Annotated in this window: 55 protein-coding genes and 3 tRNA genes (2 of these 58 cut by a window edge); 15 read left to right on the top strand and 43 right to left on the bottom strand. The window is 67.9% G+C overall.

Translation table 11 applies throughout. From position 1 onward, the window contains the following. The 14 genes from nuoI to K9D25_RS14830 all read right to left on the bottom strand — a co-directional run. Positions 1–397, bottom strand: the 5' portion of a protein-coding gene (nuoI, locus tag K9D25_RS14895) for an NADH-quinone oxidoreductase subunit NuoI (RefSeq protein WP_018963955.1). It extends 92 nt beyond the left edge of the window; 397 of the gene's 489 nt are visible here — the first part of the coding sequence; it begins with the start codon at positions 395–397; its stop codon lies beyond the left edge, outside the window. A gap of 10 nt (positions 398–407) precedes the next feature. Then, complete coding sequence (locus K9D25_RS14890) at positions 408–671, bottom strand: hypothetical protein (RefSeq protein WP_244376394.1); 264 nt, start codon at positions 669–671, stop codon at positions 408–410. A 1-nt stretch (position 672) separates the two neighbouring features. Beyond that, complete coding sequence (gene nuoH / locus K9D25_RS14885) at positions 673–1707, bottom strand: NADH-quinone oxidoreductase subunit NuoH (protein WP_244376393.1); 1035 nt, start codon at positions 1705–1707, stop codon at positions 673–675. 13 nt (positions 1708–1720) lie between these two features. Then, complete coding sequence (gene nuoG, locus K9D25_RS14880; RefSeq protein WP_244376392.1) at positions 1721–3799, bottom strand: NADH-quinone oxidoreductase subunit NuoG; 2079 nt, start codon at positions 3797–3799, stop codon at positions 1721–1723. A gap of 9 nt (positions 3800–3808) precedes the next feature. Next, positions 3809–5110, bottom strand: a complete 1302-nt coding sequence (gene nuoF, locus K9D25_RS14875) for an NADH-quinone oxidoreductase subunit NuoF (RefSeq protein WP_244376391.1) — start codon at positions 5108–5110, stop codon at positions 3809–3811. Between the two features lie 10 nt (positions 5111–5120). Next, positions 5121–5999 carry an NADH-quinone oxidoreductase subunit NuoE gene (gene nuoE / locus K9D25_RS14870; protein WP_244376390.1) on the bottom strand — a complete coding sequence of 293 codons (879 nt, stop codon included), beginning with the start codon at positions 5997–5999 and terminating at the stop codon, positions 5121–5123. A gap of 37 nt (positions 6000–6036) precedes the next feature. Then, a complete protein-coding gene (locus tag K9D25_RS14865) occupies positions 6037–7236 on the bottom strand; it encodes an NADH-quinone oxidoreductase subunit D (RefSeq protein WP_244376389.1) in 1200 nt (399 codons plus the stop codon). A 15-nt stretch (positions 7237–7251) separates the two neighbouring features. Then, entirely contained in the window at positions 7252–7866 is a 615-nt protein-coding gene (locus tag K9D25_RS14860) for an NADH-quinone oxidoreductase subunit C (protein WP_244376388.1), read from the bottom strand. A gap of 14 nt (positions 7867–7880) precedes the next feature. Next, complete coding sequence (locus K9D25_RS14855; RefSeq protein WP_213372402.1) at positions 7881–8459, bottom strand: NuoB/complex I 20 kDa subunit family protein; 579 nt, start codon at positions 8457–8459, stop codon at positions 7881–7883. Continuing rightward, entirely contained in the window at positions 8450–8815 is a 366-nt protein-coding gene (locus K9D25_RS14850) for an NADH-quinone oxidoreductase subunit A (RefSeq protein WP_244376387.1), read from the bottom strand. The genes K9D25_RS14855 and K9D25_RS14850 overlap by 10 nt, the downstream gene beginning before the upstream one ends. 434 nt (positions 8816–9249) lie before the next feature. After that, positions 9250–10665 carry an alanine/glycine:cation symporter family protein gene (locus K9D25_RS14845; RefSeq protein ID WP_244376386.1) on the bottom strand — a complete coding sequence of 472 codons (1416 nt, stop codon included), beginning with the start codon at positions 10663–10665 and terminating at the stop codon, positions 9250–9252. A 163-nt stretch (positions 10666–10828) separates the two neighbouring features. After that, entirely contained in the window at positions 10829–11110 is a 282-nt protein-coding gene (locus K9D25_RS14840; RefSeq protein WP_244376385.1) for a hypothetical protein, read from the bottom strand. 193 nt (positions 11111–11303) lie between these two features. After that, a tRNA-Asp gene (locus tag K9D25_RS14835) sits at positions 11304–11380 on the bottom strand. A gap of 102 nt (positions 11381–11482) precedes the next feature. Then, complete coding sequence (locus tag K9D25_RS14830; protein ID WP_244376384.1) at positions 11483–12595, bottom strand: AI-2E family transporter; 1113 nt, start codon at positions 12593–12595, stop codon at positions 11483–11485. Between the two features lie 172 nt (positions 12596–12767). On the opposite strand from K9D25_RS14830, the gene K9D25_RS14825 reads away from it, so the two are divergent. Next, positions 12768–13787, top strand: a complete 1020-nt coding sequence (locus K9D25_RS14825; RefSeq protein ID WP_244376383.1) for a KpsF/GutQ family sugar-phosphate isomerase — start codon at positions 12768–12770, stop codon at positions 13785–13787. 29 nt (positions 13788–13816) lie between these two features. Next, on the top strand, positions 13817–14665 hold the full coding sequence (gene kdsA, locus K9D25_RS14820) for a 3-deoxy-8-phosphooctulonate synthase (RefSeq protein WP_244376382.1): 849 nt from the start codon (positions 13817–13819) through the stop codon (positions 14663–14665). Between the two features lie 9 nt (positions 14666–14674). Here kdsA and K9D25_RS14815 read toward each other — a convergent pair whose 3' ends face one another. The 5 genes from K9D25_RS14815 to yajC are packed head-to-tail and all read right to left on the bottom strand — an operon-like array spanning position 14675 to position 18966. Then, on the bottom strand, positions 14675–15547 hold the full coding sequence (locus K9D25_RS14815; RefSeq protein WP_244376381.1) for a phytoene/squalene synthase family protein: 873 nt from the start codon (positions 15545–15547) through the stop codon (positions 14675–14677). Between the two features lie 39 nt (positions 15548–15586). Next, positions 15587–15964, bottom strand: a complete 378-nt coding sequence (locus K9D25_RS14810; protein WP_244376380.1) for an Mth938-like domain-containing protein — start codon at positions 15962–15964, stop codon at positions 15587–15589. A 31-nt stretch (positions 15965–15995) separates the two neighbouring features. Beyond that, positions 15996–16961 carry a protein translocase subunit SecF gene (gene secF, locus K9D25_RS14805; protein WP_244376379.1) on the bottom strand — a complete coding sequence of 322 codons (966 nt, stop codon included), beginning with the start codon at positions 16959–16961 and terminating at the stop codon, positions 15996–15998. 15 nt (positions 16962–16976) lie between these two features. After that, positions 16977–18575: a protein translocase subunit SecD gene (secD, locus tag K9D25_RS14800; RefSeq protein ID WP_244376378.1), complete on the bottom strand. Its 1599-nt coding sequence runs from the start codon at positions 18573–18575 to the stop codon at positions 16977–16979. A 49-nt stretch (positions 18576–18624) separates the two neighbouring features. Next, positions 18625–18966 (bottom strand): preprotein translocase subunit YajC, encoded by a 342-nt coding sequence (gene yajC / locus K9D25_RS14795; RefSeq protein ID WP_244376377.1) that lies wholly within the window; start codon positions 18964–18966, stop codon positions 18625–18627. 197 nt (positions 18967–19163) lie between these two features. Here yajC and K9D25_RS14790 point away from each other — a divergent pair, with 197 nt between their 5' ends. Then, the gene (locus K9D25_RS14790) at positions 19164–20060 is read left to right on the top strand and encodes an ATP-binding protein (protein WP_244376376.1); all 897 of its coding nucleotides are present in this window, start codon (positions 19164–19166) and stop codon (positions 20058–20060) included. 93 nt (positions 20061–20153) lie between these two features. Here the strand turns inward: K9D25_RS14790 and K9D25_RS24950 are convergent, their stop codons facing one another. The 14 genes from K9D25_RS24950 to K9D25_RS14715 form a co-directional block, all read right to left on the bottom strand. Continuing rightward, positions 20154–21413 (bottom strand): M23 family metallopeptidase, encoded by a 1260-nt coding sequence (locus tag K9D25_RS24950; RefSeq protein WP_279613743.1) that lies wholly within the window; start codon positions 21411–21413, stop codon positions 20154–20156. A 108-nt stretch (positions 21414–21521) separates the two neighbouring features. Further along, positions 21522–22178: a protein-L-isoaspartate(D-aspartate) O-methyltransferase gene (locus tag K9D25_RS14775; RefSeq protein ID WP_244376375.1), complete on the bottom strand. Its 657-nt coding sequence runs from the start codon at positions 22176–22178 to the stop codon at positions 21522–21524. Between the two features lie 42 nt (positions 22179–22220). Then, complete coding sequence (gene surE / locus K9D25_RS14770) at positions 22221–23009, bottom strand: 5'/3'-nucleotidase SurE (RefSeq protein WP_244376374.1); 789 nt, start codon at positions 23007–23009, stop codon at positions 22221–22223. A gap of 139 nt (positions 23010–23148) precedes the next feature. Next, positions 23149–24444 carry a serine--tRNA ligase gene (gene serS / locus K9D25_RS14765; protein ID WP_244376373.1) on the bottom strand — a complete coding sequence of 432 codons (1296 nt, stop codon included), beginning with the start codon at positions 24442–24444 and terminating at the stop codon, positions 23149–23151. Between the two features lie 226 nt (positions 24445–24670). Beyond that, complete coding sequence (gene tatC / locus K9D25_RS14760) at positions 24671–25462, bottom strand: twin-arginine translocase subunit TatC (protein WP_244376372.1); 792 nt, start codon at positions 25460–25462, stop codon at positions 24671–24673. Next, on the bottom strand, positions 25459–26454 hold the full coding sequence (gene tatB, locus K9D25_RS14755; RefSeq protein ID WP_244376371.1) for a Sec-independent protein translocase protein TatB: 996 nt from the start codon (positions 26452–26454) through the stop codon (positions 25459–25461). The genes tatC and tatB overlap by 4 nt, the downstream gene beginning before the upstream one ends. A gap of 57 nt (positions 26455–26511) precedes the next feature. After that, complete coding sequence (locus K9D25_RS14750; RefSeq protein ID WP_244376370.1) at positions 26512–26736, bottom strand: twin-arginine translocase TatA/TatE family subunit; 225 nt, start codon at positions 26734–26736, stop codon at positions 26512–26514. 67 nt (positions 26737–26803) lie between these two features. Next, entirely contained in the window at positions 26804–27883 is a 1080-nt protein-coding gene (locus K9D25_RS14745; protein ID WP_244450884.1) for an ABC transporter ATP-binding protein, read from the bottom strand. A 34-nt stretch (positions 27884–27917) separates the two neighbouring features. Next, entirely contained in the window at positions 27918–28634 is a 717-nt protein-coding gene (scpB, locus tag K9D25_RS14740; RefSeq protein ID WP_244376369.1) for an SMC-Scp complex subunit ScpB, read from the bottom strand. Beyond that, complete coding sequence (locus K9D25_RS14735; protein ID WP_244376368.1) at positions 28631–29437, bottom strand: segregation and condensation protein A; 807 nt, start codon at positions 29435–29437, stop codon at positions 28631–28633. The genes scpB and K9D25_RS14735 overlap by 4 nt, the downstream gene beginning before the upstream one ends. A 19-nt stretch (positions 29438–29456) precedes the next feature. Then, complete coding sequence (gene nagZ / locus K9D25_RS14730; RefSeq protein WP_244376367.1) at positions 29457–30485, bottom strand: beta-N-acetylhexosaminidase; 1029 nt, start codon at positions 30483–30485, stop codon at positions 29457–29459. Positions 30486–30499: 14 nt separating this feature from the next. Next, positions 30500–32518: an SPOR domain-containing protein gene (locus K9D25_RS14725; RefSeq protein ID WP_244376366.1), complete on the bottom strand. Its 2019-nt coding sequence runs from the start codon at positions 32516–32518 to the stop codon at positions 30500–30502. 91 nt (positions 32519–32609) lie between these two features. After that, positions 32610–34376 carry an arginine--tRNA ligase gene (gene argS, locus K9D25_RS14720; RefSeq protein WP_244376365.1) on the bottom strand — a complete coding sequence of 589 codons (1767 nt, stop codon included), beginning with the start codon at positions 34374–34376 and terminating at the stop codon, positions 32610–32612. Between the two features lie 45 nt (positions 34377–34421). Beyond that, the gene (locus K9D25_RS14715) at positions 34422–35594 is read right to left on the bottom strand and encodes a deoxyguanosinetriphosphate triphosphohydrolase (RefSeq protein WP_244376364.1); all 1173 of its coding nucleotides are present in this window, start codon (positions 35592–35594) and stop codon (positions 34422–34424) included. Positions 35595–35693: 99 nt separating this feature from the next. On the opposite strand from K9D25_RS14715, the gene K9D25_RS14710 reads away from it, so the two are divergent. From K9D25_RS14710 to xth, 3 genes are read left to right on the top strand one after another with little or no spacing between them, the layout of a single operon-like run. Next, on the top strand, positions 35694–36050 hold the full coding sequence (locus tag K9D25_RS14710; protein ID WP_244376363.1) for a HesB/IscA family protein: 357 nt from the start codon (positions 35694–35696) through the stop codon (positions 36048–36050). Continuing rightward, positions 36050–36802: a 5'-methylthioadenosine/adenosylhomocysteine nucleosidase gene (locus K9D25_RS14705; protein WP_244376362.1), complete on the top strand. Its 753-nt coding sequence runs from the start codon at positions 36050–36052 to the stop codon at positions 36800–36802. The genes K9D25_RS14710 and K9D25_RS14705 overlap by 1 nt, the downstream gene beginning before the upstream one ends. 44 nt (positions 36803–36846) lie before the next feature. Next, the gene (gene xth / locus K9D25_RS14700; protein WP_244376361.1) at positions 36847–37629 is read left to right on the top strand and encodes an exodeoxyribonuclease III; all 783 of its coding nucleotides are present in this window, start codon (positions 36847–36849) and stop codon (positions 37627–37629) included. A 138-nt stretch (positions 37630–37767) separates the two neighbouring features. Here xth and K9D25_RS14695 read toward each other — a convergent pair whose 3' ends face one another. Then, the gene (locus tag K9D25_RS14695; protein WP_432207884.1) at positions 37768–38631 is read right to left on the bottom strand and encodes a tetratricopeptide repeat protein; all 864 of its coding nucleotides are present in this window, start codon (positions 38629–38631) and stop codon (positions 37768–37770) included. Continuing rightward, positions 38618–40345 carry a dihydroxy-acid dehydratase gene (gene ilvD / locus K9D25_RS14690; RefSeq protein ID WP_244376360.1) on the bottom strand — a complete coding sequence of 576 codons (1728 nt, stop codon included), beginning with the start codon at positions 40343–40345 and terminating at the stop codon, positions 38618–38620. The genes K9D25_RS14695 and ilvD overlap by 14 nt, the downstream gene beginning before the upstream one ends. 245 nt (positions 40346–40590) lie before the next feature. Between ilvD and K9D25_RS14685 the strand changes: the two genes are divergently transcribed. Further along, positions 40591–40779 carry a hypothetical protein gene (locus K9D25_RS14685; protein ID WP_244376359.1) on the top strand — a complete coding sequence of 63 codons (189 nt, stop codon included), beginning with the start codon at positions 40591–40593 and terminating at the stop codon, positions 40777–40779. A gap of 19 nt (positions 40780–40798) precedes the next feature. Here K9D25_RS14685 and K9D25_RS14680 read toward each other — a convergent pair whose 3' ends face one another. The 5 genes from K9D25_RS14680 to K9D25_RS14660 form a co-directional block, all read right to left on the bottom strand. Further along, entirely contained in the window at positions 40799–41515 is a 717-nt protein-coding gene (locus K9D25_RS14680) for an MgtC/SapB family protein (protein ID WP_244376358.1), read from the bottom strand. Between the two features lie 44 nt (positions 41516–41559). Further along, positions 41560–44391, bottom strand: a complete 2832-nt coding sequence (locus K9D25_RS14675) for a valine--tRNA ligase (protein ID WP_244376357.1) — start codon at positions 44389–44391, stop codon at positions 41560–41562. A gap of 116 nt (positions 44392–44507) precedes the next feature. Beyond that, positions 44508–46286, bottom strand: coding sequence for a DUF2497 domain-containing protein (locus tag K9D25_RS14670; RefSeq protein ID WP_244376356.1), 1779 nt, complete (start codon positions 46284–46286; stop codon positions 44508–44510). A 229-nt stretch (positions 46287–46515) separates the two neighbouring features. Continuing rightward, positions 46516–47922: a TolC family outer membrane protein gene (locus K9D25_RS14665; protein ID WP_244376355.1), complete on the bottom strand. Its 1407-nt coding sequence runs from the start codon at positions 47920–47922 to the stop codon at positions 46516–46518. 180 nt (positions 47923–48102) lie between these two features. Continuing rightward, positions 48103–48765, bottom strand: a complete 663-nt coding sequence (locus K9D25_RS14660) for a protein-L-isoaspartate O-methyltransferase family protein (protein WP_244376354.1) — start codon at positions 48763–48765, stop codon at positions 48103–48105. Between the two features lie 401 nt (positions 48766–49166). Between K9D25_RS14660 and K9D25_RS14655 the strand changes: the two genes are divergently transcribed. The 4 genes from K9D25_RS14655 (at position 49167) to K9D25_RS24995 (ending at position 51913) form a co-directional block, all read left to right on the top strand. Next, positions 49167–49240: transfer RNA gene (locus K9D25_RS14655), tRNA-Cys, on the top strand. Positions 49241–49437: 197 nt separating this feature from the next. Next, positions 49438–51237, top strand: coding sequence for an ABC transporter ATP-binding protein (locus tag K9D25_RS14650; protein WP_244376353.1), 1800 nt, complete (start codon positions 49438–49440; stop codon positions 51235–51237). 90 nt (positions 51238–51327) lie between these two features. Further along, a tRNA-Asn gene (locus K9D25_RS14645) sits at positions 51328–51403 on the top strand. Positions 51404–51583: 180 nt separating this feature from the next. Beyond that, positions 51584–51913: an Arm DNA-binding domain-containing protein gene (locus tag K9D25_RS24995; RefSeq protein WP_347881450.1), complete on the top strand. Its 330-nt coding sequence runs from the start codon at positions 51584–51586 to the stop codon at positions 51911–51913. A gap of 155 nt (positions 51914–52068) precedes the next feature. Here the strand turns inward: K9D25_RS24995 and K9D25_RS14640 are convergent, their stop codons facing one another. Further along, positions 52069–52548 carry a hypothetical protein gene (locus K9D25_RS14640; protein WP_244376351.1) on the bottom strand — a complete coding sequence of 160 codons (480 nt, stop codon included), beginning with the start codon at positions 52546–52548 and terminating at the stop codon, positions 52069–52071. 364 nt (positions 52549–52912) lie between these two features. Between K9D25_RS14640 and K9D25_RS14635 the strand changes: the two genes are divergently transcribed. The 4 genes from K9D25_RS14635 (at position 52913) to K9D25_RS14620 (ending at position 55390) form a co-directional block, all read left to right on the top strand. Further along, positions 52913–53680, top strand: coding sequence for a hypothetical protein (locus K9D25_RS14635; protein WP_244376349.1), 768 nt, complete (start codon positions 52913–52915; stop codon positions 53678–53680). Positions 53681–54152: 472 nt separating this feature from the next. Beyond that, positions 54153–54371 (top strand): hypothetical protein, encoded by a 219-nt coding sequence (locus K9D25_RS14630; protein ID WP_244376347.1) that lies wholly within the window; start codon positions 54153–54155, stop codon positions 54369–54371. Positions 54372–54425: 54 nt separating this feature from the next. Further along, positions 54426–54755, top strand: a complete 330-nt coding sequence (locus K9D25_RS14625) for a hypothetical protein (protein WP_244376345.1) — start codon at positions 54426–54428, stop codon at positions 54753–54755. Between the two features lie 221 nt (positions 54756–54976). Beyond that, positions 54977–55390 carry a hypothetical protein gene (locus K9D25_RS14620; protein WP_244376343.1) on the top strand — a complete coding sequence of 138 codons (414 nt, stop codon included), beginning with the start codon at positions 54977–54979 and terminating at the stop codon, positions 55388–55390. Between the two features lie 6 nt (positions 55391–55396). Here the strand turns inward: K9D25_RS14620 and K9D25_RS14615 are convergent, their stop codons facing one another. Both K9D25_RS14615 and hypE read right to left on the bottom strand, forming a co-directional pair. Then, entirely contained in the window at positions 55397–55573 is a 177-nt protein-coding gene (locus K9D25_RS14615) for a hypothetical protein (RefSeq protein WP_244376341.1), read from the bottom strand. A gap of 86 nt (positions 55574–55659) precedes the next feature. Next, positions 55660–55690: the end of a hydrogenase expression/formation protein HypE gene (gene hypE, locus K9D25_RS14610; RefSeq protein WP_244376339.1), read on the bottom strand. 1031 nt of this gene lie beyond the right edge of the window; the window shows 31 of its 1062 coding nt (coding positions 1032–1062); its start codon lies off the right edge, out of view; its stop codon occupies positions 55660–55662.

The raw sequence follows: 55690 nt of genomic DNA, 5'->3' as shown, positions 1-55690 counted from the left end.
GTTCTTCGCGCGTCTCGGTGGCGAACTCGAAGTTCGGTCCCTCGACGATGGCATCGACCGGGCAGGCTTCCTGGCAGAAGCCGCAATAGATGCACTTCACCATGTCGATGTCGTAACGGGTGGTGCGGCGCGTGCCGTCATTGCGGCGCGGCCCGGCCTCGATGGTGATGGCCTGCGCCGGGCAGATCGCCTCGCACAGCTTGCAGGCGATGCAGCGCTCTTCCCCGTTGGGATAGCGGCGCAGCGCGTGCTCGCCACGGAAACGCGGCGATACCGGGTTCTTCTCGAAGGGATAGTTGATCGTCGCCTTCGGCTTGAAGAAATAGCGCATCGCCAGGAAGAACGCCGAGACGAACTCGGTGAGCAGCAGCTGGCGTGCGGCCAGATCCAATCTCATGTCGCTCTCCTCAATCGGCCAGAGCCGCGGCAAGGCCGAAGCCCACCAGCGGCATCGAAACGGCGAAGAGGCGGATCGCCGTCTTCCACCATGAAATCACTCCCGCCAGCTGGTCAGCGCTCAGCTTGCGGGCTTCCCTTGAACCGCGGATCGAGGTTTCGACGACCCGCGGCAGTATGAACCATTCGAGTGCGCCAAACACCGCACCCGCAGCCGCGCCGGCCCAACCGACGGCGGAGGCTTCCATCAGGGCGTGGAGCGTGCCCTCATCCATCTCATCCCCCCGCCGCCGCAAGGCCGGTGAAGTGCAGGACGGAGGCCACGATCACCACCATCGCCAGCGAGATCGGCAGGAACACCTTCCAGCCGAGCCGCATGAGCTGGTCGTAGCGGTAGCGCGGAACCATCGCCTTCACCATGGCGAACATGAAGAACACCAGCAGCACCTTGAGCAGGAACCACACGATGCCCGGCACCCAGGTGAAGGGCGCGATTGGCACCGGCGGCAGCCAGCCGCCCATGAACAGGATGGCGGTCAGCGCGCACATGGTCATGATCGCCACATACTCGCCGAGCATGAACATCATGTACGGGGTGGAGCCGTACTCCACCATGAAGCCGGCCACGAGTTCGGATTCCGCTTCGCCGAGGTCGAAGGGCGGCCGGTTGGTCTCGGCCAGCGCCGAGATGAAGAAGATCACGAACATCGGGAACAGCGGCAGCCAGTACCAGCCGAGGATGCCCCAGGAGGTGTTCTGCGCCTCGACGATGGCCGAGAGGTTCAGCGAGCCGGCGCACAGCAGCACGGTGACGATGACGAAGCCGATGGAGACCTCATAGGACACCATCTGTGCCGCCGCGCGCAGCGCCGACAGGAACGGGTACTTCGAGTTCGACGCCCAGCCGGCCATGATGGTGCCGTACACGCCGAGCGAGGAAATCGCGAAGATGTAGAGCACGCCGACATTGATGTCGGCCACCACCCAGCCCGCGTCGATCGGCACCACGGCCCAGGCGGCGAGCGCCAGCAGGCAGGTGACGAAGGGCGCGAGCAGGAACACGCCCTTGTTGGCGCCGTCGGGAATGACCGGCTCCTTCAGCACGAACTTGATCAGGTCGGCGAAGGACTGGAACAGGCCGAACGGCCCGACCACGTTGGGGCCGCGACGCAGCTGCACCGCCGCCCAGATCTTGCGGTCGGCCAGCAGCACATAGGCGACGATGATCAGCAGGCCGACCAGAAGCCCGAGGCTCTGGGCGACGATGATGAGCACCTGTATCAGCGTGTCGAACCAGGTCGTTTCGGTCATGTGCTCCCTCCCCTCACTCGGCCGCCGCCGCGTGGCGGCTGGACGCGAGCGCGGAGCATTCGGCCATCACGGCGGAGGCGCGGGCGATCGGATTGGTGAGGTAGAAATCGGTGACGGCGGCGGCGAAAGGCCCGCTCGCCGGCGTGCCGCCGGCCGAGGCCAGCGCGCTGACCGCCGCCGCATCGGCCGGCGTGACATGGTCAAGCCGGGCGAGATGCGGATAGGCCGCGTAGAGCGCGGCGCGCAGCTGCGCCAGGCTGTCGAAGGGCAGGCGGTGGCCGACGACATCGGACAGCGCCCGCAGCACCGCCCAGTCCTCGCGCGCTTCCCCGGGCGGGAAAGCGGCGCGGTTGGCGATTTGCGCCCGCCCTTCCGTGTTCACATAGGTGCCGGACTTCTCGGTATAGGCCGCGCCCGGCAGGATCACGTCGGCGCGATGGGCGCCGCGGTCACCATGGGTGCCGAGATAGACCACGAAGGCGCCGGGGGCGATGTCGATCTCGTCCGCGCCGAGCGCGAACAGAACGTCCACCCCGCCCGGATTGGTCATCGCCACGGCGTCCAGCCCGCCCTCGCCCGGCACCGCGCCGATATCGAGCGCGCCGACGCGCGACGCCGCCGTGTGCAGGACGGAGAAGCCGTTCCAGCCCTCCTTCACCGCGCCGACGGAAACCGCCAGCCGCGCCGCCTGCGCCAGCACCGCCGCCCCGTCGGCACGGGCGAGAGAGCCCTGCCCGATCAGGATCAGCGGACGCTGGGCGCCCTTCAGCACTTCGGCGAAGCCGCCACCATTGCCGAGGTCGGCCAGCGTGTCGGAACCGGCGCCGAGATAGTCATAGGGATAGGTCAGGTCGACATGCGGGCCGACGAGGCCGATGGGGAAATTGCCCTGGAGCCAGCGCTTGCGGATGCGGGCATTGAGCACGCTCGCCTCAAGGCGCGGGTTGGAGCCGATGATCAGCAGCGCGTCGGCCTGCTCGATGCCGGCGATGGTCGCGTTGAACAGATAGCTGGCGCGGCCGAGCGCGGGATCCAGCTTCGCCCCGTCCTGCCGGCAGTCGATGTTCGCCGAGCCGAGCGCGGCGAGCAACGACTTCAGCGCGAACGCCTCTTCCACCGAGGCGAGATCGCCGACCAGGCCGCCGATACGGTTGCCCGGCACCGCCTTCACCTTCGCGGCGATGGCGGCGAAGGCTTCCGGCCAGCTCGCGACCTTCAGCTTGCCGCCGACCCGCACATAGGGGCGGTCGAGGCGCTGGGTCTTGAGGCCGTCCCAGATGTAGCGGGTCTTGTCGGAGATCCACTCCTCGTTCACGTCTTCATTCAGACGCGGGAGGACGCGCATCACCTCGCGGCCGCGGGTGTCGACACGGATGTTGGAGCCGACCGCATCCATCACATCGATGGATTCGGTCTTCGACAGCTCCCACGGGCGGGCGTGATAGGCATAGGGGCGCTGGGTCAGCGCGCCGACCGGGCAGAGATCGGCGACATTGCCCTGCAGCTCCGAGGACAGCGCCGCTTCCAGATAGGTGGTGATTTCCATGTCCTCGCCACGCCCGATGGCGCCGAGCTCAGCCACGCCCGCCACCTCGGTGGTGAAGCGCACGCAGCGGGTGCACTGGATGCACCGGGTCATGGAGGTCTTGATCAGCGGGCCGATATACTTGTCTTCGACCGCGCGCTTGTTCTCGGCATAGCGGGACGTGTCCACGCCATAGGCCATGGCCTGGTCCTGCAGGTCGCACTCGCCGCCCTGGTCGCAGATCGGGCAGTCGAGCGGGTGGTTGATGAGCAGGAACTCCATCACCCCTTCGCGCGCCTTCTTCACCATCGGCGACTTGGTGAGGATGACCGGCGGCTCGCCATTCGGGCCGGGGCGCAGATCGCGGACATTCTGCGCGCAGCTCGCCGTCGGCTTGGGCGGGCCGCCCTTCACCTCAACCAGACACATGCGGCAATTGCCGGCGATGGAAAGGCGCTCATGGAAGCAGAAACGCGGGATTTCCGCGCCCGCCGCCTCACAGGCCTGGAGCAGCGTGAACTCCGGCGGAACATCCAGCTCGATGTCGTCGACGATGATCTTGGCCATGATGCTCTCTTACTCCGCCGCCACCGGCACCGGGTCGGAATGCGGGTTCGCCGAATACTGGTCGATCCGCTTTTCGATCTCGGGACGGAAATGCCGGATCAGGCCCTGCACCGGCCACGCCGCCGCATCGCCGAGCGCACAGATGGTGTGGCCCTCGACCTGGGTGGTGACCTGCAGCAGGAGATCGATCTCACGCTTCTGCGCCCGGCCCTCGACCATGCGGTCGAGCACGCGCCACATCCAGCCCGTGCCTTCACGGCAGGGGGTGCACTGGCCGCAGCTCTCGTGCCGGAAGAAATAGGAGATGCGGGCGATCGCCCTCACCACGTCGGTGGACTTGTCCATGACCAGCACGCCGGCGGTGCCGAAGCTGGACTTCACCGCGCGGCAGCCGTCGAAGTCCATGATCAGGTCTTCGCACTGGTCGGCCGGGATGATCGGGCAGGACGCGCCGCCGGGGATGATGGCGAGCAGATTGTCCCAGCCGCCGCGCACGCCGCCGCCATGCTTCTCGATCAATTCCTTGAACGGGATGCTCATCGCCTCTTCGACGATGCAGGGCGTGTTCACATGGCCGGAGATGCCGAACAGCTTGGTGCCGACATTGTTGGCACGGCCGATGGACGAGAACCACGCCGCGCCGCGCCGCAGGATGGTGGGCGCAACAGCGATGGATTCGACGTTGTTCACCGTCGTCGGGCAGCCATAGAGGCCGACATTCGCCGGGAAGGGCGGCTTCAGCCGCGGCTGGCCCTTCTTGCCCTCAAGGCTTTCCAACAGCGCGGTTTCCTCGCCGCAGATATAGGCGCCGGCGCCATGGTGGACATAGATGTCGAAGTCCCAGCCATGCACGTTGTTCTTGCCGATCAGCCGGGCCTCATAGGCCTGGTCGATCGCCGCCTGCAGGTGCTCGCGCTCCTGGATGAACTCGCCGCGCACATAGATATAGGCCGTGTGCGCGCCCATGGCGAAGCCCGCGATCAGGCAGCCTTCGACCAGATGGTGCGGGTCGTGGCGCAGGATCTCGCGGTCCTTGCAGGTGCCCGGCTCGGATTCGTCGGCATTGACGACGAGGTAATGCGGGCGCCCGTCATTGTTCTTGGGCATGAACGACCATTTGAGGCCGGTCGGGAAGCCGGCGCCACCGCGCCCGCGCAGGCCCGAGGCCTTCATATGCTCGATGATGAAATCACGGCCGGCGTCGAGGAACAGCTTGGTGCCGTCCCACGAGCCACGCTTCAGCGCGCCCTGCAGCCCCCAATCATGGTGGCCGTAAATATTGGTGAAGATGCGATCCTTGTCGGCAAGCATGGTTCGCTCCTCATTCCGCCTTGCTGTCCGCCGTGCCGCCGGGCGGCGGGGCGACGGGCTTCTTCGGCTTCTCCTTGTCGGCCTCGCCGGCGGCCTCGACCGCCTTAGCGGCGGGGGCGGCGGCCGGCGCCGGATCGCTCTTCGGCGGCGGCGGCGGCGCGGCAGCAGCGGCGGCCGGGGGCGGCGCGGCCGGCGCCGTCTCGCCCTTGGCCTTGGCGGCCAGCGCCTCGCGGGCCAGCGCCAGACCGGCGCCCTGCCCGACCATCGAGCCGTCGAACAGCTCCGGCGAGGTCAGCACGCGCAGCCCGGTGACGGGCGCGGAGGTGACGCGGCCGTTCTGCGGGCCGGAGGCGGGATGCTCGCCGCGCTCGAACGCGTCGAGGATCTTTTCCAGATCCGCCGGCGTCAGGTCCTCATAGACATCCTTCCACACCTGCACCATCGGCGCGTTCACGCAGGTGCCGGCGCACTCGACCTCTTCCCAGGAGAAGTCGCCATTGGCCGAGAGATGGAAGGGCTCTTCATGAATGCGGCTCTTGCACACCTTCATGAGGTCGCCCGCGCCGCGCAGCATGCAGGGCGTGGTGCCGCACACCTGGATGTGCGCGCGCTTGCCCACCGGCTGCAGCTGGAACTGGGTGTAGAAGGTCGCGACCTCATAGACACGGATCGGCGCCATGCCGAGCATGTCACCGACATAGCGCATCGCCGGCTCGGACACCCAGCCGCCCGCCTGCTCCTGCGCGCGCATGAGCAGCGGAATCACCGCGCTGGCCTGACGGCCCGGCGGATACTTCGCGATGGTCTTCTCGGCCCAGGCGAGATTCTCGGCCGTGAACGCGAAGCTCTCGGGCTGAACCTCTTTTGGCGCAAGCCTACGGACAGACATGCCGTACCCTTCCGATCGAACCGCCTCCCCTCAGGGATCAGCGGTCCACTTCACCGAACACGATATCCAGCGACCCGAGGATCGCCGAAATATCCGCGAGCATGTAGCCGCGGCAGAGGAAATCCATCGCCTGAAGATGCGCGAAACCGGGTGCGCGGATCTTGCAGCGATAGGGCTTGTTGGTGCCGTCGGCGACGACATAGACGCCGAACTCACCCTTCGGGGCTTCCACGGCGGCATAGGCTTCGCCGGCGGGAACGTGGAAGCCTTCCGTGTAGAGCTTGAAGTGGTGGATGAGCGCTTCCATCGAGCGCTTCATCTCGCCGCGCTTGGGCGGCACGATCTTGTTGTCGACCGCCGAGACCGGACCCGCTTCCTTCAGCAGCCGCTCGCAGCACTGGCGCATGATGTCGGCCGACTGCCGCATCTCTTCCATGCGGATGCAGTAGCGGTCGTAATTGTCGCAGTTCTTGCCGATCGGAATGTCGAATTCCAGCTCGTCATAGCACTCATAGGGCTGCGCCTTGCGCAGGTCCCATGCCGCGCCCGAACCGCGCACCATGACGCCGGAGAAGCCCCAGGCCCAGGCGTCCTCAAGGCTGACAATGCCGATATCGACATTGCGCTGCTTGAAGATGCGGTTGTCGGTCAGCAGGCCTTCGAGGTCGTCCATGAAGGCAGGGAAGGTCTTAGTCCAGGCGAGGATGTCCTCGACGAGCTGCCGCGGCAGGTCCTGATGCACGCCGCCGGGACGGAAATAGGCTGCATGCATACGCGAACCGGAGGCGCGCTCATAGAACATCATCAGCTTTTCGCGTTCCTCGAAGCCCCACAGCGGCGGGGTGAGCGCACCGACGTCGAGCGCCTGCGTGGTCACGTTCAGCATGTGGGAGAGGATGCGGCCGATCTCGGAATAGAGCACGCGGATCAGCTGGCCGCGCTTGGGCACGGTGACGCCGAGCAGGCGCTCGATGGCGAGGCAGAAGGCGTGCTCCTGATTCATCGGCGCGACATAGTCGAGCCGGTCGAAATAGGGCACGGCCTGCAGATAGGTCTTGGCCTCGATCAGCTTCTCGGTGCCGCGATGCAGCAGGCCGATATGCGGGTCCACGCGCTCGACGATTTCGCCGTCGAGTTCGAGGATGAGGCGCAGCACGCCGTGCGCCGCCGGGTGCTGCGGGCCGAAATTGATCTGGAAGTTGCGGACCTTGGGGTCGATCTTGCCGGGTGCGTTCATCGCTCGGACCTCACCTCAGCCCGCCTTCGGGGGCGTTGCCTTCTCGTCGCCGGGGAGCACGTAGTCGGGCCCCTCCCAGGGCGAGAGGAAGTCGAAGCTGCGGAATTCCTGCGCGAGCTTCACCGGCTCGTAGACCACACGCTTGCGCTCGTCGTCATAGCGCACCTCGACAAGGCCGGTGGTCGGGAAGTCCTTGCGCAGCGGATAGCCGTCGAAGCCGTAATCCGTGAGGATGCGGCGCAGCTCCGGGTGGTCGGAGAACAGGATGCCGTACATGTCGAACGCCTCGCGCTCGAACCAGAAGGCGCCCGGGAACACGGCGGTGGCGGAGGCCACCGGCGTCGTCTCGTCGGTCTCGACGCGGATGCGGATGCGCGCGTTCAGCGTCGGCGAGAGCAGGTGATACACCACGTCGAAGCGTTTCTCGCGCTGCGGCCAGTCGACACCGCAAATGTCGATGAAGCTCACGAAGCGGCAGGACGGGTCGTCACGCAGGAAGCGCAGCACCTTGATGACCTCGGCCGCCGACGCCACCAGCGTCAGCTCGCCATAGGCCACGAGCACTTCCTCGACCGCGTCGGGAAGCGCTTCCTTTACATGCGCGCCCAGCTCTTTCAGCGTCTCGTCCATTTCGCCTCGAACCCTCAGCGCTCGATCGTTCCGGTACGGCGGATCTTCTTCTGCAGCAGCAGCACGCCGTAGAGCAGAGCCTCTGCTGTCGGCGGGCAGCCGGGGATGTAGATGTCCACCGGCACGATGCGGTCGCAGCCGCGCACGACCGAATAGGAATAGTGGTAATAGCCGCCGCCATTGGCGCAGGAGCCCATGGAGATGACGTAGCGCGGCTCCGGCATCTGGTCGTAGACCTTGCGCAGCGCCGGCGCCATCTTGTTGGTCAACGTGCCGGCGACGATCATCACGTCGGACTGACGCGGCGAGGCGCGCGGCGCGAAGCCGAACCGCTCGACATCGTAGCGCGGCATGGATGTCTGCATCATTTCGACCGCGCAGCAGGCGAGGCCGAAGGTCATCCACATCAGCGAGCCGGTGCGGGCCCAGTTGATCAGATCGTCGGTCGCGGTGACCAGGAAGCCCTTATCCGCGAGCTCCGCATTGACCTCGACGAAGAACGGATCGGTGGCACCGACCGGACGCCCGGTATTGGGGTCGATGATACCCTTGGCCGCCGGGGCGACGAGAGGGCTATTCGCGCTCAATCCCATTCGAGCGCTCCCTTCTTCCACTCGTAGACGAAGCCGATGGTCAGCACGGCCAGGAACACCATCATCGACCAGAAGCCGAAATTGCCCAGCTCCCCGAACGTGATCGCCCAGGGGAACAGGAAGGCGACTTCGAGATCGAAGATGATGAAGAGAATGGCGACCAGATAGAACCGCACGTCGAACTTCATGCGCGCGTCGTCGAACGCATTGAAGCCACATTCATAGGCCGACATCTTCTCCGGATCGGGCCGGCCGAAGGCGACCAGGAACGGCGCCACCAGAAGGGCGAGGCCGATGAAGGCCGAGACGCCGATGAAGATCACGACGGGCAGATAATCCTGAAGCAGGCTGCTCATGGATGGGATCCTCCCGGAACAGGATGGGTCGTCGGCCTTGGCGTCGCAGTTGCGAAATATTCAAAGCACGGGGCAGGCTTATCGCACGGACCTGACCGAGGCAAGGGCATCGCTCGGCAATCGCGCAGGTCTGGTATACAGAATTCACACCCTAGCGGAAGCTCCCCGGCGCGGCAGGATGATCCCCCGTGCAAACCCGTGAAATCGCGCGAACAACAGCGAATTCCGCTCAATTGCCCGCAGCCTATTGAACCTCCTGATACCGGAGGCCGCAGGGGCGCCAAGGAGGCCCTGCGGGCGAACCGGCGGGAGCGGCCGGCCCCAAATCCGCCATGAGCCGCAGCGGTGCGTCTTTGTCGGGAAGTGGGCGCGGAAGGGTCGGAAGCGACCGGGGTGAGACACTTGGTCCACCCCGCAGCCCTGCCCGCCCGCGATCACCGGCTCCAGATGTCGGTGTCGATCTCGCTGGCGAGTTCCGGCATGGAGGCGGCGGTGAAGCGGGGCTTTTTCCCCGCCCGACGCTGCTGCAGATAATCACGGGTCAACCGCGCCACAAGGCCGGACAGCAGCACGATGGCGATAAGGTTGACCGTCGCCATCAGCCCCATCGAGGCATCGGCGGCATTGAACACCGTCGCCACCGATTCGTAGGCGCCCCAGACCACCATGCCGAGCACCGCGACCCGAAGCACGGCCCGGCCGACATGACCGCCGATGCCGAGATAGACAAGCGCGCCCTCGGCATAGGAATAATTGCCGATGATGGAGGTGAAGGCGAAGAAGAAGATCGCCACCGCGACGAAATAGGTGCCGGCCCAGCCGATATGGTGGTTCATCGCCGCTTGGGTGAGTTGCGTGCCAGTGAGGCCGGAACCGGGCTCCAGCAGGCCGGAGAGCAGGATGAGGAACGCCGTCGCGGTGCAGATGAGGATCGTGTCGATGAACACGCCGAGCGACTGCACGAAGCCCTGGCTCACTGGGTGATGCGGGTCGGGCGTGGCGACGGCGGCGATATTCGGCGCCGAGCCCATGCCGGCCTCATTGGAAAACAGGCCGCGCTTCACACCATTGAGCATCGCCGCCGCCACCGAACCGGCGACGCCGCCCGCCGCCGGCGCGAAGCCGAAGGCGCTGGCGATGATCAGCGAGAACATGGCCGGCACATCGCCAATATTGATCGCCACCGCGAACAGCGCCATGCCGAGATAGCCCGCCGCCATGAACGGCACGACGATTTCCGCCACACGGGCGATAGCGGCGATGCCGCCGAAAATGATGATTCCGGTGAGCGCGGCGATGGCGACGCCCGTGCCGAGCTTGGGAAAGCCGAAGGCGCCTTCCATGGCGTCGGCGATGGAATTGGCCTGCACCGCGTTGAAGACGAGGCCGAAGGAGAGGATGAGGCAGACGGAGAACACGGAGCCCGCCCATGGCGCCTTCAGGCCCTTGGCCATATAGAAGGCCGGGCCGCCCCGATACTGGCCGTCCTCGTCCTTGATCTTGTAGAGCTGGGCGAGCGTGCTCTCGGCGAAGGCGGTAGCCATGCCGAGCGAGGCGACCACCCACATCCAGAAGATCGCCCCCGGGCCGCCGAGATAGAGCGCGACGGCGACGCCCGCGATATTGCCGGTGCCGACCCGCGACGCAAGGCTGGTGCACAGCGCCTGGAACGGCGTGATGCCGGCATGGTCGGTCTCGCTTGACCCCATGACCGAACGGATCATCTCCGGGAAATGCACGATCTGAAGGAACTTCAGCCGGATGGTGAAATAAATGCCGACCGCCAGCAGGCCGTAGATCAGCACGTAGCCCCAGAAGATGGTGTTCAGAAAGTCGATGATCGTGTCCATGGCCGCCCTCCCGCTGAATCACCACGCCGGGGCGCAGTAAGAGACTACCAGGCTACACGGGCGTTCATGCCCCTGTCACATGGGCATTCGCGCCTTGCCGCCCCACGCCTGCGGCGTCCACAGGGTGCTCACCGCACGACGATGCGGGAACCGCGAGGGCGCCCTACTCCATGATCTGTGGCGTACCGCAATTGGGGGGCGCGCAATCGGGTAGCTTGATCTCGGCCTCCTTGCCCTCCGGCGGAGGGCCCGGCAGCGGCACGAGTTCGCCCGTCAGCGGCTGTGGCGCGTCGGGACCGAGATTATTGACGAAGGGGTTGGGCGAGGAACCCTGGCCCGGGTTGTTCGGCGGATTCAGGCCGTCCTGGGCCAGGGCCGGCGCCGCGGTGCCCGCCAGCAGCAGCGTGGAGGCCAGAAGGATGGTCGACGGGAATGCCTTGATCATGCGCCCTACCTCACACTCATCACCGGCGGCAAAACTATCAGCCCCGCCCAGCCGGCAAAAGCCGGCATCGGCGTGAAAGCCCGATCGCACGCGCGGCGTGGCAGCGAGGGCACGCTGTTGGCGGTGCACGTCATTCGAGGCGGAATGTTATGGAGAGAGTTCTGACGCCCTCGGGCGCGCCATTACTTATGAATGGCGGGAGTGACGGGGCTCGAACCCGCGACCTCCGGCGTGACAGGCCGGCGCTCTAACCAACTGAGCTACACCCCCCTGCGCGGGTCGGAAGCACCGGGCCCCGCAGCGAGTGAGCGGGGTGTTAAGGCACGCCTCCGCAGGTGTCAAGCGCACCCCCGACATGTCCTGTGAATAGTCTCAACCCGGCAGGTGCGGGCGGCTTTTCGCCAGCATGCCGTCCACAAGCGCCATCGCGGCGATGAGCAGCGGCACGGAGAGGAACGTGCCGGCAGGCCCCCACAGCCAGGTCCACAGCGCCATGGAAAGAAACACCGCGAACGGGTTGAGCGAGACGCGACGCCCGACGATCATCGGCGTGAGGAACTGGCCCTCGATGCTGGTGATGAACAGGAACGCCGCCGCCGGGAGCAGCCCTTCGACAATGCCGGGAAAGGTCACGATTCCCGCGATGGCCAGAATCAGCGTCGTCACCGCCGGCCCGACATAGGGCACATAGTTCAGCACACAGGCGAGCACGCCCCAGAGCGGCGGGTTTGGCAGGCCGAGCCCCCATGTCATCAGCGTGGTGGCGATGCCGAGGCCGATATTGATGAAGGTTGCGGTGACGAGATAGGCGCCGAGCCGGTCCTCGATCTCGCGAAACACCCGCAGGGCCGTCAGCCGGGTTTGGCGAGGCGTCATCACCTGCACGACGCGGCGCTTGATCTGCACCCGGCCGGCGAGAAAAAACAGCAGTGAGCCGAGAAACAAGATGAGCTGGCCGATGACCGGCGTGACCATGGAAAGAAGGCTTTCCAGCATCTTCGAATCGGCCACCTCGACCACCATCGGCGCCCTTTCGGTGGCGCGGCCGATCGACTGAATCGATTCGACCACGGAGGCGAGCGTCTGCACCACCGGACGCAGCGCGGCGAATCGCTCCTTCATGATGGCGCCGATCTCCGGCGCGCGGGCGCTCCATTCCGCCAGCGGGGCCGCCAGCGCCACGGCGAGACCATAGATCAGCCCGGCGATGCCGATCACCATCAGCAATGCGCCCAGCCAGCTCGGCACGCCGCGCTTGGCCAGCCCCTCGATGGCGGGGCCGATGACGCTGCCGATGATGACGGCGGCGACGATAGGAATCAGCACCGCACTGGCGATGACGAGCGCCGCCGCCAGGATCACGACCGCGCTCGCGATGACGGCGATCTGCGTGCAGCGCCGCCACAGCCGTTCCGTGCGGCCTTCCGTCGGCGGCAGGCGCCGAGGCGCCACTGCCGAGCCGGCCACACCGCGCCCCATATCCATCGCTGTCTCCTCCCGCCCCGTCTCAGCGCCTCCCAACGTGCGGCTGGTATCGGCGGTTCCCCGGCTCCTCCATTGCATCGCGGGCATTTGGCGCTTATTGACGCCCGGCGTGGCGCTGAAGGGCGGCCGGGCGCAGCGCGCCCTGCGGCCCCGAGCAAGGGAGTGTTGAACCTTGGGCACGGCCCAGCCTCAGAAGAATGCCGCCGCCGCGCCCCTGCGGGACGACCGGCTGCGCGAACGGGTGCTGCGCACCCTCGCCATCGAATCCAAGGGCCTTGCCGCGCTCAGCGCTGCCATCGAGGCGGAACTCGGCGACGCCGTGGAAAACGCCATCACGCTGATCGAAGGCGCGCGCGGGCGAGTCATCGTCACCGGCATGGGCAAGAGTGGCCATATCGGGCGCAAGCTCGCCGCCACTTTCGCCTCGACCGGCACGCCGGCGCTGTTCCTGCACGCCGCCGAGGCCAGCCATGGCGATCTCGGCATGGTGACCCCGGACGACGTGCTGCTCGCCATTTCCTGGTCGGGCGAGACCTCCGAACTCGGCGACATCGTCCACTATGCCGGCCGCTTCGCCGTGCCACTCGTCGCCATCACCTCCAATGCGGAGAGCACGCTCGGCCGCGCCGCCGATGTCGCGCTGGTGCTGCCACGTGTGGAGGAAGCCTGCCCTAACGGCCTCGCGCCCACCACCTCGACGCTGATGCAGCTCGCCATCGGCGACGCGCTGGCGGTGGCGCTGCTGGAGCGCCGGGGCTTCTCGGCCTCTGATTTCCGCGTCTTCCATCCCGGCGGCAAGCTCGGCGCCCGGCTGCTGAAAGTGGCCGACATCATGCACCAGGAAGCGGAAATGCCGCTGGTGCGGCTCGGCACGCCGATGAGCGAGGTGCTGATCGAGATCACCGGCAAGCGCTTCGGCTGCTGCGGGGTGGTGGACGAGGCGGGCAAGCTCGCCGGCATCGTCACCGATGGCGACCTGCGCCGACATATGAGCAGCGAACTTCTGGCCACGCCGGTGGAGAAGGTGATGACCTCCTCCCCCTTCGTCGTCGATCCGCTTGAGCTCGCCAGCGCCGCGCTGGGGCTGATGAACCGGCGCCCGGTGCCGATCACCGTCGTCTTCGCGGTGGCCGAGGGCAAGCCGGTCGGCATTCTCCACATTCACGACATCCTGCGCGCCGGCGTCGTCTGACCCCCGTGCCCGACCCCAAGGAACGTTTCATGAGCGGCTCTGGCGCCAATTCCGTAGTCACGCTGGGCGATGTGCGCTTCGGCAATGACCTGCCGCTGGCGCTGATCGCCGGCCCCTGCCAGATGGAAAGCGCCGCGCATGCGCTGGAATGCGCGGCCGCGATCAAGGAAATCGCCACGCGCCGCGGCATCGGCGTGGTGTTCAAGACCTCGTTCGACAAGGCCAACCGCACGTCGATCAAGGGCGCGCGCGGCATGGGGCTGAAAGCCGCCCTCCCCGTCTTCGCCGAGATTCGCGAACGCTACGGCATGCCTGTCCTGACCGATGTGCACGAGAACGACCAGTGTGCCCCGGTCGGCGAGGTGGTGGATATCCTGCAGATTCCGGCCTTCCTCTGCCGGCAGACCGACCTTCTCATCGCCGCCGCCGCCACGGGGCGGGTGGTCAATGTGAAGAAGGGGCAGTTTCTCGCCCCCTGGGACATGAAGAACGTCGTCGCCAAGCTGATCGAGAGCGGCAATCCGAACGTGCTGGTGACCGAGCGCGGCGTCTCTTTCGGCTACAACACGCTGGTCACCGACATGCGGGCGCTGCCGATCATGGCCGAGACGACCGGCGCGCCAGTCATTTTCGACGCCACCCATTCGGTGCAGCAGCCGGGCGGACAGGGCACCTCTTCCGGCGGGCAGCGCGAATTCGTGCCGGTGCTGGCGCGGGCGGCGGTCGCGGTCGGCATTGCCGGCGTGTTCGTCGAGACCCATCCTGACCCGGACAAGGCGCCGTCGGACGGCCCCAACATGGTGCCGCTCAACCAGTTCGAGGATCTCGTCGCCCGGCTGCAGGCCTTCGACCGGGTGGCGAAGGACCGCGCCAACTGAGCCTGTGCTTCAGAGGGCCTTGGCGGCCTTGGCCAGCGTGCCGGCGCCGCGCCACAGCCGCCACAGCCGCAGGAAGGCCGGCGCCGGCGGCACGCCGGCGAAGGGGTCGTGCGAACGCTCCAGCCGGTCGAGATCGCCAGGTACCAGCGTCAGCGGCAGGAAGGCCGGCAGTTCCGCCGCCGAAACGCCGGCGAGCGCCGTCATCGCCGCCTGATGATGCCGGCGCGCCAGCGCCCGCAGCGCGGCAAGCACCTCGCCAAGCGCGGGACTGGCCACCCCCGACACCGCGTCCTCACGCGTCAGCCCGTGGGCGGCGAGAAGATCGAGTGGCAGGTAGCACTGGCCGCGCCGGGCATGCACCGGGAACGCCCGCAATAGCCCGGTGACCGCATAGGCGACGCCGGCATGGCCGGCCGCTTCCGCCGAGGCGGCGCCCGCCTCCGGCGCCAGCACCAGCGTGGCGAGGCGGATCAGCGCCGAAGAAGTCTCCCCGGCATAGCCTTCGAGATCGTTCACCGTCGGCATGGCGTCGTCATAGAGATCGAACTGCCGCGCCTCCAGCAGCGCCTCGAAGCTGGCGCGCGGCAGGCGGTGGGTGTCGATGGCTTCCAGCAGCGCCGCCGCCACCGGATTGGCGCGGACATCGCCCTGCCCGTTCCCCGCCAGCGCCTCGCGCCACCATTGCAGCCGCACCTCGCCGGCGAGCGGGTTGGTGATCGCCTCGCGCACCCGCGCCACTTCGGCGTTGAAGGCATGTAGCGCGAACAGCGCACCGCGCCGCTCGGCCGGGGCGAACAGGTCGGCGACGTAGCGGTCGCGGTCGAGGTCGCGCACCAGCGCCGCGCAATACTCCGTCGGCGTGGTCAGGCTCGGACGGCTCATGTGATGGGTCCGGAAGGGTTGGCGTGAGGCGGCCGCGCCTCAGGGCAGCGCGAGCAGCGCGGCGGCGACCGGGCGGCCTTCCGCCAGAAGCACATTATAGGTCGAGGCGGCCGACCGTGTAGGGAGGGTATCGACCGAGAGCCCGGCATCTCGCAGCCGCCAGCGCAGCGCCTCGGGCAGCGGCCAGGGGTCGACGCCGGTGCCGATCAGCAGCAATTGGAAGCTGCCCGCCTCGGCGAAGACCCGCGCGAGGGCGGCTTCATCAATCTCGCGCGGCTCCAGCGGTGACCAGGCATGGATGCCGGAGGGCAGCGCGAGGATGGAGCCGGCCGAGGCCATGCCCGCGAAGTGGAACGCGCCGCGCGCATAGCCGTCGATCGGCACCTGATACGGGAGATGGGCGTCGGGCGTCGCCATCAGCCGGCCTTCCGCATGGGGACGCCCGCGCTCACGGCGCGAGGCGTTCCGCCTTGGTGTTGGCGCTCTTGGCTTCCTTCTCCGCCTTTTCCGCCATCGCCCGCGTGGAAACCCCGAGATAGATGAGCAGCGGCGAGGCGATGAAGATGGAGGTGTAGGTGCCGACCAGCACCACGCCGAACATCATCGTGACCGAGAAGGAATGGATCGCCCGCCCGCCAAACAGCACCAGCGCCAGCAGCGCCAGCGTCACCGTGACATGGGTGATGACCGAGCGCGACAGGGTGGAGTTGATCGAGGCGTTCAGCAGTTCCTCGGTCGGCATCTTCTTGTAGCGCCGCAGCATTTCGCGGATGCGGTCATAGATGACGATCGTGTCGTTCAGCGAGTAGCCGAGAATGGTCAGCAGCGCAGCCACACTGGTCAGGTCGAAGTCGATCTGGAAGATCGCCATGAACCCGATGGTGAGCACGATGTCGTGGAAGTTGGCGATCGAGGCGCCGAGGGCGAACTGCCACTCGAAGCGGAACCACAGGTAAACCAGGATGCAGAACACCGCCATCATCAGTCCGACGATGCCGTAGCTCAGCAATTCCTGCGAGACGCGCGGGCCGACCACCTCGACGCGGCGATACTCGACGCCGTCGCCGAGCGCCGCGCGCACCTTGCCGACCACGGCCTGCTGCGCCTGCTCGCCGCCCGGCTGCTGGGCGACGCGGATCAGCACCTCGCCGTCATTGCCGATCTCCTGGATCTGCACTTCACCAAGGTCGAGCGACTCGAGGCGGGAGCGGACATCGGAGATGTTCAGCGTGTTGTTGGCGTAGCGCACCTCAAGCAGCGTGCCGCCCTTGAAGTCGATGCCGAAATTGAGGCCGAGCGTGAAGAACGCCACCAGCGCCACGATCGACAGCAGGGCCGAGATCGGGAAGCTGATCCGCCGGAAGCGGATGAAGTCGAAATTCGTGTCGTCCGGAACGATGCGGAGCAGACGCATGGAAGCTCGCCTTTCTCAGATCGGCACGCGCTGGGGGCGCTGCCAGCGCACCCACAGCGCCACCATAAGGCGGGTCAGCGTGAAGGCGGTGAACACGGTGGTGATGATGCCGATGCCGAAGGTGATGGCGAAGCCGCGCACCGGGCCGGAACCGACATAGAACAGCACCGCCGCCGCGATGAAGGTGGTGATGTTCGAGTCGAGGATCGTCGCCAGCGCGCGCGAGAAGCCGGCGTCGATGGCGGAGATCGCCGAGCGTCCCGCCCTCGCCTCCTCGCGGATGCGCTCATAGATCAGCACGTTGGAGTCGACCGCGATGCCGACGGTGAGCACCACGCCGGCAATGCCGGGCAGGGTCAGCGTCGCCCCCAGCATGGCCAGCACGCCGAAGATCATGCCGACATTGATCGCGACCGCGATGTTGGCGATGACGCCGAACAGGCCATAGGTCGCGACCATGAACAGCGCCACCAGGGTCGCGCCGACAATGGAGGCGATGAGGCCAGCCCGGATCGAATCCGCGCCGAGGCCGGGGCCGACGGTGCGCTCTTCCACCACCTGCAGCGGCACCGGCAGCGCGCCGGCCCGCAGCAGGATGGCGAGATCGTTCGCCTGCTGCACGGTGAAATTGCCGCTGATCTGACCCGAGCCCCCCATGATCGGCTCGCGGATGACCGGCGCGGAGATCACGTGGTTGTCGAGAATGATGGCGAAGGGCCGGCCGACATTGGCCTGCGTCGCCTCGGCAAAGCGGCGGGCGCCGTTGGTGTTGAAGCGGAAGGTCACCACCGGCTCGCGCGTCGTCGGGTCGAAGCTCGGCTGCGCGTCGGTGAGGTCCTCGCCGGCGACGAGGACGCGCTGCTCGATCAGATAGGGAACCGGGGGATTGTCCTGGGAATAGAGCACGTCGGTGCCCGCCGGCGGGCGCCCCTGCAGCGCCTGCTGCGCGCTCATCGTGTTGTCGACGAGGCGGAAGCTCAGCTGCGCCGTCTGGCCCAGCAGCGCCTTGAGGCGCGACGGGTCCTGCAGGCCGGGCACCTGCACCTGGATGCGGTCGGCACCCTGGCGCTGGATCGACGGCTCGGTGGTGCCGAGCTGGTCGATACGCTTGCGGATGATCTCGATGGACTGCGACACCGCCTGGATGGTGCGCGACTGGATGCCGGCCGACGTGGGCGAGAGCGAGATGGTGTTGCCATCGCGCGAGACATCGGTGTCGAGCTGGCCACTGGTCGACATCGCGCCGCCCAGCGGCTGGGCAAGGGCCCGCAGCTGGGTCAGCGCCGCGTCGACATCCTGCCCGTCGCGGATGCGGACCTGCACCGCGTCGCCCTGAATGGCGAGGCCGGTATAGCCGATCTTGGCATCGCGAAGCACGCGACGCGCGTCATCGCGCAGATGCTCAAGGCGGATCTTGCGCACGGACTGGGCGTCGACCTGCAGGACAATGTAGGACCCACCCTGAAGGTCGAGGCCCAGCACGATCTTGCGCTGGAGGACGTGCGGCAGGCTGTCATAGGCGGATGGCGACAACAGGCTCGGCACGGCCATCAGGCAGATGATGGCCGAGACCGCCAGGATCGCGAACGCCTTCCATTTCGAGAAGTAAAGCATGGGGTTCCTTCCGGCCGCGCGAACGGCTACGGCCGCAAGAGGTCAGCGCTCAGGACTCGGTGTCTTCCTTGGCCGGCTCGCCCTTGGCGCGAACCTCGGAGATCATGCCACGCAGCTGGCGGATCTTCACGCCTTCGGAAAGCTGCAGCTCGATCTCGCTGTCGTCGATCACCCGGGCCACCTTGCCGATGAGACCGCCCGAAGTGACGACCGTGTCGCCGCGACGGATGCTCTTCACCATTTCCTGATGCGCCTTCACCTTCTTCTGCTGCGGACGCAGAATCAGGAAGTACATGATCACGAAAATCAGCACGAAGGGCAGCAGCGACATCAGCATGTCGGTACCGCCGGCGGCGGGGGCGGCCTGCGCATAGGCGGGCGTAATCAACATGTCGGTTCCTTGTCCGTCGATCGAAGGCGGGCGAAAGGCCCGGCGAAGCGGCGCGGACTATACTGAGGCGCCCGGCGATTGCAAACGCCCTCACCGCACTGTGCGCGGCATCGGGTGGGCAAAGCGTACCCGGCGTTACGGTTCTTCTTGTCGCCCGCCTCCGCACGGACTATTCCCCCACGCGGAGGAGCCTCACCATGACGCACACACCCGCTGATCTCGGCGCCGTTCTCACCCGCATCGCCGAGGCGCTCGAACGCATCGCCCCGGCCCGGCCGGCGACGGCGGATTTCACCGCGGCCGACGCCTTCATCTGGCACGCCGATGAACGCCGGCTTGAGGCCGTGCCGCGTGTCAGCCGGGTCGAGATGGACCTGCTCAAGGGCATCGAGCGCACCCGCGACCTGCTGCTCGACAACACGCTGCGCTTCGCCCGGGACCTGCCGGCCAACAATGCGCTGCTGTGGGGCGCGCGCGGCATGGGCAAGAGTTCGCTGGTGAAGGCCGCCCACGCCTCTGTGAATGCCGAGATGGCCCGCGAGGGCAAGCCGCCGCTCAAGCTGGTGGAAATTCACCGCGAGGATATCGAGACCCTGCCCGCGCTGATGAGCCTGGTGCGGCCGGCGCCGTTCCGATTCGTCATCTTCTGCGATGACCTGTCCTTCGACGCCGACGACACCTCCTACAAGTCCCTGAAGGCGGTGCTGGAAGGCGGCATCGAAGGGCGGCCGGAGAATGTGATCTTCTACGCCACCTCAAACCGCCGCCACATACTGGCGCGCGAGATGGTGGAGAATGAGCGTTCGACCGCGATCAATCCGGGCGAGGCGGTGGAGGAAAAGGTTTCGCTCTCCGACCGTTTCGGCCTTTGGCTCGGCTTCCACAAATGCAGCCAGGACGATTATCTCGCGATGATCGACAGCTATGTCGCGCATTTCGCGATTCCCATCGCGCCCGAGGTTCTGCGGCAGGAGGCGCTGGAATGGTCCACCACGCGCGGGGCGCGTTCGGGGCGGACGGCGTGGCAATATGTGCAGGATGTCGCGGGGCGGCTGGGCGTGGCCCTGACAGAACCGCCGGCCGCCCCGCGCTGACCGGCGCCAAGGTCCAAACGTCGCGCCGGAAACGAATGGCGGAGCGCTGCGGCTCCGCCATTGATGTTTTTATGGACGAGAAAGGGCGGCGGCTCAGAGGCCGGCGAGGTACTGAGACGGGTCGACCGGCTGCGAGCCCTTGCGGATTTCGAAATGCAGCTGCGGCGAGGAGACGTTGCCGGTCTGGCCGGCCTTGGCGATCACCTGGCCGCGCTTGACCGTGTCGCCCTTCTTCACCTCAAGCGCGCTGTTATTGGCATAGGCGGTCACCCAGCCATCGGCGTGCTTGATGAGGACGAGATTGCCATAGCCCTTAAGCTCGCTGCCGGCATAGGCGACGACGCCATCCTCGGCGGCCTTCACCGCCGTGCCTTCCGGCACCGAGATGTTTATGCCCTCATTCTGCTGGCCGCCCGGCTTCGGCCCGAAGCCGGAGATGACGCGCCCGCGCACCGGCCAGCGGAACTGCGGGCCCGCAGCGGCGGTGCGGATTTCGTCCGGAGTCTCGGAAGGCTTGACGGCGGCGATGGTCTGCGGCTTCGGCGCCGCAGCCTGGGCGACCGGCGCGGGAGTGGCGGCCGGGGTCGCCGGCGCGGTGGCGACGACGGGGGTCGGCTTCGGCGCCGCCGGCGTGGCGGCGGGCTTCGGCGCGGCGGCGATCACCGCCCCGCCGGACGCGCCCGGAATGGTCAGCTTCTGGCCTATGCGCACCATGGTGTTGAAGTCGATGCCATTGGCATTGGCGAGTTCGGTGCGCGTCAGCCCATAATTGCGGGCGATGGAGCTCAGCGTCTCGCCCGGAGCCACCACATGCGAACCGCCGGACGCCGCGACCTGCGGCGTGCGAACGGGGGCGGGCGTGGCGGCGGCGAGGGGCTGCGGCTGGCTGCCATAAAGCGGCTGCGTGCCGCCATAGCCCGGCTGCGCGGGAACGGGCGAGGAGAGATGCGTCGGAGCCGCAGCAACCTGGGTGGGAGCCGGCTGGACGGGCGCGCCATAGGGCGAGGTCGCCACCGGGGCGCCATAGGCCGGGGCGCCGTAGGGGGACTGCGCACCATAGGGGGCCGGCGCGGCACCGGGCGCGGGGTAGGCGCTCGCCGTCTGCTGACCGACCGGGGCCAGCGGCACGCCATTGCCGGGCGCCGCCGCCATGGGCGCGCTCTGCACCGCGCCGGTCGGCGCGGCGGCGACGGAGCCGGTATAGGTCGGCTGCGAGGCGAAGGGGTTGCTGTTCGGATTGGCGCTGAACCGGGCGGAATCGGCACTGCACGCGGCCATTCCCGCTGCCATCAGAGCGACGGCGGAAATCCGCATGAGGGGACCGGCACCGGACACCTTCAGAAACGTACGCATCGCACCCCACCCGAACGCTGAACTTGGGATGATTAATGCGGCGTACAGGTAAACAGCCGCTTAAGCGGACCCGTACACGTCAGGAAAAATGGCGGATTCCCGGCATTCTCAGAGCACTACCGCGACACCCGCGAGCATCGGCACGAAGCGCACACGCGCCAGTTCGCGCGTCTCCAGCCCCTGCAATCCACGCCGGTAGCGCATGAGAGTTTGCGTCGCCTCCGGCGGCCCGACCGGGGCGACCAGAATGCCCCCCATGGCCAGCTGCTCGAACAGCGCCGGGGGCACTTCTTCGACGGCGGCGGTGAGGATGATGCGGTCGAACGGCGCGCGCTGAGGAGCCCCCTCGCGCCCGTCGGCGACCAGCACCTCGACATTGGCATAGCCGAGCGCGGCGAGCCGCCGCGCCGCCGAATCCGCCAGCGTGCGAAAGCGCTCCAGCGTCACCACATGGCCGGCGATACTGGCGAGGATGGCAGCCTGGTAGCCGGAGCCGGTGCCGATCTCCAGCACGCTGTGGGAGGGACCAAGTTCCAGCGCCTCGGTCATCAGCGCCACCACGGTGGGCTGGCTGATGGTCTGGCCGCAATCGAGCGGCAGAGCGAGATCGCGCCAGGCGATGGGGCGGAACGCCGGCTCGACGAAGCGCTCGCGCGGCACCTGCTCCATGGCGCGCATCACCTGCCACTCGCGCATGCCGCGCTTGCGCAGCGCCAGCAGCAGCTCGGCGCGCTGCAGATCCTCGCTTATCTCGGCGCCGCTCACGGGCGACCTCCCCTGCCCTGCCCGGAACGCCGGGCCTCTGGCTCAGCGCGGCTTCGCGGCCGCCGAGGGCTTGGCGAAGACCTGCGCCAGCCGCGTCATCATCGGCTCGTCGGTCATGTCGAGGCGCAGCGGCGTGACGGAAATGCAGCCCTCGTCGAGCGCGTGCAGGTCCGAGCCGTTGACCGTGTCGAAGATACGCTTCTCGAAGGCGATCCAGAAATAGGGGTTTCCCCTTCCGTCATTACGCGCGTCGATGCGCAGCAAATCCTGATCGCGCCGGCCTTGCGCGGTGACGGCGATGCCGCGCACCTCGTCCACCGGGCGGTTGGGGAAGTTCACATTGACCACGATGCCGGGCGGAATGCCCTCTTCCAGCAGCGTGCGCACCACCTGCGGGCCCCAATGTTCGGCGACATCATAGGGCGGCGCCTTGCGGGTCTCGAAGCCATAGGCCTGCGACAGGGCGATGGAGGGAATGCCGAGCACCGTGCCTTCCATCGCGCCGGCCACCGTGCCGGAATAACCGACATCCTCGGCGACGTTCTGGCCGCGATTGACGCCGGAGAGCACGAGATCGGGCTTGTGGTCTGCGAGGAGGTGCCGCACCGCCATGATGACGCAGTCGGTAGGCGTGCCCTTCACCGCGAAGCGCTTCTCCTCCACCTGCCGCAGCCGCAGCGGATCGGACAGGGAGAGCGAATGCGACACGCCGGACTGGTCGGTTTCCGGCGCCACCACCCACACATCGTCGGACAGCGCCCGGGCAATGCGGGCGCAGGCGTCCAAACCCGGCGCGTGGATGCCGTCGTCATTCGTCACCAGGATGCGCATCTGTCCTCGCTGTTCATTTCAACCTGATCCCGGCCTTACGCGACCGTCATCCCGGCCGCAGCGCAGCGGAGAGCCGGGATCGTTCTCCGCACCGCACGCGATCCCGGATTGGCCTTCGGCCGTCCGGGATGACAGTTGATCAGGCGCGTTCGATCCGCGTCAGCCCGCCCATATAAGGCACCAGCACGTCCGGCACCGTCACCGAGCCGTCCTCGTTCTGGTAATTTTCCAGGATCGCCACCATCGCCCGGCCGACCGCGACGCCCGAACCATTGAGCGTGTGCAGGTAGCGCGGCGCCTTGGCGCCCGCCGGGCGGTAGCGCGCATTCATCCGCCGCGCCTGGAAATCGGTGCAGGTGGAGCAGGAGGAAATCTCGCGGAAGGCGTTCTGGCCCGGCAGCCAGACCTCGATGTCATAGGTCTTGGCCGAGGCGAAGCCCATGTCGCCGGTGCAGAGCGTGACGACGCGGAAATGCAGGCCGAGCTTCTTCAGCACCGCCTGCGCGCAGGCGAGCATGCGCTCATGCTCGTCCGCCGACTGTTCCGGCGTGGTGATGGAGACCATCTCCACCTTGTTGAACTGGTGCTGGCGGATCATGCCGCGCGTATCCCGCCCCGCCGATCCCGCCTCGGCGCGGAAGCAGGGGGTGAGCGCGGTGAAGCGCAGCGGCAGCTCTTCCTCGGAGAGGATGGACTGCGCGACGAGATTGGTCAGCGGCACTTCGGCGGTGGGGATGAGCCAGAAGTCCTCACCGGCACGGAACTGATCCTCGCGGAACTTCGGCAACTGCGCCGTGCCGAACATGGCCTCGTCCTTGACCAGCACCGGCGGCGCCACTTCCGTGTAGCCGTGTTCTTCGGTGTGGGTGTCGATGAAGAACTGGCCGATGGCGCGCTCCAGACGCGCCATCTTGTTCTTCAGCACCACGAACCGGGCGCCGGAGAGTTTCGCCGCCGCCTCGAAATCCATCTGGCCGAGGCCTTCACCAATCTCGAAATGCTGCTTCGGCACGAAGGGAAAGCCGATCTTCTGGCCGACGAGGGCGATCTCGACATTGTCGTGCTCGTCCTTGCCCTCGGGCACCACATCGAGCGGCACGTTGGGAATGGCGGCGAGCCGGTTGTGCAGTTCGGCTTCGGCCGCCTTCACCTGCTCTTCCAGTGCGGGAATATCAGTCTTCAGCGCGCCGACCTCGGCCATCAGCGCCTCAGCCCGGTCGTTCTCGCCCGCCTTCTTGGCGGCGCCGATCTCCTTGGAGGCGGCGTTGCGGCGGGCCTGCAGCTCTTCCAGCCGGACGATGCCGGAACGGCGGGTCTCGTCGAGGGCGATCAGCCCTTCGACCAGCGCCTGCGCTTCCGAGGCATCGGTGCCGCGCCGCACCAGCGCGTTGACGAGCCCGTTCGGCTCTTCGCGGATCCACTTGATGTCGTGCATGGCAGTCTCGCCTTCAAACGCGCCGCTCCCGGCCTCGCGCCGGAACGTGAGGGACGTAGCCAATCGGGAAGGCGGGGACAAGTGCGGCGTGGCGAAAGCGCAGTGGTGCGCGCTTCGAGGCTCGCTCCGCTCGCACCTCAGCATGACGAGGGACAATTCGGCAAAGGCGCGCAACGTCATCCTGAGGTGCCCGGCAAAGCCGGGCCTCGAAGGATGCCGCCTGGAATCACACGGCCGCGTCGGCCGCCGCTTCCGCCGCGCGCTTCTTCTTCTCGACCATGCGCACGAGGAAGACCGAGACCTCGTAGAGCAGCAAGGTCGGGATGGCGAGGGCGAACTGGCTCACCACATCAGGCGGCGTCAGCACCGCCGCGAGGATGAACACGCCGACAATGGCGTAGCGCCGCGCCTTCTTCAGCTGGTCCGAGGTGACGACGCCGATCTGCGCCAGCAGCGTGAGGATGACGGGGAGCTGGAAGCAGATGCCGAAGGCGAAGATCAGCGTCATGATGAGCGAGAGATATTCGCTCACCTGCGGCAGCATGGAGATTTCCGGCGAGCCCGGCCCCGCCAGCTGCTGCATGGAGAGGAAATAGGTCATCGCCAGCGGCATGGCGACGAAATAGACGAAGGCCGCGCCGATGAGGAAGCACACCGGCGTCGCGATCAGATAGGGCCGGAAGGCGTTCTTCTCGTGGCTGTAGAGCCCCGGCGCGACGAACATGTAGATCTGCGTCGCCACGATGGGGAAGGAGATGAACGCCGCCCCGAACATGCCGAGCTTGATCTGGGTGAACAGGAATTCCTGCGGCGCGGTGTAGATCAGCTTGACGTGCTCGGTGCCGCCGGCCGCGAATTCATAGGGCCAGAGCAGGATGTTGTAGATGAACTTGCCCAGCATGAAGCAGCCGAAGAACGCGATGAAGAACGCGATCAGCGACTTGATCAGGCGGGCGCGCAGCTCGATCAGATGTTCAATCAGCGGCGCCTTGGAGGCGTCGATGTCATCCTGACTCATGTGGCCGGCCCTTCATCGCCGGAGGCCGGCTTGACCTTAACGCGTGGCTTGGCAGGCCGCTTGGCGGCGGGTGCGGCAGGTGCCTGATCGAGCGAGGCAACGGCCTCGAACAGGCCCGGTTCGGCCGCCTCGACGACAGGGGCGGGCTTGCGCGGACGGCGTGTCGCGGGCTTCGGCGCCGCGTCCACCGGTGCCGGCTCCGCGGGGACCGCGTCCACCGGAGGTGCAACGGCCTTCGCTACCGAGGCGCGCCCGCGCTTGGGCTTCGGCGCCGCAGGCACGGCGGCGGGAGCGACCTCGGTGTCCTTTGCAGGCTCGGCAGCCGTCTGCGGACGCGGAGCCGCAGGCGTGGCCGCGACGGGAGCGGGCGCCGCAGGCGACGCGGGTGCAGGAGCGGCCGGGGCCGATGCTGGTGGCACCGCCGGGGCGGGTGCGCCCGGCGTCGCGGCGGGCGGGGTCGCCGCCGGCGCCGCAGCCGTCGCCGGCGCGGCAGACGCAACCGCAGCGGCGGACGGTGAGGGTGCCGGAGCGGCGGGTACGACGGCCTCAAGCCCGGTCGCTGCGTTGCGCACCTCGTCCTCCACCGTCTCGAACGGATGCGGCTCAAGGTCGCCGGGCGCGGGCAGCGCCGTCTCGGCCGTGTCGGCGGGCGGCAGGCTGCTGCCGGCTTCCACGCTACCGGTCGGCGCCTTCAGCTCGGTTTCGATGTCCTGCAGCGGATTGGTCGGCAGTGCCTTGGCCAGCGACTCGCGCGCATTGCTGGCGAGACCGGAGAGATCGTTGCGCAGCCCGCTGACGCTGTCCTTGAGGTCGGAAAGCTCCGCCTCACGCAGCGCCTCGTTGAACTGCCCCTGGAACTCGCCCGCCATATGGCGGAGCTTGCGCACGCCCTGCCCCATGGTGCGGAGCACGCGCGGCAACTCCTTCGGCCCGATCACCACAAGGGCGACCACGCCGATGACGAGAAATTCCGACCAGCCGATATCAAGCATACATCATGCGGGGCCGCGACACGCGACCCTCCCCGATCGAGAAGCCGAGGCCGGAAATCAGCCGACCTTGGTCCGCTCGGCTTCCACCTTCGGCTGGTGATCGAGCGAGCGCGCCGGCTCGGCGGGCTTGGCCGCCGTGTCGTCGTCGTCCGCCATCCCCTTCTTGAACGCCTTGATGCCCTTGGCGGCATCGCCCATCAGCTCGGACAGCTTGCCGCGACCGAAGAGGAGGAGCACGACCACCAGCACGATGATCCAGTGCCAGATGCTGAGAGAACCCATCACAAAACTCCCTTGCCCGAAGCGCCGCCGGCCCCTTGCAGCCGCGCATCGCAATTCAACCCGGACACTAGGGCCGCCCCGTGGCGAAGACAAGAACCTCCGCCGGCTCGATGTTCACTCCGACGTCATGCCCACGTAATAGGCCGGCGGTCGGACGGCGGCGTGCGACCAATGGCCGGTCCAGCCCCTCCACCGCCACCTCGTAAAGGTCGATTTCGCCGAGGAAGCGGTGATGGACGATTCGCCCCCGCACACCGGAGCCGGGCGCCTTCAGCTCGATGCCCTGCGGGCGGATGGCCACTGTGGCCGCCGCCCCCTCGGCAAGCCCGGGAGCGGGGAAACTGCCGAGCGGGGTGGCCACGCGACCATCGCGCACGACGCCCTCTACCTCGTTGATCTCGCAGAAGAAACGCGCCACTTCAAGGTCGGCGGGATGGCGGTAGAGCTCTTCCGGGGCGCCGATTTGAACCAGCTGCCCCTTGCGCATCAGCGCGATGCGGTCACCGAGCCGCATCGCCTCTTCCGGGTCGTGTGTGACGATGATGCAGGTGGCGCGGGCATCGCGCAGAACCTTCAGCGTCTCGCTGCGCACACTGCCCCGCAGCCGACTGTCGAGGCCGGAGAACGGTTCGTCCATAAGGAGAATGCCGGGGCGCGGCACGAGCGCGCGGGCGAGCGCCACGCGCTGCTGCTCACCGCCCGACAAAGCATGTGGATAGTTTTCCGCATAGGCGGCAAGGCGCACCCGTTCCAGCGCCCGCAACGCCTCGTCATGCGCCCCCGCCGGCCCCAGACGGCGCAGGCCGAAGGCGACGTTTTCCACATTGGTGAGGTGGGGGAACAGCGCATAGTCCTGGAACACCAGCCCGATGGCGCGCTTTTCCGGCGGCACGAACGCGCCCGGACCGGCCACCACCTGCCGGTCAAGCAGGATTCGCCCGTGGCTCGGCCGCTCGATGCCGGCGATCAGCCGCAGCAACGTGGTCTTGCCGCAGCCGGACTGGCCAAGCAGGCAAAGGATTTCGCCCGGCTCCACGGTGAGGCTGACACCACGCACCGCTTCCACCTCGCCATAGCCGTGGCGCACCTCTTCCAGCACCAGCCGGCTGGCGAGCGAGACCGGCGTGCGGGAGGGCTGGGACGGCATGGCGCTACCTGATTCTGTCAGCATGGGGGCTCTTTCAGTCGTCCGGATCGTCGTCGCCATCCGGTTCATGCGCGAAGGACAGCTCGAATTCCGGCTCCAGCGGGTCTTCGTCGTCCTTCAGGTCGGGCGCGTCGCTGGGCAGCGGCACGGTAAGGCCAGCGGCCACGCGCGAATCGATCATCCCGGTGCCGCGCAGTTCGTCGAGGCCCGGCAGGTCCTGGATGGTATCGAGGCCATAATGGACGAGAAAGGTCTCGGTGGTGCCATAGGTCACCGGCCGCCCGGGGCTGCGCCGCCGCCCGCGCAGCCGCACCCAGCCGGCGGCGAGCAGCACGTCGAGCGTGCCCTTGTTTGTGGACACGCCGCGAATTTCCTCGATCTCGGCGCGGGTGACAGGCTGGTGATAGGCAATGATCGCCAGCGTCTCCAACGCGGCACGCGAGAGCCGGCGCGGCTCGGGCTTGTCGCGGGCGAGCAGGAAGCCGAGATCGGGCGCGGTGCGCAGCATCCATTTGCCGGCCACCCGCGCGAGATTGAAGCCGCGGTCGGCATAGTCGGCCGAGAGCGTGGCGAGCAACGCCCGCACATCGGCGCCATCGGGCAGGCGTGCGGCCATGGTGGCTTCGTCCAGCGGCTCGCCGGCCGCGAACAACATGGCTTCGAGCAGGCGCAGATCCGGGTCGCGTCCCGGCGCGCGCGGTGCCTCCTCCGCCGGCTCCGGCAGGGGACTGCGGGCGGCGTCGGCGCTCATGCGCCCTCCTCCGGCACGTCGCGCCGGCTGCGAATCCAGATCGGCGCGAAGCTCTCCTCCTGCTGCACGTCGATCAGCCCTTCACGCACCATTTCCAAAGTCGCCGAGAAGCCCGACGCGAGCGCGGTCGCCCGCATCTTCGGGTCGGCGATCCAGTTGAGCAGGAAACCGTCGAGCCGGGACCATTCGCCATGCAGCGCCAGCCGCCCCAGCAGCCGCTCCAGCCGCTCGCGCGCCTCGGCCAGCGAGATCACGCTGCGCGGGGGAAAGCGCACCTGCGACAGCGCCATCTTCTGGCGCTGGGCACCATAGGCGGCGAGCAGATCATAGAGCGTCGCCTCATAGACGATGGGACCGGCCGCCTGCAGCGGCTCCGGCGCCCCACGCGTGAAAACCTCGTGGCCGATGCGGTCGCGTGTGGCGAGATGCGCGGCGGCGGCGCGGATCTGCTCCAGCCGGCGTAGCCGCTCTGCGAGATCGGCGGCGAGATCGGAAGCGCTCGGCCCCTCCTCCTTCGGCGGGTCGGGCAGCAGCAGGCGCGATTTGAGATAGGCGAGCCACGCCGCCATGACGAGGTAGTCGGCCGCCAGTTCCAGCCGGATGCGGCGCGCCTCCTCGACGAAGTGCAGATACTGCTCGGCGAGCTGGAGGATGGAGATGCGGTGCAAATCCACCTTCTGCGTGCGCGCCAGCGCCAGCAGCAGGTCGAGCGGCCCTTCGAAGCCGTCGACATCCACCACCAGCGCGGGCTCGCCCGCCTGGCGCGCGGCGTCGGCATCGAAGGTGAACTGGCTTTGGACCATCAGGAACCGCGAACGACGTTCAGGACGCCGCGATCATAGCCGAAAAACGCGTCCGTGCCTCATCCAGGGCGATTTCCTCCGGCACCGCCAGACGTGCGAGCGCCGCCGCGCAGCGCCGGGCCGCCGCGCCCGCGAGGAGTGGCGTGCGGGAGGCGACTTCCGTCATCTCGTCGAGCCGGCCATTGCAGTGCAGCGCGAGGTCGCAGCCGGCGGCGAAGGACGCCTCGGCGCGGTGCGCGAGCGACCCCGCCAGCGCGCCCATGGACAGATCGTCGCTCATCAGCGCGCCGTCAAAACCGATATGGCCGCGAATGATCTCGTCGATCACCGTGGGCGAGGTCGTGGCAGGGCGGTCGGGGTCGATGGCGGCGTAGACGACATGCGCCGTCATGCCGAGCGGCAGGTCGGCCAACGCACGGAACGGCGCGAAATCCGTCGCTTCCAGTTCGGCGCGGGAGGTCTCGACCACCGGCAGGCTCTCATGGCTGTCGGCACGGGCGCGGCCATGGCCGGGAATGTGCTTGAGCACCGGCAGCACGCCGCCGCTCATCAGCCCTTCGGCCGCCGCGCGGGCGAGATGCGCCACCTGCGGCGGGGTCGCCCCATAGGCGCGGTCGCCGATGATGCCATGGCCTTCGGGCAGGCGCAGATCGGCGCAAGGCACGCAGTCGATAGTGATGCCGAGCGCCGCGAGATCGGCCGCCATCAGACGGGCACCGAGGCGGGCGGCCTCGGCCGCGCCGTTCGGGTCACCCGCCTCGGCGCGGCGCGCGAACACGTCCGCCGGCGGATAGACCGGCCAGTGCGGCGGGGCGAGGCGCTGAACCCGCCCGCCTTCCTGGTCGATCAGCACCGGCGCGTCGGGGCGGCCAACCGTGGCACGAAAGGCGGCGACAAGCGCCGCCACCTGGGCGGGGCTCTCGACATTGCGGCGGAACAGGATCAGCCCCCACGGAGCCGCCTCCTCAAGAAAGGCGATCTCATCAGGGGTGAGCACGGTGCCGGCGCAGCCGGTGATGAAGGCGCGCGGCGCGGGCGAGGTGGTCATGAGACTCCGGCGGCTCAGTTGCGGGCGACCATGCAGGTCGTACCCTGGGCGCGCAGGGCTTCGCACAGGCTCACCGCGCCGTCACGCGAGCTGAAATTGCCCACCTGCGCCCGGTAATAGATGCCCTTGTCGCCGAGATCGGCCCGCTTCACGCTGAAGGGCTGGCCGCGCAGCAGATCGGCATAGCGGGTCTGGGCGCTGCGCCAGGTCGCCTGCGCCTCCGCTTCGGAGCGCACGGAGGCGATCTGCACGACATAGGCGCCCGCCGGAACCGACGCGGCGCCCGACGACGCCGCAGGCGCCGCCGCCGTGCGGGCGGGTGGCGCGGCGGGGGCCGGGGTCGCCGCGCGTGGGGCTGCCGCCGTGGCAGCAGCCGGTGCCGGCGCGGGGGCCGAGTCAGTGGGCATGTTCTCGACGATGGAGGGCGTCGCGGCGAGCGGCGTGGGCGAGGTCGGCACGGTGCCGCCCGCGCCCATGTTCAGCGCGACGGGATTGCCGGCGGGAGCGGCCGAAGCGCCGGGAGGCATTGGCGCGGCCGGGGCCGGCACCTCCACCACCGTGCCATCGGCCCGGACGGTGAGGGTGCGCACGCGCTTGGGCTCGCCGGAACCGGGCTGCGAGGCACTGGACGGCGAGGTCTGGATGACGCGCGGCTGCGGCTGCGCCGCCTGCGACACGTCGACCGGCTGCTCCTCGCTCGACACCACCTGCTCATTGCCGGTGGTGGCGCCGCCGACGCGGTCATAGATCAGCTTCTGGCCATCGGCGCTCTGTTCCGCCGCCGCCGGCTGGTTGGGAACCACCTTGTTGGGTCCCTGATCGGCGCGAATGACCGGCGGAGCGCCGGCGACCGTGGAGGACGAGCGGCCGGACATCAGGCTATAGCCGATGGCGGCGGCACCGATGAACACCACAACGGCCCCGCCGATCATCATCAGGCGCTTGCGGTCGAGCCCCCTGGGCGCCTGCTCCTCCGGCGCGTAATCGTCATAGGCATCTGCCTCCGGCGGGTAGTCGTCAGCGGAACGCCCGTAATCATAGGCGTCCTCGTCAAGATCGACCGGCTGCTGGGTGCTCGCGGGACGGCCTTGCGCCGCCGAGCCGGCCGGCGGCGCGGCGGGGGCCGGCGCGTCGACGGCGCGGGCCGCCGCCGTGGCGCGGGTCATCCAGGCGGGAATGCGGGAATCGGCAGCCTCGTCGCCGGCTGCCAAGGGTGCCGCCGCAGCCTGGGCGGCCGCCTCCCGGCGGGCACTTTCCTGACGCGCCGCCTGCTGGCGCGCGGCCTCCTGACGGGCCGCATCCTGGCGCGCCGCGTCCTGTCGCACGGCTTCCTGCCGCAGCGCCTCACGGCGCAGTGCTTCCTGACGCGCGGCTTCCTGCCGTGCCGCTTCCTGGCGTGCGGCTTCCTGGCGGCCAAGATCCGGGCGGGAAGCCTCCTGACGCAGGGCATCCTGACGCACAGCTTCCTGACGCAGAGCCTCCTGACGCGCCATGTCCGCCGCCGTCATCGGCCGCGGCGAGGGAGCGCGAGGCGCCTCGGGGCGGGGCGCTTCCGGCCGTGGGGGCAGCGGGCGCTGCGGCGCCGACGGCGGGGCAGCCGGGGCCGGCATGCGGCGGCCGGCCTCGGTCACCTGCGGGCGCGGCGGCACATAGGGCGCGCGCGGATCGGGCCGTTCGCCACGGGCGGGCTCGCGATGGGCGTCGGGTGCCGGGTAGTCCGAACCCGGACGCGGCGGCGCTCCGCGCGACACGCCCTCACCATAGACTTCCGCCGCCAGCGCGGCGAAGGAACCGGGGGCGGGACGCGCTTCATCGGTGGGGCGGCGCGCCGTCAGCGGCGGCCGGGTGGGCGGGGGAGACATGGGCCGGCCCGAAGGGGCGGCCGGGGGCTGGGGCGGGGCGGCCGTCCGCGCGGGCGGCGACTGGCGCAGCAGCTCGGCGAAATCGTCTTCCTGGGCCATCAGACGCGCAAGTTCGGCAAGCGGGTCCTCGGCGCCGTTTTCCGGCCGGTCACGCATGTTCTCATTGCCCATCTTCAGAACCTGTTCGCCACGTTCAACACCAGGACCGCCCATCGGGCGGCATCACGGGAGCGGCAGGTCGAACGAACCGTCGCGAACGCGCTCACCGCATTTCTTCGGGAGCATCGACTCCAAGAATGGAAAGTCCTGAAGCGATGATCAGCGCGACGGCGTGCACCAAAGCCAGCCGCGCATAGGTCAACTCTCGATCATCTTCGATAATGAAGCGTAAATGAGGCAGATCCTTTCCGCGATTCCACTGTCCGTGCAGGGCGCTGGCGAGATCGTAGAGATAAAAGGCGAGCCGGTGCGGCTCGCGCGCCGGGGCCGCCTGCTCGATCAGCCGCGGATAATTGGCAATGAGGCGGGCGAGCCCCACTTCCCCTTCGTCGTCGAGACGCGCCAGCGCCGCGCCGGCGAAGTCGGCCGGCGCCGTCGGCAGGTCGGCGAAAGCCTGCGCCGCGTTGCGCAGGATGGAGCAGGCCCGCGCATGCGCGTACTGCACATAGAACACCGGATTGTCGCGCGACTGCTCGATCACCTTGGCGAGATCGAAGTCGAGCACCGCGTCGTTCTTGCGGTTGATCATCATGAACCGCACCGCGTCGCGGCCGACCTCGTCGACCACGTCACGCAAGGTCACGAAATCGCCGGCGCGCTTCGACATCTTCACCGGCTCGCCATTGCGCAGCAGCCGCACCAGCTGGCACAGCTCGACATCGAGGCTGGCTTCGCCGTCGGAGGCGGCCTTCACCGCCGCCTGCATGCGCTTGACGTAGCCGCCATGGTCGGCGCCCCAGATGTCGATCATCCGCTTGAAGCCGCGGTCGAATTTGTCCTTGTGGTAGGCGATGTCGGCGGCGAAGTAGGTATAGGCGCCGTCCGACTTCATCAGAGGGCGGTCGACATCGTCGCCAAACTGCGTGGCGCGGAACAGCGTCTGCTCGCGATCCTCCCAATCCTCCACCGGCTGCCCCTTGGGCGGCGCCAGGCGGCCCTCATAGACGAGATCGCGCGCCCGCAGCGTCTCCAGCAGCCGATCGATGATGCTCGGCGCGCCGTCCGGCCGGGCATGCAGCGTGCGCTCGGAAAAGAAGGTCTCGTGATGGATGTTGAGGGCAGCGAGATCGGTGCGGATCATCGCCATCATCGCGTCGATGGCGATGGCGCGCACCGCCGGCAGCCATTCCTCTTCCGGCTTGTCCAGAAGTGTCCGGCCGTATTTCGTCACCAGCGCCTTGCCGACGGGGACGAGATAGTCGCCGGGATAAAGCCCCTCGGGGATGGTGATCGTCTCGCCCAGTGCCTCGCGGTAGCGCAGGTAGGCGGAGCGGGCGAGCACGTCGACCTGTGCGCCAGCATCGTTGATGTAATATTCCCGCGTCACCTTCCAGCCGGCGAAAGCCAGCAGATTGGCCAGCGCGTCGCCGAAGACGGCGCCACGGCAATGGCCGACATGCATCGGGCCGGTGGGGTTGGCGGAGACATATTCGACATTGATCGGCTGGCCGCCACCTGCCTGCGAGCGGCCGTAGTCACGGCCCTGAACCAGCACGGCGGCAAGCACCTGCGGCCAGTAGGAACCGTCCAGCGTCAGATTGATGAAGCCGGGCCCGGCCACATCCACCTTCGCGACACCCGGCAGCGCCGCCAGTTTGGCCGACAGCTTCTCCGCGAGGTCACGCGGCTTCATGCCCGCTTCCTTGGCGAGCACCATCGCCGCATTGGTGGAGAGGTCGCCATGGGAGGCGTCGCGCGGCGGCTCAACCACGACGCGCGCCGTATCGACCCCGGCGGGCACCACCCCTTCGCGTCCGAGCGCGGCAAGGGCGTCGCGGACGTGATCGGCGAACAGGGCGAAAAGGTTCATGACGGCAGACTCCCGGCGCGGCCAGACCCAAAGGGGCCGCTGCCGCTACCGCAGTTCCGGTGCCCTGTCAAAGAGCCGGGCATGCTCGGCGAGGGCGTAACGGTCGGTCTGGCCGGCGAGGAAATCGGCGATCCGCCGGGCGCGCGCCACCTCGCTGCGACCCTCGACGCTGGCCCGCCACTCCTCCGGCAGGGCGGCGGTATCGGCCATGTAGCGGGCGAACAGGTCGCGCACCACCGCCCCGGCCGCGTCCATCGCCGCCATCACCCGCGGGTGGCGGTACATGCGCGGAAACAGGAACGCCTTGATCGCCTTTTCCGCCGCGGCCGTCTCCGCCGAGAAACCCACCACGGCATGGCCGAGCCGGCGCAGGGCGTCGGCGTCGGCCGGCTGCGCGCGGGCGATCCGCCGGCGGCTCTCCGCCACCACATCGCCGATCAGCACGGTGATCATCCGCCGGCCGAGTTCATGGAACAGCCGGGCGCGGTCGAGATGGGGCCAGCCGGCGCGGATCTCGGTGAGGATCGGCCCGACCACCGGTAGTTCGGCCAGTTCGTCGAGACCGAAAAGGCCGGCGCGCAGCCCGTCATCGAGGTCGTGAACGTCATAGGCGATGTCGTCGGCGATGGCGGCGACCTGCGCCTCGGCGGAGGGCCAGCTCCAAAGCCAGAGGTCCTGCCGCTCGGCATGCACCTCGATGGCGTGCGGCAGCGGCGCGTGCTGCGGGCCGTTATGCTTGACGATGCCCTCATGCGTCTCCCAGCACAGGTTCAGCCCGTCGAAATCGGGATAGCGGTTCTCCAGCCGCGTCACCACGCGCAACGACTGCGCATTGTGATCGAAGCCGCCATAGGCCGCCATGCAGGCATCGAGCACACGCTCGCCGGCATGGGCGAAGGGCGGATGGCCGAGATCATGCGCCAGGGCCAGCGCCTCGCTCAGATCCTCGTCGAGGCCGAGCGCCCGCGCCACCGAGCGCGCGACCTGCACCACCTCCAGCGTGTGGGTCAGCCTCGTGCGGTAATGATCCCCCTCGTGATAGGAGAACACCTGCGTCTTGTAGGCCAGCCGGCGGAAGGCGCTGGAATGGATGATGCGGTCGGCATCGCGGCGAAAGGCGCTGCGCGCATCGCCGCCGGCTTCGGGGTAGAGGCGCCCCCGGCTTTCCTCAGCCTTCGACGCCCATGGCGCCCGCGGCTGCGCCCCGGCCACCGCCATGCGCGTCTCTCCTGCCCGTTCTGCGAGAAGCCCCCTTTGACTCGGGGGCGGCAGCACTTAACTATCCGGGCAGGTCATATTCAACGGGAAGTGTGCGACATGAGCGCAGGTCCATCGCCCGACATCGCGGCCCCGTCCGTCGGCGTCACCGCCAGCGCGGCGCGGCGCATCGCCGAAATCCTCAAGGGAGAACCGCCGGAAACCATGCTGCGCGTCAGCGTGGAAGGTGGCGGCTGCTCGGGCTTCCAGTACAAGTTTGACATCACCCGCGAGCGCGACGCGGATGACATCGTCATCGCCGAGGGCGGGGCGAGCGTGGTCATCGACCCCGTTTCGCTGGAATATATGTCGGGCTCGCATATCGACTTTGTCGACGACCTGATCGGCGCCTCGTTCCGCATCGCCAACCCGCACGCCACCGCTTCCTGCGGCTGCGGCACCAGCTTCGCCCTCTGATGCGCCCGATTGGCGTCCTCTGCGCCATTCCGCAGGAATTCGCCTTTCTCGCCGACAATCTGACGGCGACGCAGGTCACCGAGAGCGCCGGCATGGTGTTTCATGCCGGACGGCTCGACGGTCATCAGGTGGTGCTGGCGCGCGCCGGCATGGGCAAGGTCAACGCCGCCATTGCGGCCACCCTGCTGCTGGAGCGGTTCGACTGCCGTCTGCTGCTGTTCTCCGGCATCGCCGGCGGGCTCGATCCCGCGCTCTCCATCGGCGATGTGGTGATCGCCGATCATGTGGTGCAGCACGATGCCGGCTATTACGGCGCGGATGAAGGCTTCGTCGTCTATCAGGCCGGCCATCTGCCGTTCTTCAGCCCGCAGGAGGAACTGGGCCATAGCGCCGATGGCGATCTGATCGGGCGGGTGCGTTCCGCGCTACGGGAACTCTCGCTCGCCCCGCTCTCCGCCGCCGGCGGCGAGCGCCCGCCGCGTCTGCATTATGGCCGCATCCTCACCGGCGACCAGTTCATCAATTCCGAGACGCTGCGCGAGCGTCTGTTCCGCGAACTGGGCGGCGCGGCGGTGGAGATGGAAGGCGCGGCGATGGCGCAGGCCGCCACCGCCTTCGGCGTGCCCTGGCTGGTGGTGCGTACGCTTTCCGATCTCGCCGGCCGCGATTCGCATTTCGATTTCCGCCAGTTCGTCGACGAGGTGGCGCTGTCCTCCGCCCTCATCGTGCGCCGGCTGCTGCCGGTGCTGTAGACTGGCCGCGACTCGCCCTTCCCTTCGCCTTCCGTGAGACGCCGATGCGCATCGCCACCTGGAACGTCAATTCGATCCGGCAACGCCAGGAGCACGCCGTGGCCTGGCTCACCGAGACACGCCCGGACGTGGTGTGCCTGCAGGAGCTGAAATGCACCGACGAGTCGTTCCCGCGCGAGGCGTTCGAGGCGCTCGGCTATAATGTCGCCGTGCATGGCCAGAAGGGCTTCAATGGCGTCGCCGTGCTCTCCCGCCTGCCCTTCGACGAAGTGACGTCCGGTCTGCCGGGCGACGAGACGGACGTGCAGTCGCGCTTCATCGAGGTGGTGGTCTCCACCCCGGAAGGCTCGCTGCGCGTGTGCGGCATCTACCTGCCCAATGGCAATCCGGTGGGAACGGAGAAATACCCCTACAAGCTCGGCTGGATGCAGCGGCTGAAAACCCATATCGCCGGGCGCCTCGCCTTCGAGGAACCGTTCATCGTCTGCGGCGACTACAATGTCATCCCCGAGCCGGAAGACGCCGCCCATCCCGAAGCGTGGACGCAGGACGCACTTTTCCTGCCGCAGACGCGGGCGGCGTTCCGGGAAATCCTCAATCTCGGCATGACCGACGCGCTGCGCGCCACCACGCAGGACACCGGCCTCTACAGCTTCTGGGACTATCAGGCCGGCGCCTGGCAGCGGAACAACGGAATCCGCATCGACCATCTGCTGCTCTCGCCGCAGGCCACCGACCGGCTGAAGGCCGTCGGCATCGACAAGCATGTGCGCGGCTGGGAGAAGCCCTCCGACCATGTGCCTGTCTGGGCGGAGCTCACATTTTAGGGGCTGCGGATTCTGGGTTACGTCATCCCGGCCGAGCGTAGCGAGAGCCGGGATCGCTCTCCACTCCGAGCGATCCCGGATCGGCCGATGGCCGTCCGGGATGACCTTGAACGATAGGCAGGGCCCGAGCGAGGCGCCTCAACGCGCCGTCTTCATGTATTGTTCGAGATAGACCAGCGCCATGGCGCGCTCGTCCGAACTCGCATTGGCGAAGGCGTCCTCATAGAGGTCCACCACCCATTTGTCCTGCGGGCCGGCAGCCGCGTCGCGGGCGAGGGTGAGCCACATCAGGCCGCGCGCAGCCTGACGCGGAATGCCGTCATCGCCCTTGAACAGCAGGCCGCCCAGCGCCGCCTGTGCCTGATACTGGCCCTTCTGCGCCGCCAGACCCAGCCAGCGCGCGGCAAAGCGCGGGTCGCGGTCGACGCCGTCGCCATCGATATAGAGGCGCGCCAGATGGTACTGCGCGCCGGGATCGCCGAAATAGGAGGCGGCATAGGCGAACATGTCGCGCGCCCGCGTGGCGTCGCGGCGCACCTTGGTGTTGGGGATGCCGACGAGATAATAGGCCCCGAGCGCCACGAAGGCGTCCGCCACGAAGCGCGCCTCCGGCGTCGCCGGGTTGTCGTCGGCGTGCATGTTGGCGATCTGGCTGAAATATTCGAACGCCTTGATGTCGTTGCGTTCGACGCCCTCGCCTTCCGCATACATGCGGCCGAGCTTCCACTGCGCGCCGGCATGACCCTTTTCGGCGGCATAGCGCAGGGAATCGATGCCCTGCTCTGTCTGGCCGGAGCGCAGCGCCTGGGCGCCGAAGCGCACGGATTCCTCGATGGTGCGCGGCTTGCCGGGCGTCGCCGCGGCAGGGGCGTCCGCCCCCGGCGTGCCATCGAAGGCATGCGAGGTCGGTGCGGCCAGCAACGCGGCCAGCAGCGCCGCGCAGAAGAGCGCGGTGCGCGGGAGGGGGAGCGGGCGAGCGCCCGTGAGGTCAGATATCCGCATAGCACGCCGTCTCGGCCGCGCCGCCGGGGTGAGTGACCGCGCCATCACGGGCGGGTCCCACGGCCTGCGCGAACTTCCAGATGGCCCCCGAGCCGACGGGCGACGGACGCGGCTTCCACTCCGCCCGGCGGGCGGCGAGTTCCTCGTCCGAAAGCGCCACGTCAAGCGTGCCCTCGATCGCGTCGATAGTGATGATGTCGCCGTCGCGGATCAGCCCGATCGGGCCGCCGACCGCCGCCTCCGGCCCGACATGGCCGATGCAGAAGCCGCGCGTCGCGCCGGAAAAGCGTCCATCGGTGATCAGCGCCACCTTGTCGCCCGCCCCCTGCCCGTAAAGGGCGGCGGTGGTCGACAGCATTTCCCGCATGCCGGGACCGCCCTTCGGCCCCTCATAGCGGATGACCAGCACGTCGCCTTCCTTATAGGCGCGCTGCGTCACCGCCTCGAAGCAGGCTTCCTCGCCGTCGAAGCAGCGGGCCGGGCCGCTGAATTTCTGGTTCTTCAGCCCCGCCACCTTCACGATGGCGCCGTCGGGCGCGAGATTGCCCTGCAGGCCGACCACGCCGCCGGTGGCGGTGATCGGGTCATTGGCCGGGCGCACCACGTCCTGATGCGGGTTCCACTTCACCGAGGCGAGGTTCTCGGCGATGGTGCGGCCGGTCACGGTGAGGCAGTCGCCATGCAGGAAGCCGTGGTCGAGCAGCGTCTTCATCAGCAGCGGAATGCCGCCGGCCTCGAACATGTCCTTGGCGACATAGCGCCCGCCGGGCTTGAGGTCGGCGATATAGGGCGTGCGCTTGAAGATTTCCGCCACATCGAACAGGTCGAACTTGATGCCGGCCTCATGCGCCATGGCCGGCAGGTGCAACGCGGCGTTGGTCGAACCGCCCGAGGCGGCGACGACGGTGGCGGCGTTCTCCAGCGCCTTCAGCGTGACGATGTCGCGCGGGCGGATGTTGCGGGCGACGAGGTCCATGATCTGCTCGCCGGCGGCCATGCAGAACCGGTCGCGGATCTCGTAAGGCGCCGGCGCGCCGGCCGAATAGGGCAGAGCGAGGCCGATCGCCTCGGAGACGGTCGCCATGGTGTTGGCGGTGAACTGCGCGCCGCAGGCGCCGGCCGAAGGGCACGCGACCTGTTCGAGCTCGTCGAGGTCATCGTCGGACATCAGCCCGACCGAGTGCTTGCCGACCGCCTCGAACATGTCCTGCACCGTCACCGGCTGGCCGCGGAAGGAGCCCGGCAGGATCGAGCCGCCATAGATGAAGATCGACGGCACGTTGAGGCGCAGCATCGCCATCATCATGCCCGGCAGCGACTTGTCGCAACCCGCCAGGCCGACAAGCGCGTCATAGGCATGGCCGCGAATGGTCAGTTCGACCGAGTCGGCAATGACTTCGCGCGAGGCCAGCGAGGCCTTCATGCCGTCATGGCCCATGGCGATGCCATCGGTGACGGTGATGGTGCAGAATTCGCGCGGCGTGCCATTGGCACTGGCCACGCCCTTCTTCACCGCCTGCGCCTGACGCATCAACGAGATGTTACAGGGGGCCGCCTCATTCCAGCACGAGGCGACGCCGACGAGCGGCTGGTGAATCTGCTCGCGGGTCAGGCCCATGGCGTAGAGATAGGACCGGTGCGGCGCACGCGCCGGGCCTTCCGTCACATGGCGGCTCGGCAGGTTCCGCTTGTCGATGATCGTCCTGACGTCCATTTTCTTCACGCATCCCGGCGCGGGGGCTCTTTATCTCGGCACCGCATCCGGCACCTTTATCCCCCGTCTATCCGTCGGATTTCGTGCCGGTTTGTGGCGGCTTCGCGGCGTCGGCGCCGTGGGCTTCCGTTATGGTTGCGAATGCGTGACACTGTTGCCGGTCAGTCACAAAAACGCGGCGGCCGCCCCGTGGTTCAGGTCATCGGCGGTGCGCGTTAAGTATTTGACAAAACAGGGAGAGCAGCGTGTCGAGCGGCAATATCGTGGAGCGCCTGCGGGCGATGGCGGCCAATATCGACGCCTTCCGCCGCGACAAGGTCGAGGACGAACTTTCGGAAGCCGCCGACGTGATCGAGCGGCTGCGGGCGGAACTCGACCGCATGGACAAGCTGCTGGAATCGGCGCGGGCCGCCGCCGCACCGCCGCAGGGCTGATGCGCCGTCCGCGCCCGGCTCAGTCGGCGGCGGAGCGGGTCCAGTCGGCGGATGTCACCCCCGGCAGATGGCGCAGCCGCGCCACAGCGGCGTCGAGTTCCGCCACCCGCACCGAGGTGTTGACCAGCGTGGCCCGCAATTCGCTGCTGCCATCGGGGCGGTCCTGCATTTCCACCTCTTCGACCGGGAACTTCGCCGCCTCCAAAACGGCCGACACCTTGCTGCGCAGGTCGGCCGCGCGCGCCGCTGGCACGATGAGACTGACGCCATAGGTCGCCTCGGTCGATTCCTCATTGCGCGGCAGACGCTCCAGCGCCCCCACCAGCGGACGCAGCAGCGTGTTGCCGGCGAGCACGAAGCCGGTCAGCAGCACGGACTGGGCGATGAGATCGGCGCCCGCGCAGGCCCCCACCGCGGCCGAGCACCACAGGGTCGCCGCCGTGTTCAGGCCGCGAATATTGGTGCCTTCCTTCATGATGACGCCGGCACCGAGAAAGCCGATGCCGGAGACGACATAGGCGACCACCCGCACCGCGCCTTCCGGCCCGGAGAGATGCATCGCCATATCGACGAACTGGGCGGCACCGAGCGCCACCAGCACATTGGTGCGCAGGCCGGCGGTGCGCTGGCGGTATTGCCGCTCGGCGCCGATCGCCGTGCCCATGGCGAAGGCCACCACCAGGCTGATGATCGTCGAGGCGAAGTCCCCCGGCTCGAACGATTCGATGAACGGCATGCCGATCCCCTGCCCTGCCGCCACTGCGGCCCGGTCGCCCGGCCTCAGCCGGCGCGGCCGAGCCGGGTCAAAGCCTCACCGATCTTGGCGGCGCGCTCCGACGCCGCCTCGCGGCGCTCACGCTGCTCCTCGATAACTTCCTCGGGTGCACGTTTGATGAAATCGGCATTGCCGAGCTTGGCATCGACCTTGGCGATGTCGTCCCGCGCCTTGGCCAGCTCCTTAGCGAGGCGCGCACCTTCCGCGTCCATGTCGATGATGCCGACAAGCGGCAGCGCCGCCGTCTCGCCGCGCACCACGATCTGCACCGAGCCCGCCGGGGCTTCCGCCTCGAAGGTGATGCCGGACAGGCGGGCGAGGCGCGTCAGCGTGTCGAGCCACACCACCACGCGCGCGCGCACCTCTTCCGGTACGCCAACCAGCACCAGCGGAATCTGCGCGCCGGCCGGCACGTTCATCTCGGCGCGGACCGAGCGGATTTCGGTGATGAGATCGACCAGCCAGCCGATTTCCGCCTCCGCCTCGGGCGCTTCCAGCCCCGTCAGAACCGGCCATTCAGCGAGGGTGAGCAGGCTGGCGCGCGGAGCGCCGGTCTCCGCCGTGCGCGCCCACAGCTCCTCGGTGAGGAAGGGCATGAACGGGTGCAGCAACTTGAGGATTTCGTCGAGCACGTAGGCGGTGGTGGCGCGCGTCTCGTCCTTCCAGCCGCCATTGCCGTTGAACACGGGCTTGGCAAGTTCGAGATACCAGTCGCAGAAGATGTTCCAGACGAAGCGATAGGCCGCGCCGGCCGCTTCGTTGAACTTGTAGGCTTCCAGCGCCTGGGTGATTTCGGTCCCGGCCTTCTGCAGCTCCGAGAGAATCCAGCGGTTGAGCCGGGATTCGGCGTTGCGCGGCACGAAGGCGGGATCGCGCCCGCAGCCATTCATCTCGGCGAAGCGGGCGGCGTTCCAAAGCTTGGTCGCGAAATTGCGGTAGCCCTCGACACGCGAGGTGGCGAGCTTGATGTCGCGCCCCTGCGCCGCCATCGCCGCCAGCGTGAAGCGCAGCGCGTCGGCGCCATACTTGCCCACGAGGTCGAGCGGGTCGATGACGTTGCCCTTGGACTTCGACATCTTCGCGCCCTTCTCGTCACGGACGAGGGCGTGGATGTACACATCCCGGAAGGGCACGTCGGGCATGAAGTGCAGGCCCATCATCATCATCCGGGCGACCCAGAAGAAGATGATGTCGAAGCCGGTGATGAGCACCGTGGTCGGGTAGAAGCGCGCGACTTCCGCGCTCTCGTCCGGCCAGCCGAGCGTGGAGAACGGCCACAAAGCGGAGGAGAACCAGGTGTCGAGCACGTCCTCGTCGCGGGTGATCAGTGCCGCGCGCTTTTCTGGATCGGCGGCGAGTTCCTGCGCCTCGGCATCGGTGATGATGCCGTTCTGCACGCAATGGGCGAGCGCGGCGGCAACGGCGGCTTCTTCCGTCTCCTCGACGAAGACCGAGCCGTCCGGCCCGTACCAGGCCGGGATCTGGTGGCCCCACCACAGCTGGCGCGAGACGCACCAGGGCTGGATGTTCTCCAGCCACTCGAAATAGGTCTTCTCCCAGTTCTTCGGCACGAAGTTCGTGCGCCCCTCGCGCACGGCGGCGAGTGCCGGCTGGGCGAGGGTGTGGGCGTCGACATACCACTGGTCGGTCAGCCACGGCTCGATGACGACATTGGAGCGGTCGCCATGCGGCACCATGTGGGTGTGCGGCTCGATGCGGTCGAGCACACCGTGCTCCTCCAGCAGCGCGACGATGGCCTTGCGTGCCGCCTCGCGCGACAGCCCGTCGAGCGCCAGCGCGGCGTCGAGTTCCGCGCCCGGCCGGGTCCCGGCGAGGAAATCCTCATTGCCGGCCAGCGTGATGCGCGCCTCGGAATCGAGCACGTTGATCATCGGCAGGACGTGCCGGCGGCCGACCTCGAAATCGTTGAAGTCGTGCGCCGGTGTGATCTTCACCGCGCCGGTGCCCTTGGTCGGGTCGGAATACTCGTCCGCCACGATGGGGATCAGGCGGCCGACCAGCGGCAGGCGCACCTTGGCGCCCGCGGCGACGAGGCCCTGATAGCGCGGGTCTTCCGGATGCACCGCGACCGCCGTGTCGCCCAGCATGGTCTCGGGACGCGTGGTGGCGACGACGATGTAGTCGCGCGTCTCGAACTCGTAAGGCTGGTTGTTCTCGTCGAAGGCGATGGGGTGCTGATAGGTCACGCCATCGGCGAGCGGATAGCGCAGGTGCCAGAGATGGCCCTTCACCTCCACCTGCAGCACTTCGAGATCGGAAATGGCGGACTGGAACTTCGGGTCCCAGTTCACCAGCCGCTTGTCCTTGTAGATCAGCCCTTCCTTGTAGAGCCGCACGAACACCTTGAGGACGGCGCGCGAGAGGCCCTCATCCATGGTGAAACGTTCGCGCGACCAGTCGCAGGAGGCGCCCAGCTTCTTCAACTGGTTGATGATGGTGCCGCCGGATTCTTCCTTCCACGCCCAGATGCGTTCGACGAAGGCGGCGCGGCCCATGTCGCGGCGGCCGGGCAGCTGGCGCTCGGCGAGCTGGCGTTCCACCACCATCTGGGTAGCGATGCCGGCATGGTCGGTGCCGACCTGCCACAGCACGTCCTTGCCGCGCATGCGCTCGAAGCGGCAGAGAATGTCCTGCAGCGTGTTGTTGAGCGCGTGCCCCATATGGAGCGAGCCGGTGACGTTCGGCGGGGGAATGACGATGCAATAGGGCTCGGCCCCTGCCCGCTCCGGACGCCCGGCCTTGAAGGCGCCCGCCTCCACCCAGCCCTGGTAGATGCGGTCTTCGACGGCGGCGGGATCGAACCTGTTGTCGAGCATGATGGCTCCGGCACCTCAATTGAACAGGCGCGAGAGAAAGCGGAGCGGATGCCTCAAGTCAACTCGCGAGAGGCGATGCGCGCTGCAAAGCCCGGAATCGGGCCGATTGTGCCCGGCTATTGCCCGTGGCGGGCGACGCGCTCGATTTCCGCCCGCACCAGCCGCTCGACCAGCGCCGGCAGGTTCTCGTCCAGCCATTCCTTGAGCATCGGCCGCAGCGCGTCGGTGACGAGATCGTCGATCGAACGCGGCGGCAGGCTGCTCATGGTGCGCTGCAGGGAGCTGAAAGCGGCGGACACCGCGCTGCTCGCGGGCCCCGATACCAGCCGCTCGCGCACGGCCTCGGCGGTTTCCGTCGACGGCGCCGGCCGGCTACCGGTGACCGGGCGGGCTTCCACCGGCCGGCTTTCCGCCGGCGGTGCGTCGCTGCGCCGGGCCTCGGCCCCGCTGCTGTCGACAACGCGCGACTCGGAAGGGCGCGGCTCATAAGACCGGCCCTCAAAGGCGCGCCCCTCATAAGCGCGCGGTTCGTAGGAGCGGGGCTCGTAAGTGCGGGGCTCCTGCGGACGTGCTTCCTGGGGACGAGCCTCCAACGGGCGCGGCTCGGCAGCGCGCGGTGCGGGTGGCTCGTTCACCGGCGCAGCGCTGCGGGGCCGCGCGTCGCGGACCGGCTCCATGGGGGCCGGCGCGGCAGGCGTAAGGGGCGCCGGCATCGGCAATTCGCTCGGCTCGGCCACCGGATGCGACGCGGCGACCGGCGCCGCGGGCTCAGCCACCGGGGTGGCGGGCGCCGCTGTCGTCGCTTCAGGCTCGGCGGTGACGGCCACAGGGCTCGCCGGGGCGACCGCGGACGGCGCCACCGGAGCCTGGGGCACCGTCACCGGCGCGGGCGCTTCAGCCACAGCGGCGACGGACGGTGCCGACACATAAGGTGCCCGCACCGGCTCCACCCCGACGGGCTCGGAAAGGGGGGGCTTCGCCTCCGGGGCGCGCGCAGCCGGCGCGGCCGCCCGCTCCGGCGGGGTAGCCGGCTCGGTCAGCGCCCCATTCGCCAATTCGGCCTGAACCGCCTGCTCCACCAGCGCCAGGTCGAGCAGCGCCGCCGCCAGCGGCTTGTCGAGATCGCTGTCCAGCGGCGCCGGCGGCTTGACCATTGACGGGCGGGAATAGGAGGGACGCAGGGGCGGCAGCGCGCCCATGCCGGCGGCCGTGGACGCCGCCACGGCGGGGGGCGGTGCTGGCCGGGGCGCCGCGGGTGCGACGGCCGCGCGCGATTCCGCCGCCGGCACCGGGGTACGTGGCTCGACCAGACGCGGCTCGCTGCGCGGGCGCACCTCCGGCAAGGGCCGCAGATCGGGCATGGGCCGCGAATCGGGAAACAACCGTGGCTCGGTGCGGCGCGGTTCGGGCGGGCGATTCTCGCTCGCCACCGGTGCGGGGGCCGGCACGTCCAACGCGCGGGCGGCAGAGCCGCCGGAATAGACCGCCCCTGCCGGCGCGCGGCTCACAACGGAGGGCGGCGAGAACGGCGCGGCCGCCAGCGCGGGAGCGGCAACGGTCACCGGACGCGAGGCAAAGGGATCGGCTGCCGGCGCCCGCCCGCGCGGGGCATAGTCGACCGGGCTCTCGACCCGCTCGCGAAAGGGGGGCGGCGCATAGGACAGGGCTTCCGGATCGGCCGGAGCCGCCTGCGGACGCGGCGGGACCGGAGCGGCGGGGCGGGGCGCGGCCTCACGGGTCGGCGAAGCCGCACGGGCGGCGGACGCCTCGCGCCCGGAACGCGACGCCTCATTGCGCGCGGTCGCCGGCTCGCCGGCCACCTCGTCGGAAATGATGCGGCGGATGGAGGCCAGGATCTCCTCCATCGACGGCTCACTGCCTCTCGCATTCGGCATGCGCTGCTTTCCGATCCCGGGGCTGAGGCGCTCGGCCGAAGCGCACGATTCAACCCGTTAACACTTCATGAAGTCTGGACCGCCGGGGGCGGCACGCCAAGATGCAACCCGAGAGGATGAACAAGGTTCGCAATCTAAGGTTAACGGCGTACGCGCCCACTGCAAGCTGCCACTCGCCTTCATCACCGCCGAGGCGACCGGTGAAGGCGCTCGGCGGCAGCGGAGGCCCTTACTGCCCGCCGGGCGTGCGCACGCCGATCCAGGCGTCGCGTACCTGATCGTAGTGGACCTGCGGGTTGTAGATCGGAACCTTGAGGCCGAGCGTGGTGGCGCTGAGACGCCCCGACGCCGAAAGCACCGCGTAGGAAGCGACAACGCGGTCGCGCTGGGCGATGACGAGGCTGGCGCGGGCATTGAACAGCGCCGTCTGCGCGTTCAGCACGTCGAGCGTGGTGCGCTGACCGACACGCCATTCCTCACGCACGCCGCGCAGCGCGATCTCGTTGGCCGCAACCGAAGCCTGCGCCGATTCGATGGCCGCCTTGGCCGCTTCCAGCGAACCCCAGTACTGCACCGCGTTGGCGCGGACCTGCTCGCGGTTCACGTCCACTTCGATCCGCAGCTGGCCGAGCGTCTCCTTGGCCTGCCGGATCGACGCGTACTCGCCACCGCCCTGATAGATCGGCACGGTGAGGTTCAGCGTCGCCGACGCCGAGGTCTGGCGCTCGATATTCAGCGTGCTGTTGTAGTCGGACGAGGCCGCGCCATTGAGGGTGAGCGTCGGCGACAGGGCCGCCTCGGCCACCTTCACATTCGACACGCCGGCATCGACGGCGTACTCGGCCGACTTCACCGCCGGATGGCTGGTGATGCCGGATTCGACGGCGGCCTTCTCGCTCTTGGGCAGCAGGCGATCGATCGGCCGGCCCGGGCTCAGCTTGGTCGGGCGCAGGCCAATCACCTGGTAGAACACGGCATTGGCCGTGTTGAGGTTCGATTCGGCGAGCGCGAGTTCGCTCTGCGCGTTCGCGACGCTGGCTTCCGCCTGGGCGACGTCGGTGCGGGTGATCTCGCCGACCGAGAAGCGGTCGCGGGCGGCGCGCAGCTCTTCCTTCAGCGCTTCGAGGTTCTGCTTCTGCAGTTCCACGAGCGCCGCGTTCTGCAGCACGTTCATATAGGCGGTGGCGGCATCGAGCAGCACGAGCTGCTCGGTGTTGCGCAGCAATTCGCGCTGACCACGCACCTGAGATTCGGCGCTGCGTACGGAATTGGCCGTCTTCAGGCCGTTATAGATGGTCTGGCTGATGGTGATGCCGACGCCGGTCGGATACGTCTTGGCAACGGAGAGCGAACCCGTCCCCGCCGTCACGCTGCCGGGATCGACCCGGGTCTCGGCCCATTGCGCGCCGGCATAGGCGGTGCCGAAGATCTGGGGGCGATAGCCGGACAGGGCGATCGGCACATACTCGTCCGTCGCGCGGGTGGCAGCGCGCTGCGAGTTCAATGTGGGATTGTTGCGATAGGCCGCCACAAGCGATTGTTCGAGGGTCTGAGCCTGTGCCGGCACCGAAATGCCAACGACAAACGCGACCGCCGCCAACGCGACGACCTTACCCCCGGTAGCCGACAGCCACATGTCCAACCTCTGCGAACGCTAATCTGATGGGAATCACCTGCCCCCGGGCGACTCTCTCACTCTGTTACTCACGTGAACGCAGGATAGGTGCTCGAAGATGGACTGTGAACCGCTCGGTTTGGTGCGGCGAACGATTTCGTCGCACACGCGGCAGATGCGCCACAGGGGCGCTAAAAACCTTTAGAACACAAAGCCCGGGCGCGCCTCGAAGCCCGGCAGGGTCGGCACGGCGGCGTCGAACACCACGCGCGAGCCGATGCCGCCGGAGGTATTCGTGTAAACCGTCGCCCGCCCGGCGCGCCCGCGCCCGACGACGGCGACAAGCCGTCCGCCGGGCTTCAGCTGAGCGAGCAGCGATTCGGGCGTCTCGTCGACGCCGCCATTGACCAGAATCACATCATAGGGCGCCTCGCCGGGCCAGCCGGCGGCCATCGGCCCCTGCACATAGGCGGCATTGAGCAGGCCGAGTTCGACCAGCAGCGACGAACCTTGCGCGGCGAGCTCGGCGTCCTCTTCCAGCGCCACCACCTGACCCGCGAGCTTGGCCAGCACGGCGGTGGAATAGCCGCTCGCCGCCCCGACATCGAGCACCAGCGCGTCCGGGCCGATCTCAGCCGCCTGCAGCAGCTTGGCCAGCACCATGGGTTCCATCAGGTAGCGCGCCGGCGCCCCTTCCTTCACCAGCACGTCGTCATCGATATAGGCGAAGTTGCGCAGAGTGGCCGGAACAAAGCGCTCGCGCGGCGTCTCCAGCATGGCGGCGACGATGCGCAGGTCGGTGACGTCGTTGGCACGCACCTGGGCGTCCACCATGGCGCGGCGCAGTTCGGCGAAATCGATCATTCGGCGACAACCTCGAAAGCAGACAGGCAAGGCCGCGCGCGGGCCGCGCGACGGGCGCGCACCCGGGAGGCGCGAGCGAACGGCGTCAGAATTGCGGCAGCGGCGCTCTCATTGCAAGCGTTCTCGGCGCGCAGGCTCGAAGATTTCCAGTCTGGCATGCCAGCGCGCCGCCAAGTCGCCCGCAGTGTCCGCGCTTTGAGGCTCGGAACCGCCTAGGGGCGGCCAGGACGCGCGTGATGGCGCGGCGGAATGCCGCTTCACGGGGCGGGACGGCCCCCCTCCCCGGCACTTGCGCGCATCAATCATCCCCACCTTCTGCCCCGACGCGCGTTGCTCATCGGCCCGAGCTCTGTTATGAGCCGCGCCGGCCCTGTCAGGCGCCCCATGGGTAGCCTGGGTCGGGCCACGTGGCGGAGTGGTTACGCAGCGGACTGCAAATCCGTGCACCCCGGTTCGATTCCGGGCGTGGCCTCCAGTTCACGCACCCGCCGCCGGCCTTGAGAAAGCGCCGGCGGCGGGTGTCGTCACCGCCTTATCGGTCGCCGGCGCAGCCGCCGTCATGGGTTTGACAACAAGCCATGATCGTCGTTGATGATCCGCGCTCCGTCACCGGAGAGGCGGAGCGAAGGGCGACGCCCGTTCCGGCCGGGCCCGTGCAGAGGATTCTCGACGATGCTGCCTCCCAAGATGGCCAATGCGTTCCGCAACATTATCAGCGCGGAGACACGTGACACGGTCAGCCGGCTGTTCCTTCAGGACGGGCGGCGCCACTGGAAGGGGTATGCCATCTCCTTCGTCTTCATGGGGATCATGGCCGGCACGACCTCGGGCCTTGCCTATCTCATGGGCGACGTGATCAACCGCATCTTCGTCGAGCAGAATTCCAACGCGATCTGGATTCTCTCCGGAGCCGTCGTGGCGCTGTCCGTCATCAAGGGATTTTCCGCCTACGGGCAGGCAGTGGCGCTGGCCAAGGTCGGCAATCGCATCGTCGCCGACAACCAGAAGCGCGTGCTCGACCGCCTGCTGATGCAGGACGTGACCTATTTCTCGGGCAGCCACACCGCCGAAATCATGATGAGGTTCAACACGGGCGCGCAGGCCGCGCGCAACGTGCTGAACCTCATCATCACCAGCCTGGGGCGCGACCTGCTCTCGGTCATCGGCCTCACACTGGTGATGATCATCCAGGATCCGTTCATGGCGATGATCGGCTTCGTGGTGATGCCGATCGCGGTCGGTGGCGTGCGGTCGCTGATCCGCAAGGTGCAGAAGATCTTCAGTCGCGAATTCCACAGCGCGATCCAGATCATGACGGAGTCGATCGACGCCTTCCAGGGCATCCGCACGATCAAGTCCTTCACGCTGGAAGACGTGCAGCGCGAGCGCATTTTCGAGCGCATCGACAAGATGGAAAAGGCTTCGAACCGCATGATGCGGGCGCAGTCGCAGTCCGGGCCGCTGATGGAAGCGCTGGGCGGCGTCGCCATCGGCCTCGTCGTCATGTATGCCGGCTGGGGCGTTCTGCATGGCGGACGCACGCCGGGCGAGTTCTTCTCCGTCATCACCGCGCTGCTGCTCTGCTACGAGCCGGCCAAACGCCTTGCCCGCCTCAACATCGACCTCACCACCCATCTCATGGGCGCCCGGATGCTGTTCGCCATCCTTGACCGGCCGGCGACCGAAGCCGACGCGCCGGGCACGCCCGAACTCGCGATCAAGGGCGGCGGCGTCGTGTTCGACGAGGTGGTGTTCAGCTATCGCGAGGGCGAGCCGGTGCTGCGCGGGCTCAGCTTCGTTGCCGAACCCGGCCAGACCACCGCGCTGGTCGGCCCCTCGGGCGGCGGCAAGAGCACGGTGATGAACCTGCTGGAGCGCTTCTACGAGGTCGAATCCGGCGTCATCACCATTGACGGCCAGAACATCGACAGCGTGACGCGCCACTCGCTGCGCAAGGCCATCGGCTTTGTCAGCCAGGACGTGTTCCTGTTCACGGGCACGGTGCGCGAGAACATCGCCGCCGGCCGTCCCGGCGCCACCGAGGAAGAGATCATCGCGGCCGCCCGCTCGGCGCACGCGCATGATTTCATCATGGGCTTCGAGGGCGGCTATGACAGCCGCGTCGGCGAGCGCGGCACGCAGCTCTCGGGTGGCCAGCGCCAGCGCATCGCCATTGCCCGCGCCTTCCTCAAGGACGCGCCGATTCTGCTGCTCGACGAAGCCACGGCCGCGCTCGACAGCGAATCCGAGGCCGAAGTGCAGAAGGCGCTCAACGAATTGCAGCGCAACCGCACCACGCTCGTCATCGCCCATCGCCTGCAGACGGTGATCAACGCCGACAAGATTTGCGTGATCGAGAAGGGCCGCGTCGTCGAAAGCGGCCGCCATGACGAGCTCGTGGGCAAGCGTGGACGCTACTTCACCTTCCACCAGCTGCAGTTCGCCGGGCAGCAGGAACGCCTCAGCGCCTGAGGATATCCACATGCTGCGGGATGGAAGGGGTTCACAAACCCATCCCGCATTGCTATATCGCCGGCCTCCGAGACGCCACGGCGTCCCCGGTCCCTGATAGCTCAGTTGGTAGAGCGTTCGACTGTTAATCGAATGGTCGCAGGTTCGAGTCCTGCTCAGGGAGCCACTCCCCCGTTTCTGGGACGGCTCAGCTACTGCCAGTTCGCCTGGCTAGCCCTTGAATTTGCCAGATAGTTTCTTATCCAGCTTCCGCTCGCTGTCCCAGCCGGGATCGGCCAGAGCCACCCCATCCCGCGAATTTGTTGGCCTGTAGGCCGTGTTTTCGTGATCCCAGCGATCAGCCGGGATGGCGAACATGGCCCTGCCAGATGCGGCGTGCCGGACGGCCAAGGGCCGGGCAGGCGACGACAAACTTTCCGACGGTGGTGGCCTCTATCTCTTCGCGAAGCCCAACGGCGCCCGCGTAGGGCAGCAGGCCGACAGATTCGCGGGCAAACAGAAGAAACTCGCCTATCAGCCCTATCCGCTCATTTCGCTGGCCGATGCGCGGCGGCTTCGGGACGGGCCAAAAGGTTGCTGGGCTCCGGGGGTAGACCCGGGGGCCCACAAGGCCGCCATTGCGCCGTCGGGCGATACTGCCCGAAGTCGGCCAACGCGACGACGCCATGCTCGGTGATCAGCACATGCGGGCATGGCTTCAATCAGATAGCCGCCGGTCAATCCGGGGGGGGGGTGCATTCCCGCGACGTCCGGCTGGACTGGAGCGGGGGCGCTACCTTGGCGTCGGCGCCAGCCGCCGATGACGAAGTGCGCCGCCCGCCGTTCAGCGCGTCACGGTGCGTTCTCGTTGACGCAATCAGTCAGGCGAATGATCGCCTTTTGCGCGTCGCGGAGGTTCCACTTGAGCTCACGGTTGCCGATCCAGACTTCGATGGTGCGGGCCGTCTCGAAAACCTGGGACATGTCCCAGCTCATCGTCATCCAGGCGCGGTCTCGATCGGACGTGAAGTTGAAATACTCCGGCTGTTCGTCATTGAAGCCGACGCTCACGTCGTCGCCATTCCTATAACCCTGGGCCGGGATCGAGAGGCTGAAATCCGGCCCCTTGCCGTTATGGGCGACCCGCAGCACCTTGCCGTTCTGGGTGGTCTCGATGATGCAACGGTTGAAACTGTTGTCATTGTTGCGGTTCAAGATCACGCGCCAGCCCCCGATGGTGGCCAGTACGCTCTCGCCCGCGAGGGATGGAGCGGGGGCCATGTGAAGACTGAAGGCGGCAAGCGTCAGCAGCAAAAGGGCAGGTTTGTTCATGATGTCTCTCGCAGGAAGGGGACGCGCGCAAAAGGGTGGTCGCTCAAAGTCGCATTCTTGATTATTGACTACTAGGGTACCGTGGACACAGCGGTGGTCAAGCGGCTTCAGGCGCCCGGAGCCTTACGGGAACAGCGCATCGCAGCCCCATCGCCGAACCCACGCTCCTGCGTCGACACGTGACGTGGATTCCCGGCAGAACCGCCCTTGAACGGTATCAGGGAACGTGCAAGATCGCAGGCCAGTGCCCCTTGGCCGAAGTTAACGACATACTTGTCTTTCTTTGCCGGCAACGTCTTCCTGTGCCCAGGCAGCGTTGGAATGCCGATTTACGCTCTTTCCCTCCCATTCCCCCGGTCACTCCATGAACACTCGCTTGGTTAAAGTCCTTCCTGCCATGGTTGCTCTTCTTGTGGCCGCTGCTGGGTCAGCACGGGCGGAGGGCGAGCTTCTCTACAAATGCGGCGGCGATCTCGGGCTTGTTGTCGAAACCCATCCCGAGAACAGCAGTGGCAACTTTCATGGCACCTTCAGCGCGCCGCTCGTGCCCGATGGCAAGGGCGCCTGGGTGAATCCCGGCCGTGAATTGCAGTTCTGGCCGGAAGGCGACGGGCCGAAGCTTTTCGTTGGCGTCGAGGAGTTCTCCTGCGAGCCCGTCACCGACGAGCCCGGCATGAATGCCGGCGCCGAGCCGACCGACCCGAGCTTACAGCCGACAGCCGATCTTGAGATGGCGCCCTATGGCTCTACGCGCGGCTGGGAGGTCGTCTCGCTGAATGCAGGGTCGGAGTTTGTTGGCTGCGCCGGGTCGATCAGCCTTCCAGCGGGCTTCCTCATCCTTCAGAAGAAGACGTATGGCTGGGAACTGCGCGTCCCTGCTGAGCAGACGGAAGGGTTCGAGGGGGGCATTATCACGCTTGACGGACGCCGCGTGGATGCCCAGTTCGGCTTTACCGCTGAAGGCGCGGGCGAGGCGGGACTGGACGATCGCTTTGTCGCCGCCCTCAGGAACGGCAAACTGCTGACCACCCAGATCAAGGGCGCGAAGCCGGTCAAGTGGCCGCTGACAGGTTCGGCGGCCGTCGTGACCAAGATCGAAGAGTGCTTCAGCCGCAAGGGCCTGCTGCCCTGATGGCCATCGGCCCGGTTGGCGGATGAGCGCCGAAAAAGACGGTCATCCGGCGCGCCCCCACGACTGCGCCGGATGATGACTGCATGGGCTCCCTCGCGGCTCGCAGCCGCATGTGCGGACGAACAGTAGAGCGGCCGTCCTCCAAGCTGCCCGGCAATGATTTGGCGCGTTCGGAATTTAAGGTGACCGCGCTCGCACCCGGCCAATTCCTCACCGATTGGGCCGGACGCGCGAGGGAGCGCACGCCGCGTGCCCATTACCGGCTTTGACGCCGGTACTGGACCCCGATCCCGCGCGGCGTGGCACGCCAAGAGCGGCGGTCGGCATGGGCGATCCGACCAGGGCCGCGCAGGCGGTGCCAGCGTCGGTCGATACCCGCCGGTGCCGCGGTCCCTACGCGAGACGCCCCCGACGTCTGCGGAACCTTCCCGTTCACCAATTGTTAACGAGTGTTGCAACGGGAGACTGCCCCATGCTCGCGCGCAAATTCGACGTGGATTCGTCCAGCATCGCCTTCGACCGGCAGCGCGGTCATCTCGCCATGACCCTGCGGCCCCTGATTCCCGCCTATGATGAAGCCGCCGCCCTCGCCCATGGCTGGGGCGTGATGGCCGGGTGCCCCGATATCCGCCGGCTCGTGGTGAATCTTGAGGTCGATGCACGGCCCGCTCCGCTGCGGCCCATGGCCTGAAGCGGAACCCGCTTCGGCGCCGCGCGTTTGTCCATCTCCCATCAGGAGTGAATCATGGCCACGTCCACCGAACTCGCCGCCCTCTCCAAGGACCTCGAAGCGCTGCGCCGCGATGTCGCGAAGCTTGCCGGCTCGCTGGCAAGCCAGGGTGGCGCCAGCGTGAGCCGCTATGCCCGCGAATACGCCCGACGGGGTGCCTCGCGGGCGGGCGCCGCGCTTGATTATGCCGCCGATGGCAGCGCGGATTTCCTTGAAGAAGCGAGCGAGCGGGCGCGCCACGCGGCTGACGAGGTCGCCGCGCAGGTGCGCCGCCATCCCGCCATCGCCTTTGCCGGCCTGCTCACCATCGGCATGGTCGCCTATCTGATCTCCGGCCGCCGCTGAGGCGCTGAAACACCTGCATGGCGGCGTCGGCCGCCATGCGGACTTCCCCACGGCGCCGGCCAGACGTCCCGCGCTGAACCTCCCGCAAGGTCGGTCGCCTGACACACCGCAGCGCGCAAGCCTGCCACAAGCCTCCCCCGCCACATGTTCGCACGCTTCCAATATGTGGAGCGAGCAGGCTCCAGGCTCCGCCATGAGCCTCACAGACGCCGGGGTGCCGCATGACGCTTAACTGGAAACTCAAGGCAGCTGCCGCGGCCGCGATCGTCATCGGCGGTGGTCTGTATTTGCACAGCAAGGATGCGAGGACGGAAGCGCAACTGACCTGCGAGCGCCATATCGAAGCCACGACGACCCACGACCTGAGCGAGGACGAAGTCGCCGCGTTGCGGGTTCATGGGGACGCGACGAATGGCAAGGTCCAGGGCGCCTTTTTCCGTGAAGGTGTCCTGCGCTATGCCGTCTGCGAATTCGAGAATGGTCAGCCCAAGCGCGTCGGCGTCGACGGCAGTGCATGGCCCGATGTCGATCATTTGTCCATCCGCCGTCTGGACGTGTCGCATGCCCCGCGAAGCGCCACCGACGACGCCTCCTCGTCTCCGAGCCCGGCGCCGTTTCAGGCGCCGCACGGCTGAAGCGGTCTAACGTTTGCGGTCGCCGCGATCGCCCTCGCCGGGCTTGGCGTCGTTCTCGGCCTGCTTGCGCCGATCCTGGCTCAGCGAGCGCCCGACATCGACGGACTCCTTGAACCGCCCTTCCTCGTCGCGACGGACATAACGCTTGTCGGTCCCGGTATCGATCAGTTCGCGCTTGGTCATTTCTGGCCTCCTTGAAGGGCGGCACATGCCGCTCTGCAGGGCCAACGGACGAATCGGCACGCGGGTTCCTTGCCCCCGCCATCGCATCAGCAGATGCGCGGCAGCTGGTCGCCGACC

The organism is Ancylobacter polymorphus (assembly GCF_022836935.1).
In the GTDB taxonomy this organism is placed as follows: domain Bacteria; phylum Pseudomonadota; class Alphaproteobacteria; order Rhizobiales; family Xanthobacteraceae; genus Ancylobacter; species Ancylobacter polymorphus_A.
This window is presented reverse-complemented; position numbering and strand designations above follow the sequence as displayed.

Bases quoted from the DNA above. Each gene is read 5' to 3' on its own strand.
- nagZ (WP_244376367.1), bottom strand. From the start codon at position 30,485: ATGACCACCTCGCCCGCGCCGCGCGCCTTCATCACCGGCTGCGCCGGC.
- nuoG (WP_244376392.1), bottom strand. From the start codon at position 3,799: ATGGCCAAGATCATCGTCGACGACATCGAGCTGGATGTTCCGCCGGAG.
- tatB (WP_244376371.1), bottom strand. From the start codon at position 26,454: ATGCTTGATATCGGCTGGTCGGAATTTCTCGTCATCGGCGTGGTCGCC.
- tatC (WP_244376372.1), bottom strand. From the start codon at position 25,462: ATGAGTCAGGATGACATCGACGCCTCCAAGGCGCCGCTGATTGAACAT.
- K9D25_RS14635 (WP_244376349.1), top strand. From the start codon at position 52,913: ATGAACACTCGCTTGGTTAAAGTCCTTCCTGCCATGGTTGCTCTTCTT.
- K9D25_RS14695 (WP_432207884.1), bottom strand. From the start codon at position 38,631: ATGCGGATATCTGACCTCACGGGCGCTCGCCCGCTCCCCCTCCCGCGC.
- scpB (WP_244376369.1), bottom strand. From the start codon at position 28,634: ATGAGCGCCGACGCCGCCCGCAGTCCCCTGCCGGAGCCGGCGGAGGAG.
- K9D25_RS14630 (WP_244376347.1), top strand. From the start codon at position 54,153: ATGCTCGCGCGCAAATTCGACGTGGATTCGTCCAGCATCGCCTTCGAC.
- K9D25_RS24995 (WP_347881450.1), top strand. From the start codon at position 51,584: ATGGCGAACATGGCCCTGCCAGATGCGGCGTGCCGGACGGCCAAGGGC.
- K9D25_RS14845 (WP_244376386.1), bottom strand. From the start codon at position 10,665: ATGGACACGATCATCGACTTTCTGAACACCATCTTCTGGGGCTACGTG.
- argS (WP_244376365.1), bottom strand. From the start codon at position 34,376: ATGAACCTTTTCGCCCTGTTCGCCGATCACGTCCGCGACGCCCTTGCC.
- nuoE (WP_244376390.1), bottom strand. From the start codon at position 5,999: ATGTCTGTCCGTAGGCTTGCGCCAAAAGAGGTTCAGCCCGAGAGCTTC.
- K9D25_RS14865 (WP_244376389.1), bottom strand. From the start codon at position 7,236: ATGAACGCACCCGGCAAGATCGACCCCAAGGTCCGCAACTTCCAGATC.
- secF (WP_244376379.1), bottom strand. From the start codon at position 16,961: ATGCGTCTGCTCCGCATCGTTCCGGACGACACGAATTTCGACTTCATC.
- K9D25_RS14745 (WP_244450884.1), bottom strand. From the start codon at position 27,883: ATGCCGTCCCAGCCCTCCCGCACGCCGGTCTCGCTCGCCAGCCGGCTG.
- K9D25_RS14725 (WP_244376366.1), bottom strand. From the start codon at position 32,518: ATGGGCAATGAGAACATGCGTGACCGGCCGGAAAACGGCGCCGAGGAC.
- K9D25_RS14750 (WP_244376370.1), bottom strand. From the start codon at position 26,736: ATGGGTTCTCTCAGCATCTGGCACTGGATCATCGTGCTGGTGGTCGTG.
- K9D25_RS14710 (WP_244376363.1), top strand. From the start codon at position 35,694: ATGAGCGCAGGTCCATCGCCCGACATCGCGGCCCCGTCCGTCGGCGTC.
- K9D25_RS14790 (WP_244376376.1), top strand. From the start codon at position 19,164: ATGACGCACACACCCGCTGATCTCGGCGCCGTTCTCACCCGCATCGCC.
- K9D25_RS14680 (WP_244376358.1), bottom strand. From the start codon at position 41,515: ATGCCGTTCATCGAATCGTTCGAGCCGGGGGACTTCGCCTCGACGATC.
- K9D25_RS14840 (WP_244376385.1), bottom strand. From the start codon at position 11,110: ATGATCAAGGCATTCCCGTCGACCATCCTTCTGGCCTCCACGCTGCTG.
- nuoH (WP_244376393.1), bottom strand. From the start codon at position 1,707: ATGACCGAAACGACCTGGTTCGACACGCTGATACAGGTGCTCATCATC.
- kdsA (WP_244376382.1), top strand. From the start codon at position 13,817: ATGAGCGGCTCTGGCGCCAATTCCGTAGTCACGCTGGGCGATGTGCGC.
- K9D25_RS14665 (WP_244376355.1), bottom strand. From the start codon at position 47,922: ATGTGGCTGTCGGCTACCGGGGGTAAGGTCGTCGCGTTGGCGGCGGTC.
- nuoF (WP_244376391.1), bottom strand. From the start codon at position 5,110: ATGCTTGCCGACAAGGATCGCATCTTCACCAATATTTACGGCCACCAT.
- yajC (WP_244376377.1), bottom strand. From the start codon at position 18,966: ATGTTGATTACGCCCGCCTATGCGCAGGCCGCCCCCGCCGCCGGCGGT.
- K9D25_RS14675 (WP_244376357.1), bottom strand. From the start codon at position 44,391: ATGCTCGACAACAGGTTCGATCCCGCCGCCGTCGAAGACCGCATCTAC.
- surE (WP_244376374.1), bottom strand. From the start codon at position 23,009: ATGCGCATCCTGGTGACGAATGACGACGGCATCCACGCGCCGGGTTTG.
- K9D25_RS14815 (WP_244376381.1), bottom strand. From the start codon at position 15,547: ATGAGCCGTCCGAGCCTGACCACGCCGACGGAGTATTGCGCGGCGCTG.
- K9D25_RS14855 (WP_213372402.1), bottom strand. From the start codon at position 8,459: ATGGGATTGAGCGCGAATAGCCCTCTCGTCGCCCCGGCGGCCAAGGGT.
- K9D25_RS14810 (WP_244376380.1), bottom strand. From the start codon at position 15,964: ATGGCGACGCCCGACGCCCATCTCCCGTATCAGGTGCCGATCGACGGC.
- K9D25_RS14715 (WP_244376364.1), bottom strand. From the start codon at position 35,594: ATGGCGGTGGCCGGGGCGCAGCCGCGGGCGCCATGGGCGTCGAAGGCT.
- serS (WP_244376373.1), bottom strand. From the start codon at position 24,444: ATGCACGACATCAAGTGGATCCGCGAAGAGCCGAACGGGCTCGTCAAC.
- K9D25_RS14705 (WP_244376362.1), top strand. From the start codon at position 36,050: ATGCGCCCGATTGGCGTCCTCTGCGCCATTCCGCAGGAATTCGCCTTT.
- K9D25_RS14735 (WP_244376368.1), bottom strand. From the start codon at position 29,437: ATGGTCCAAAGCCAGTTCACCTTCGATGCCGACGCCGCGCGCCAGGCG.
- K9D25_RS14615 (WP_244376341.1), bottom strand. From the start codon at position 55,573: ATGACCAAGCGCGAACTGATCGATACCGGGACCGACAAGCGTTATGTC.
- ilvD (WP_244376360.1), bottom strand. From the start codon at position 40,345: ATGGACGTCAGGACGATCATCGACAAGCGGAACCTGCCGAGCCGCCAT.
- K9D25_RS14670 (WP_244376356.1), bottom strand. From the start codon at position 46,286: ATGCCGAATGCGAGAGGCAGTGAGCCGTCGATGGAGGAGATCCTGGCC.
- K9D25_RS14640 (WP_244376351.1), bottom strand. From the start codon at position 52,548: ATGAACAAACCTGCCCTTTTGCTGCTGACGCTTGCCGCCTTCAGTCTT.
- K9D25_RS14650 (WP_244376353.1), top strand. From the start codon at position 49,438: ATGCTGCCTCCCAAGATGGCCAATGCGTTCCGCAACATTATCAGCGCG.
- K9D25_RS14850 (WP_244376387.1), bottom strand. From the start codon at position 8,815: ATGAGCAGCCTGCTTCAGGATTATCTGCCCGTCGTGATCTTCATCGGC.
- K9D25_RS14860 (WP_244376388.1), bottom strand. From the start codon at position 7,866: ATGGACGAGACGCTGAAAGAGCTGGGCGCGCATGTAAAGGAAGCGCTT.
- K9D25_RS24950 (WP_279613743.1), bottom strand. From the start codon at position 21,413: ATGCGTACGTTTCTGAAGGTGTCCGGTGCCGGTCCCCTCATGCGGATT.
- K9D25_RS14625 (WP_244376345.1), top strand. From the start codon at position 54,426: ATGGCCACGTCCACCGAACTCGCCGCCCTCTCCAAGGACCTCGAAGCG.
- K9D25_RS14890 (WP_244376394.1), bottom strand. From the start codon at position 671: ATGGATGAGGGCACGCTCCACGCCCTGATGGAAGCCTCCGCCGTCGGT.
- K9D25_RS14830 (WP_244376384.1), bottom strand. From the start codon at position 12,595: ATGGATATGGGGCGCGGTGTGGCCGGCTCGGCAGTGGCGCCTCGGCGC.
- K9D25_RS14620 (WP_244376343.1), top strand. From the start codon at position 54,977: ATGACGCTTAACTGGAAACTCAAGGCAGCTGCCGCGGCCGCGATCGTC.
- xth (WP_244376361.1), top strand. From the start codon at position 36,847: ATGCGCATCGCCACCTGGAACGTCAATTCGATCCGGCAACGCCAGGAG.
- secD (WP_244376378.1), bottom strand. From the start codon at position 18,575: ATGCTTTACTTCTCGAAATGGAAGGCGTTCGCGATCCTGGCGGTCTCG.
- K9D25_RS14660 (WP_244376354.1), bottom strand. From the start codon at position 48,765: ATGATCGATTTCGCCGAACTGCGCCGCGCCATGGTGGACGCCCAGGTG.